The sequence below is a fragment of the Cellulomonas sp. APG4 genome (assembly GCF_009996735.1).
GTDB lineage: Bacteria > Actinomycetota > Actinomycetes > Actinomycetales > Cellulomonadaceae > Actinotalea.
Window position 1 is genome coordinate 1 of the sequence record NZ_JAACYI010000012.1, and the last position, 57671, is coordinate 57671.

General features: G+C 73.8%; 46 protein-coding genes (1 of these 46 running past the window's edge). 22 read left to right on the forward strand and 24 right to left on the reverse strand.

Annotation, left to right across the window (positions count from 1 at the left end; translation table 11 throughout):
- Nucleotides 1–391: 391 nt before the first annotated feature.
- The gene (locus GXB85_RS10190; protein ID WP_237728166.1) at nucleotides 392–1669 is read right to left on the reverse strand and encodes an LCP family protein; all 1278 of its coding nucleotides are present in this window, start codon (nucleotides 1667–1669) and stop codon (nucleotides 392–394) included.
- 149 nt (nucleotides 1670–1818) lie between these two features.
- Between GXB85_RS10190 and GXB85_RS10195 the strand changes: the two genes are divergently transcribed.
- From GXB85_RS10195 to GXB85_RS18230, 4 genes are all read left to right on the forward strand, one after another.
- A complete protein-coding gene (locus GXB85_RS10195; RefSeq protein WP_161917552.1) occupies nucleotides 1819–2943 on the forward strand; it encodes a glycosyltransferase family 2 protein in 1125 nt (374 codons plus the stop codon).
- A gap of 7 nt (nucleotides 2944–2950) precedes the next feature.
- Nucleotides 2951–3802: an ABC transporter permease gene (locus GXB85_RS10200; protein WP_161917553.1), complete on the forward strand. Its 852-nt coding sequence runs from the start codon at nucleotides 2951–2953 to the stop codon at nucleotides 3800–3802.
- A complete protein-coding gene (locus GXB85_RS10205) occupies nucleotides 3780–4634 on the forward strand; it encodes an ABC transporter ATP-binding protein (protein ID WP_370524150.1) in 855 nt (284 codons plus the stop codon). The genes GXB85_RS10200 and GXB85_RS10205 overlap by 23 nt, the downstream gene beginning before the upstream one ends.
- 332 nt (nucleotides 4635–4966) lie before the next feature.
- A complete protein-coding gene (locus GXB85_RS18230; RefSeq protein ID WP_370524151.1) occupies nucleotides 4967–5746 on the forward strand; it encodes a glycosyltransferase in 780 nt (259 codons plus the stop codon).
- Nucleotides 5747–5755: 9 nt separating this feature from the next.
- On the opposite strand, the gene GXB85_RS10215 is transcribed toward GXB85_RS18230, so the two are convergent.
- Both GXB85_RS10215 and GXB85_RS10220 read right to left on the reverse strand, forming a co-directional pair.
- A complete protein-coding gene (locus GXB85_RS10215) occupies nucleotides 5756–6190 on the reverse strand; it encodes a hypothetical protein (protein ID WP_161917555.1) in 435 nt (144 codons plus the stop codon).
- Nucleotides 6187–7518, reverse strand: coding sequence for a glycosyltransferase family 4 protein (locus tag GXB85_RS10220; RefSeq protein ID WP_161917556.1), 1332 nt, complete (start codon nucleotides 7516–7518; stop codon nucleotides 6187–6189). The genes GXB85_RS10215 and GXB85_RS10220 overlap by 4 nt, the downstream gene beginning before the upstream one ends.
- Nucleotides 7519–7610: 92 nt before the next feature.
- Here GXB85_RS10220 and GXB85_RS10225 point away from each other — a divergent pair, with 92 nt between their 5' ends.
- Together GXB85_RS10225 and GXB85_RS10230 are read left to right on the forward strand one after the other, a co-directional pair.
- On the forward strand, nucleotides 7611–8852 hold the full coding sequence (locus tag GXB85_RS10225; protein WP_161917557.1) for a glycosyltransferase family 4 protein: 1242 nt from the start codon (nucleotides 7611–7613) through the stop codon (nucleotides 8850–8852).
- Between the two features lie 67 nt (nucleotides 8853–8919).
- Entirely contained in the window at nucleotides 8920–10716 is a 1797-nt protein-coding gene (locus GXB85_RS10230; RefSeq protein ID WP_161917558.1) for a glycosyltransferase, read from the forward strand.
- A gap of 10 nt (nucleotides 10717–10726) precedes the next feature.
- Here the strand turns inward: GXB85_RS10230 and GXB85_RS10235 are convergent, their stop codons facing one another.
- The 3 genes from GXB85_RS10235 to GXB85_RS10245 are packed head-to-tail and all read right to left on the reverse strand — an operon-like array spanning nucleotide 10727 to nucleotide 14996.
- Nucleotides 10727–12178 carry a glycosyltransferase family 4 protein gene (locus GXB85_RS10235; RefSeq protein WP_161917559.1) on the reverse strand — a complete coding sequence of 484 codons (1452 nt, stop codon included), beginning with the start codon at nucleotides 12176–12178 and terminating at the stop codon, nucleotides 10727–10729.
- Nucleotides 12175–13707: a glycosyltransferase family 4 protein gene (locus GXB85_RS10240; RefSeq protein ID WP_161917560.1), complete on the reverse strand. Its 1533-nt coding sequence runs from the start codon at nucleotides 13705–13707 to the stop codon at nucleotides 12175–12177. Before GXB85_RS10240 ends, GXB85_RS10235 begins: the two co-directional genes overlap by 4 nt.
- The gene (locus GXB85_RS10245; protein ID WP_161917561.1) at nucleotides 13704–14996 is read right to left on the reverse strand and encodes a glycosyltransferase family 4 protein; all 1293 of its coding nucleotides are present in this window, start codon (nucleotides 14994–14996) and stop codon (nucleotides 13704–13706) included. Before GXB85_RS10245 ends, GXB85_RS10240 begins: the two co-directional genes overlap by 4 nt.
- 254 nt (nucleotides 14997–15250) lie before the next feature.
- On the opposite strand from GXB85_RS10245, the gene GXB85_RS10250 reads away from it, so the two are divergent.
- A complete protein-coding gene (locus GXB85_RS10250) occupies nucleotides 15251–18262 on the forward strand; it encodes an FG-GAP-like repeat-containing protein (protein WP_161917562.1) in 3012 nt (1003 codons plus the stop codon).
- The gene (locus GXB85_RS10255) at nucleotides 18259–20268 is read left to right on the forward strand and encodes a SpoIID/LytB domain-containing protein (RefSeq protein ID WP_161917563.1); all 2010 of its coding nucleotides are present in this window, start codon (nucleotides 18259–18261) and stop codon (nucleotides 20266–20268) included. Before GXB85_RS10250 ends, GXB85_RS10255 begins: the two co-directional genes overlap by 4 nt.
- Nucleotides 20269–20340: 72 nt before the next feature.
- Here the strand turns inward: GXB85_RS10255 and GXB85_RS10260 are convergent, their stop codons facing one another.
- The gene (locus GXB85_RS10260) at nucleotides 20341–21636 is read right to left on the reverse strand and encodes a nucleotide sugar dehydrogenase (RefSeq protein WP_161917564.1); all 1296 of its coding nucleotides are present in this window, start codon (nucleotides 21634–21636) and stop codon (nucleotides 20341–20343) included.
- 111 nt (nucleotides 21637–21747) lie between these two features.
- Between GXB85_RS10260 and wecB the strand changes: the two genes are divergently transcribed.
- The 5 genes from wecB to GXB85_RS10285 all read left to right on the forward strand — a co-directional run bounded on the left by wecB (nucleotide 21748) and on the right by GXB85_RS10285 (nucleotide 29921).
- Entirely contained in the window at nucleotides 21748–22800 is a 1053-nt protein-coding gene (gene wecB / locus GXB85_RS10265) for a non-hydrolyzing UDP-N-acetylglucosamine 2-epimerase (protein WP_161917565.1), read from the forward strand.
- Nucleotides 22801–22900: 100 nt separating this feature from the next.
- The gene (locus tag GXB85_RS10270) at nucleotides 22901–24184 is read left to right on the forward strand and encodes a glycosyltransferase family 4 protein (protein ID WP_161917566.1); all 1284 of its coding nucleotides are present in this window, start codon (nucleotides 22901–22903) and stop codon (nucleotides 24182–24184) included.
- Nucleotides 24185–24380: 196 nt separating this feature from the next.
- Complete coding sequence (locus GXB85_RS10275) at nucleotides 24381–26231, forward strand: FG-GAP-like repeat-containing protein (protein WP_161917567.1); 1851 nt, start codon at nucleotides 24381–24383, stop codon at nucleotides 26229–26231.
- Between the two features lie 139 nt (nucleotides 26232–26370).
- A complete protein-coding gene (locus GXB85_RS10280) occupies nucleotides 26371–27633 on the forward strand; it encodes an FG-GAP-like repeat-containing protein (RefSeq protein WP_161917568.1) in 1263 nt (420 codons plus the stop codon).
- Between the two features lie 104 nt (nucleotides 27634–27737).
- On the forward strand, nucleotides 27738–29921 hold the full coding sequence (locus GXB85_RS10285; protein ID WP_161917569.1) for an FG-GAP-like repeat-containing protein: 2184 nt from the start codon (nucleotides 27738–27740) through the stop codon (nucleotides 29919–29921).
- 56 nt (nucleotides 29922–29977) lie between these two features.
- Here the strand turns inward: GXB85_RS10285 and GXB85_RS10290 are convergent, their stop codons facing one another.
- From GXB85_RS10290 to GXB85_RS10320, 7 genes are all read right to left on the reverse strand, one after another.
- Nucleotides 29978–30967 (reverse strand): Gfo/Idh/MocA family protein, encoded by a 990-nt coding sequence (locus GXB85_RS10290; RefSeq protein WP_161917570.1) that lies wholly within the window; start codon nucleotides 30965–30967, stop codon nucleotides 29978–29980.
- Entirely contained in the window at nucleotides 30967–32061 is a 1095-nt protein-coding gene (locus GXB85_RS10295) for a DegT/DnrJ/EryC1/StrS aminotransferase family protein (protein ID WP_202627821.1), read from the reverse strand. The genes GXB85_RS10290 and GXB85_RS10295 overlap by 1 nt, the downstream gene beginning before the upstream one ends.
- Complete coding sequence (locus tag GXB85_RS10300; RefSeq protein ID WP_161917571.1) at nucleotides 32058–32678, reverse strand: acyltransferase; 621 nt, start codon at nucleotides 32676–32678, stop codon at nucleotides 32058–32060. The genes GXB85_RS10295 and GXB85_RS10300 overlap by 4 nt, the downstream gene beginning before the upstream one ends.
- A gap of 97 nt (nucleotides 32679–32775) precedes the next feature.
- Nucleotides 32776–33342, reverse strand: a complete 567-nt coding sequence (locus GXB85_RS10305; protein WP_370524153.1) for an NUDIX hydrolase — start codon at nucleotides 33340–33342, stop codon at nucleotides 32776–32778.
- A 4-nt stretch (nucleotides 33343–33346) separates the two neighbouring features.
- Nucleotides 33347–34744: a hypothetical protein gene (locus tag GXB85_RS10310; RefSeq protein ID WP_161917572.1), complete on the reverse strand. Its 1398-nt coding sequence runs from the start codon at nucleotides 34742–34744 to the stop codon at nucleotides 33347–33349.
- A 4-nt stretch (nucleotides 34745–34748) separates the two neighbouring features.
- Complete coding sequence (locus tag GXB85_RS10315; RefSeq protein WP_161917573.1) at nucleotides 34749–35480, reverse strand: TIGR03089 family protein; 732 nt, start codon at nucleotides 35478–35480, stop codon at nucleotides 34749–34751.
- 9 nt (nucleotides 35481–35489) lie between these two features.
- The gene (locus GXB85_RS10320; RefSeq protein ID WP_161917574.1) at nucleotides 35490–36674 is read right to left on the reverse strand and encodes an AI-2E family transporter; all 1185 of its coding nucleotides are present in this window, start codon (nucleotides 36672–36674) and stop codon (nucleotides 35490–35492) included.
- Between the two features lie 349 nt (nucleotides 36675–37023).
- On the opposite strand from GXB85_RS10320, the gene GXB85_RS10325 reads away from it, so the two are divergent.
- From GXB85_RS10325 to GXB85_RS10335, 3 genes are read left to right on the forward strand one after another with little or no spacing between them, the layout of a single operon-like run.
- Nucleotides 37024–37350 carry a WhiB family transcriptional regulator gene (locus GXB85_RS10325; protein ID WP_161917634.1) on the forward strand — a complete coding sequence of 109 codons (327 nt, stop codon included), beginning with the start codon at nucleotides 37024–37026 and terminating at the stop codon, nucleotides 37348–37350.
- Nucleotides 37351–37373: 23 nt separating this feature from the next.
- Complete coding sequence (locus GXB85_RS10330) at nucleotides 37374–40781, forward strand: glycosyltransferase (RefSeq protein ID WP_161917575.1); 3408 nt, start codon at nucleotides 37374–37376, stop codon at nucleotides 40779–40781.
- On the forward strand, nucleotides 40778–42580 hold the full coding sequence (locus GXB85_RS10335; protein WP_161917576.1) for a DUF5719 family protein: 1803 nt from the start codon (nucleotides 40778–40780) through the stop codon (nucleotides 42578–42580). Before GXB85_RS10330 ends, GXB85_RS10335 begins: the two co-directional genes overlap by 4 nt.
- A gap of 41 nt (nucleotides 42581–42621) precedes the next feature.
- Here GXB85_RS10335 and GXB85_RS10340 read toward each other — a convergent pair whose 3' ends face one another.
- The gene (locus tag GXB85_RS10340; RefSeq protein WP_161917577.1) at nucleotides 42622–43092 is read right to left on the reverse strand and encodes a metallopeptidase family protein; all 471 of its coding nucleotides are present in this window, start codon (nucleotides 43090–43092) and stop codon (nucleotides 42622–42624) included.
- Nucleotides 43093–43242: 150 nt separating this feature from the next.
- Between GXB85_RS10340 and GXB85_RS10345 the strand changes: the two genes are divergently transcribed.
- Genes GXB85_RS10345 through GXB85_RS10360 form a run of 4 tightly spaced genes read left to right on the forward strand, consistent with a single transcriptional unit; the run spans nucleotide 43243 to nucleotide 45562 of the window.
- The gene (locus tag GXB85_RS10345; protein ID WP_161917578.1) at nucleotides 43243–43605 is read left to right on the forward strand and encodes a DUF3499 domain-containing protein; all 363 of its coding nucleotides are present in this window, start codon (nucleotides 43243–43245) and stop codon (nucleotides 43603–43605) included.
- 3 nt (nucleotides 43606–43608) lie between these two features.
- The gene (locus GXB85_RS10350; RefSeq protein ID WP_161917579.1) at nucleotides 43609–43836 is read left to right on the forward strand and encodes a hypothetical protein; all 228 of its coding nucleotides are present in this window, start codon (nucleotides 43609–43611) and stop codon (nucleotides 43834–43836) included.
- 47 nt (nucleotides 43837–43883) lie between these two features.
- Nucleotides 43884–45371: a phosphomannomutase/phosphoglucomutase gene (locus GXB85_RS10355; RefSeq protein WP_161917580.1), complete on the forward strand. Its 1488-nt coding sequence runs from the start codon at nucleotides 43884–43886 to the stop codon at nucleotides 45369–45371.
- On the forward strand, nucleotides 45368–45562 hold the full coding sequence (locus tag GXB85_RS10360; RefSeq protein ID WP_161917581.1) for a Trm112 family protein: 195 nt from the start codon (nucleotides 45368–45370) through the stop codon (nucleotides 45560–45562). The genes GXB85_RS10355 and GXB85_RS10360 overlap by 4 nt, the downstream gene beginning before the upstream one ends.
- A gap of 118 nt (nucleotides 45563–45680) precedes the next feature.
- On the opposite strand, the gene GXB85_RS10365 is transcribed toward GXB85_RS10360, so the two are convergent.
- The 3 genes from GXB85_RS10365 to GXB85_RS10375 form a co-directional block, all read right to left on the reverse strand.
- A complete protein-coding gene (locus GXB85_RS10365) occupies nucleotides 45681–46622 on the reverse strand; it encodes a glycine betaine ABC transporter substrate-binding protein (RefSeq protein ID WP_161917582.1) in 942 nt (313 codons plus the stop codon).
- Nucleotides 46623–46747: 125 nt separating this feature from the next.
- Entirely contained in the window at nucleotides 46748–47614 is an 867-nt protein-coding gene (locus GXB85_RS10370; protein ID WP_202627822.1) for a proline/glycine betaine ABC transporter permease, read from the reverse strand.
- A complete protein-coding gene (locus tag GXB85_RS10375; protein WP_161917583.1) occupies nucleotides 47611–48795 on the reverse strand; it encodes a glycine betaine/L-proline ABC transporter ATP-binding protein in 1185 nt (394 codons plus the stop codon). The genes GXB85_RS10370 and GXB85_RS10375 overlap by 4 nt, the downstream gene beginning before the upstream one ends.
- A 444-nt stretch (nucleotides 48796–49239) precedes the next feature.
- Between GXB85_RS10375 and ahcY the strand changes: the two genes are divergently transcribed.
- Nucleotides 49240–50754, forward strand: a complete 1515-nt coding sequence (ahcY, locus tag GXB85_RS10380) for an adenosylhomocysteinase (RefSeq protein ID WP_161917584.1) — start codon at nucleotides 49240–49242, stop codon at nucleotides 50752–50754.
- A gap of 54 nt (nucleotides 50755–50808) precedes the next feature.
- Here the strand turns inward: ahcY and GXB85_RS10385 are convergent, their stop codons facing one another.
- Complete coding sequence (locus tag GXB85_RS10385; RefSeq protein ID WP_161917585.1) at nucleotides 50809–51627, reverse strand: RDD family protein; 819 nt, start codon at nucleotides 51625–51627, stop codon at nucleotides 50809–50811.
- 133 nt (nucleotides 51628–51760) lie between these two features.
- On the opposite strand from GXB85_RS10385, the gene GXB85_RS10390 reads away from it, so the two are divergent.
- A complete protein-coding gene (locus tag GXB85_RS10390; RefSeq protein WP_161917586.1) occupies nucleotides 51761–52756 on the forward strand; it encodes a stage II sporulation protein M in 996 nt (331 codons plus the stop codon).
- Between the two features lie 46 nt (nucleotides 52757–52802).
- On the opposite strand, the gene GXB85_RS10395 is transcribed toward GXB85_RS10390, so the two are convergent.
- The 5 genes in view from GXB85_RS10395 to GXB85_RS10415 are tightly spaced (at most 54 nt apart) and all read right to left on the reverse strand, a layout consistent with a single transcriptional unit that may run on beyond the window.
- On the reverse strand, nucleotides 52803–54095 hold the full coding sequence (locus GXB85_RS10395) for a DUF58 domain-containing protein (protein ID WP_161917587.1): 1293 nt from the start codon (nucleotides 54093–54095) through the stop codon (nucleotides 52803–52805).
- 6 nt (nucleotides 54096–54101) lie between these two features.
- Nucleotides 54102–55223, reverse strand: coding sequence for a MoxR family ATPase (locus GXB85_RS10400; protein WP_161917588.1), 1122 nt, complete (start codon nucleotides 55221–55223; stop codon nucleotides 54102–54104).
- Nucleotides 55220–56476, reverse strand: a complete 1257-nt coding sequence (locus tag GXB85_RS10405) for a DUF4350 domain-containing protein (protein WP_161917589.1) — start codon at nucleotides 56474–56476, stop codon at nucleotides 55220–55222. Before GXB85_RS10405 ends, GXB85_RS10400 begins: the two co-directional genes overlap by 4 nt.
- On the reverse strand, nucleotides 56473–57141 hold the full coding sequence (locus GXB85_RS10410; RefSeq protein WP_370524156.1) for a DUF4129 domain-containing protein: 669 nt from the start codon (nucleotides 57139–57141) through the stop codon (nucleotides 56473–56475). The genes GXB85_RS10405 and GXB85_RS10410 overlap by 4 nt, the downstream gene beginning before the upstream one ends.
- A 54-nt stretch (nucleotides 57142–57195) precedes the next feature.
- Nucleotides 57196–57671: the 3' portion of a glycerophosphoryl diester phosphodiesterase membrane domain-containing protein gene (locus GXB85_RS10415; RefSeq protein ID WP_161917590.1), read on the reverse strand. The gene runs 886 nt beyond the window's last position; the window shows 476 of its 1362 coding nt (coding positions 887–1362); its start codon lies beyond the right edge, outside the window; it ends in the stop codon at nucleotides 57196–57198.

The following is a 57671-nucleotide window of genomic DNA, read 5'->3' on the forward strand; positions in this document are numbered from 1 at the left end:
CGCGGGGTCCCCGGCACGGCGCGGCGCATGACTCGGGGGAAGGGGGCGCGCCGAGGTGCCCGACGCGCGGCTCGTGGTCGTCGGGCGCGCGGGCCGCGTGGCGCGCGAGGTGTCCTCACCCGGGACCGCCCGCTGGACGCGCGTCGAACCCGGGACGTCGTCACGGCGCTGCTGCGTCCGGGCGGGCGGTTGGGAGCCTGCAGGCTGCGGGCTCCGCGACGGCTGGTCGGCCCGCGTCGGTCGGCGGGACGGGGTGCCGACGGTGTCGTCACCGTCGGGGCGGCGCCGGGGACCACCGGTGCGCGCGCCCGGGCCGACGACGATCGGCGCAGCCTCGTCCCCGTCGCCCCCGGGACGCGGGCCCTGCGGCGGGCGGAAGCTGGGCGGGCGCTCAGGCACTGCCGCAGCCGGTGTTGTCTTCGGCGCTGAACGGGTCCACACCGGCCTTCTTCGGCTCGGAGGTCGTGGTCGGCTCGGAGGTCGGCGTGGTGGGCTCCTCGGTGCCTTCGGTCCCCGCACCCTCGGTGCCCTCGCCACCATCGGCCGGATCCGTGACCGCGGGCTCGTCGACCGGGACGATCGGCTCGTCGGCGGCCATGCGCGCCCAGATGTCGTCGGCCTCGTCGGTCCACACGACGCGCGCGGCGTTGCCGGGTGCGGCGCCGAACGGGATCGTCATGAACGTGATGTTGCCACTCGGCACGCTGCGCAGGCTGTAGGCGAGCCCGGCCATGTCGGGGATGTTCGCGAGACTGCTGCTCACGGTGAGCGAGCGCGTCGTCGCGTTGAGGAAGCGGATGAGCTCGGGCACGTCCGTGAGCACGTTCTTCTGCAGCACCGTGCGCGCCGTCGCCGCGAGGAGCTCCTGCTGACGTCCGATGCGGCCGGTGTCCGAGCCGTCGCCCAGGCCCTCGCCCGTCCGGGCACGTGCGAAGGCGAGCGCGGTGCGTCCGTCGAGCACGTGCTCGCCCGCGGTGATGTCGAGCTTGGCCTTGCGCGAGCGCATGTCCTGCGGGATGCACATGGGCACGCCGCCGATCGCGTCGACCATGTCGATGAAGCCGGACATGTCGACCACCACGAAGTGGTGGATGCGCACGCCGGTGATCTGCTCGACGGTGCGCTGGGTGCAGGCTGCGGCGTCGGTCACCGAGCCGTTCTGACCACCGGTCTGGAAGGCGGCGTTGAACATCGTGTTCGGCTGCGGGCCCGACGACGAGCCGTCCGAGCGCTCGCACTCGGGGATGTCGACCAGCGAGTCGCGCGGGATCGAGACGAGCTCGACGCGGCTGCGGTCGGCCGAGACGTGCATGACGATCGTGGTGTCCGAGCGCTGACCGGCGACCTCGTCGGAGGCCACGGAGTCGTTGCCCTCGCGCGTGTCCGAGCCCATCACGAGGATGTTGACCGGGGTACCGGCGTTCGGGTCGTCCGGGTCGGGCGTCGGCTCGGGCGGGCGCTCGGCCCCGAGCAGGTGCTCGACGTCCGCGGACTCGATGTTCCCCTGCAGGCGTGCGTAGGCGGTCGCGGCGCTCGTGCCGCCGAAGGCGACGACGGCGGTCAGCGCGAGGGCCGCGGTGCGCATCACGGGGTGACGCCGCGGCGAGTGGGCGTGGCGCGCGGGCGACCGGCGCAGCGCCCGCCGGGAGACGGCATGGCGGGGGCTCATGATCGGCGAGCATATTCGTGCGACGGCCACGGTTGGCGGAGCCACGGCAGCGGAGCCGTGGAGGACTCGTGCAGGTCGCCGCAGTGGCGCGCCGGTCGGGTCGGGGCCCACGTCCGGACGGCTGCGGACGACTGGGTACGATGACCGGGATGTCCGCCCCTCCCGCCGACCGTTCGTCGTCCGCCCGTCCGAGCGACAGGGCCGAGGCTCTCCCGGGCGTCTCCGTGATCCTGCCGGTGCGCGACGAGGAGAAGCACCTCGCGGCCGCCGTCGGGCAGGTGCTCGCCCAGGACTACGCGGGGCCCTACGAGGTCGTCGTCGCTGTCGGTCCGAGCGCGGACCGCACGCGCGAGATCGCCGACGCGCTCGCGGCGTCGGACCCCCGGGTCACCGTCGTGGACAACCCGACGGGACGCACGCCTGCGGCCCTCAACGCCGCGATCGCCGTCGCGCGGCACGACGTCCTCGTCCGGGTCGACGGGCACAGCGAGATCGACGACGACTACGTGACCAGGGCTGTCGACGTGCTGCGGACGACGGGCGCCGCCAACGTCGGTGGGCGCATGCTGCCCGTGGGCGTGACACCCTTCGAGCAGGCGGTCGCTCGTGCGATGAGCAGCCGCCTCGGCATCGGCTCGGAGCGGTTCCACACGGGTGGTCGCGCGGGCCCGGCGGCGACGGTCTACCTCGGCGTCTTCCGACGCGACGCCCTCGAGGGCGTGGGCGGCTTCGACGAGTCCTACCTGCGCGCCCAGGACTGGGAGCTGAACCACCGCCTGCGGGCGTCCGGCGAGACGGTCTGGTTCGACCCGACGCTCGGTGTGACGTACCGGCCGCGCGGGTCGTGGCGCGCCCTGGCGCGTCAGTTCCACCGCACCGGCCAGTGGCGTCGGCACGTCGTCAGGACGTATCCCGAGACGGCGAGCCCGCGCTACCTCGCCCCGCCGCTCGCTGTCGTCGGAGTCGTCGCAGGTGCGGTGATCGCCCTCGTCGGTGCCGCGACCGGCGCACGCGTCGCGCTCGTGGCCGGCACCCTGCCGCTCGGTTACGCGGCAGCCGTCGGGATCGGCTCCGTCCCGGTGGGCCGTGGGGCCTCCTGGCGTACGCGCGGATGGCTCCCGCTCGTGATCGGCACCATGCACATGGCGTGGGGGACGGGTTTCCTGCGCGGGGTCTCCGGGGAGGACGCACGCGTGGCGAGCGCAGGCCACTATCCTGGGTCGGCTCGCGCCCCGGGCGAGCGAACCCCTACCCGTCCTGCGACGGAGGACTGAGCACTTCATGGCCCACGACACGACTCCCGACTGGGACGCCGAGCTGCAGGTCTACGAGCCGCACAAGGCAGGACTGCCGCGGTTCGGGCCCTACTTCCGCGACCTCGTCGACAGGCTGCCGTTCGCGGCCGAGTTCTCCCGGTCCGGCATCCGCGCGGCGAACACGCAGACGGTGTTCGGCCAGCTGTGGCTCGTGCTGAACCCGCTGCTCCTCGCGTGCGTCTACTACATCCTCGTGGCGATCCTGACGCGCCGCGGCGGGATGGAGTTCCTCGCGCACATCGTCGGTGGCCTGTTCGTCTACTACTTCGTCTCCAACAGCATCAGCACGGGAGCGTCCTCCGTGACAGGCGGTGGGCGGCTCATCATGAACATGGCGTTCCCGCGGCTGCTGATGCCGATGGCCGCCGTGCGCACGGCCTTCTTCCGCTTCCTGCCGACCGTGCCGGTCTACCTGCTCATCCACACGCTGGGTGGTGGCGTCTGGTCGCCGACGATGCTGCTGGGCCTCGTGTTCCTCGGGATGCTGGTGGTGTTCGGGATCGGGATGGCCGCCTTCGTCGCGGCGCTCCAGGTGTACTTCCGCGACACGTCGAGCTTCCTGCCGTACTTCCTGCGCATCTGGCTCTACCTCTCGCCGGTGCTCTGGTACCCCCAGGACGCCCCGGAGAGGTTCGCCGACCTCATGGTGCTCAACCCCCTGTACTCGATGATCGGCGGTTGGACCGAGACCACCCTGCAGGGCGTGGTGCCGCCCGTCGAGATGTGGGTGGCCGGCTCCCTGTGGGCCGTCGTCGCGCTCGTCGCGGGGTCCCTGTTCTTCATGTCGAGGGAGCGTGATTTCGCTGTCCGCCTCTGATCCGACCACGACGGCGGGTGCGCCCGCCGGCCCCCGCCGGCCGCAGCAGACCCCGGCGCCGGGTGAGCCGCCGACGGTCAGCGTCCAGGACGTCTCGATCGTCTACCGGACGACGTTCGAGAAGGTGCCGACGTTCAAGAGCGCGATCGTCCGGCTGGGCCGCGGCGAGCGCGCTGTGCGCGAGGTCGACGCCCTGCAGAACGTGTCGTTCGACGTGCCGAGGGGGACGTCCCTGGGGATCATCGGCGCCAACGGTGCCGGCAAGTCGACCCTCATGCGCGCGATCGCCGGAGTGCTCCCGCCCACCAAGGGGCGCATCGAGGTGCGCGGCAAGATCAGCGCGCTGCTCGCGCTCGGCGTCGGCTTCAACGGCCAGCTCTCGGGCCGCGAGAACGTCGTCCTCGGCGGGCTCGCCGCCGGGCTCAGCCGGGAGCAGGTCGAGGAGCGTGCCGAGCAGATCGCCGAGTTCGCCGAGATCGGCGAGTTCATGGACCTGCCGATGCGCACCTACTCCTCCGGGATGTACCAGCGGCTCGCGTTCTCGGTGTCCGTGCACATGGACCCGGACATCCTGCTCATCGACGAGGCGCTCTCGGCGGGCGATGCCAGCTTCAAGGAGAAGGCGACCGCCAAGATGGACGAGCTCATGGCCTCGGCACGCGCCATGTTCCTCGTGAGCCACTCCCTCGGCAGCATCAAGTCCTTGTGCGACGACGCGATCTGGATCCACAAGGGCAAGCTGATGATGCACGACACGCCCGAGCGCTGCATCGCGGCGTACACCAAGTTCCTCAAGGTGGGAGAGAACGCCTTCACCTTCGAGGACCTCTGAGCCGGATGCCGCCCGCCAGGCCTGACGTCAGCATCGTGACGTCGGGGCACGACGTGGCCGACGCACGGCTCCATCGGGAGGTCGCCGCGCTGAGGCGTGCCGGGCTCGACGTGGAGGTCCTCGGGCTCGGTGCGGTGGCCGACGGTCCGCCGGGGTCGACGACCCGCACCTGGCCTCGCGTGCGTGGCCTGGCCAGGGCGAGGCTCGCCCTCACGCTCCCGTGGCGCGCGTGTGGAAAGGTGCTCCTGGCACTCGACCCGGACACCGCGGTGACCACGCTGCTTCGACGCGGTCCACGAGGGTCGGGGCGCCGGTGCGCTGTAGTGGCCGACGTGCACGAGGACTACGAGCTCGTCCTGCGCGACCGTGCCTGGGCCGCGGGGCCCCGGGCGCTCGGTGGGCGGCTCTGGGCGCGCCTGGGCTCGGCTGCGGCACGACGAGCCGACCTGCTTGTCGTCGCCGACCACCACCTGATGTCGGGTGTCGCCGGGCGGCTGGTCCTCCGCAACGTGCCCGACCTGACGATGCTGCCCGCGCCGGGAGAGCGAGAGCCACGGCCCCGCGCGGTGTACGTCGGTGACCTCCGTGCGAGTCGTGGGCTCTTCGCGATGCTGGACGCCGTCGCAGCGGCTCCGGACTGGAGCCTGGACCTCGTGGGCCCGGTGGCGGTCGCCGACGAAGAGGCGTTCGCCGCCAGGCTCGCGTCGCCCGAGCTGCGCGGGCGTGTGCGCATGCACGGTCGCCGGCCTCCGGAGGAGGCCTGGCGTCTGGCGCGCGGGGCGTGGGTGGGGCTGTTGCTGCTCGACGACACGCCGGCCTTCCGCGAGGCGATGCCCAGCAAGCTGTACGAGTACCTCGCGTGCGGTCTCGCCGTCGTGACCACCGATCTTCCTCGCCCTGCGGCGCTGGTCCGCGAGTCGGGGGCCGGCGTGGTGGTTCGTGATGCCGCGCACGCGGCCACCGTCCTGACCGGCTGGTCGGAGGACACCGACGACCTCGTGGCGCGGCGTGACGCGGCTCGTGCGGCCGCTGCCGACCTCACGGCGGGCCAGGACGAGCTCGACACCTTCGCGGCGGAGGTCGCGCGCCTCGCGGCACGCGTCCGCGGGTGACGACCGGGATCAGGCGGGGAGGTCCCGGAGCGCCCTGAGCGCCGCGGGCACCCCGGTCACAGCGGGTGTGCTCGCGGGTAGGCGCCGCGCGGCCCGCCACACGGTCTCGATCGCGGCCGCGTCGCCGGCGACCACGACGGCCGCCGAGTCGAGCGCGTCGCGTGCCGCCGGGTCGCGCTGGGCGGCACGGGCGAGCGTCGCCGCCGCCGTGCGGCGCAGGGCGATCCGCAGCGCGAGGCGTGCGAGCCGCACGGGTCGCGGTGCGCTCGACCGCTGCTGGGGCCGGTCGCCGAGCACGTGGACCGGTGCGTGGTCCAGCTCGAGCGGGTCGTGCGTGAGGACCACGACCGAGGCGCCCGCGGCTTCGAGGCTCGCGACGGACTCGGCGACGTCGGCCGGGTCGGGCGAGGGCCGTCCGAGGACGAGGACGACGGCGCGGCTCACCGGGCCACCGCCGTACGGAGCGCGGCGATGCGTGGCGTGAGCTGGCGATCCCTGCGGAACGCCGCGGCGAACTCCAACGCCGCGGTGCGCGACGCGTCGTCGTCGTCCACGACGGCTCGTGCGGCCTCGGCGAGCGCGGCGGCCACGTCCTCGGGGGCCAGGCTGCGCGCGGGGAACCACAGGGGGTAGCCCTCGAGCACCTGGCTCGCGGCGTTCCCGGGGTCGTGCACCGACACGATGGGCCTGCCCGTCGACAGGTACTCGAACACCTTGCCGCTGGTCACGTACCGGCCGGCACCGAGGGCGAGCACGAGCGCGTCGACGTGCGCGTAGAACTCGGCGACGGCGGCCTTGCGCACCGGCCCCGCGTAGCTCGCGCCCACGTCGGCCGCGGCCGCGATCGCCTCACGCATCTCCGGACGAGGCACGGCGAAGTAGCCCAGGTACCCCCCGATCTCGAGGGTCGAGCCCGCGGGGACGGAGCCGTCGGAGACCGCCGCGCGCCATCCCGCGAGGAGCTCGCTGAGGGGGACCTTCGGGGTCACGGTCCCGAGGTAGCCGAACCGGACGCCCGCTGTGCTCGGCTCGGGCCCCTCGGGGGAGGCCGGCGCGTGCGCCATCGCGTCGGTCAGGCCGGGATCCCAACCGTTGGCGACGACGTGCATCCGCGACGCCGCGCCGGGGTGCTCCTGCGCGTGCCACTGCCGGATCGGCTCGTTGACGAACCACACCTCGCGGGCGTCGGCGACGAGACCACGTTCGGTCCGCGCCTGCCGGCTCCGGGGGCCGTGCAGCCGACGGCCCGAGAAGACGTCGAGCACCCAGGCGTCGCGGTAGTCCATCACGTAGGGAACGCCGTGCTCGCGGTGCAGGGCCCGCGCCGCCTCGAAGGTGACGTGCGGGTTCGCCGTCGAGATCACGAGGTCCACGGGGTCGGTGCGGTGCACCTCGCGGGCGGCACGGACGAGGTCCCGCCGCCACGGCCCGTAGCCCGCCTCGGGGAAGTCGCGCATGTCCGCCCAACGTCGTAGCCGCCGCCACAGGGGCGGGAGGACGACGCGCAGACGGCTGTAGGTCCGGACGTCGGTCTCCTGCGCGGGCCACGTGAACGGCACGCGGTGCACGTCCACCTCGGGGTCGACGAGGTCCTCGAGAGAGTCGTCCGTGCCCGTGTAGCGCTCGTAGGCCTCGCGTGTGGTCGTGAGCACCGTGACGCGCCAGCCCGCCGCGCGGAACGCGTTCGCGGTCGCCAGTGCGCGGTAGACGCCCGCCGCACGGCAGGGAGGGAAGGCCCAGGCCACGTAGAGCAGGTGAGGTCGCGTGGTCATGGGTCCTTCGCAGGTCGGTGGGGTGGGCCCGCCAAAGGCGCGCACGCCTCACTACGATACCGGGGACGAGTCCACGACCGAGGAGGTGCGCGATGGGTGCGCGAGGACGCGCGCGCACTGCCCTCGGTGCCGTCGTCGGGCCCGCCCTCGACCGGCGACACCTGCTCCCCGAGCCCCTCGACCGGGCCGTGGACGCCGTTCGTTGGGCCGGCCCGGTGCGCCACGGCCTGGAGGACCGTGCGCTCCCGTCCGCGACGCGCGGCGACGGCGCCCTGCTCGTGGCACCCGCGAACTTCGCCGGGCAGGGGTGGGAGTGGGCGCGCGCGTACGAGCGGGCGACCGGCCGGCCCGCTGCCGCCTGGATGATCACCGCCGACCCCGTGTTCGCCTACCAGGCGGATCACAGCACGGGGCTCGAGGTGCAGCGTGCCTCTCGCGCGTGGCAGCGCCGTCAGCTCGAGCGGGTGCTCTCGACGTTCGACGCCGTCGTGCTCGAGGCCGGGCGACCACTCTTCGGGTCCCTGTTCGGGTTCGACGCCCGGCGGGAGGCCGACGCACTGCGTTCCGCAGGCCTCGACGTCGCCGTCCTCTGGCACGGCACCGACATCCGGCTCCCGAGCGAGCACGCGGCGACGCACCCGCTCTCCCCGTACGGGACAGCGCCCCTGCTCCGACGCAGCCGGAGGCTCGAGTCCGTCGCGCGGCGCAACCGGCGGCGGATGCGTGGCTTCGCAGGCACCGTGCTCGTCTCGACCCCGGACCTGCTCGCGGCCGTCCCGGGATCGCAGTGGTGCCCCGTCGTCGTCGACACGGAGTCGTGGGCCAGCACTGCTCCCGTGCTCGAGCGTGTGCGGCCCGTCGTGGTGCACGTCCCGAGCAACCCCCTGCTCAAGGGGACCGACCTCGTCCGCCCCCACCTGCAGCGGCTCCACGACGCCGGCGTGGTCGAGTACCGCGAGGCCGCCGGCCTCACGTCGGCCGAGGTGCGGCAGCTGTACCGGGAGGCGGACGTCGTGCTCGACCAGTTCCGGCTCGGCATCTACGGCGTGGCGGCATGCGAGGCCATGGCGGCGGGCAGGGTCGTGCTCTCGAGCGTCGACACCTCGGTGCGGGACGAGGTGCACGCCCGCACCGGTCACGAGCTGCCGGTCGTCGAGACGCCGGCGGCGCAGCTGACGGATCGCCTGACCGAGCTCCTGGCGGACCGCGACGGTGCCCGCCGCCGCGCGGCGGCCGGGGTCGGGTTCGTCGCCGCGGTCCATGACGGCCGACGTTCCGCGGCCGAGCTCGCCGCCCTCGTCGGGACGGGCCCCACGTCGGCACCACCGAGCTGACCTAGACTCGCCGCGGCGCCGCGCGTCCCGCGTGCGGTCCGCTCCCGACCTGTGCGAAGGAGGCGGCGTGCCCCAACCCACGCTCGTCGTGGTCACCCCGTGGTACCCCAGCGACGACGCTCCGTACCACGGTGTGTTCGTCCAGGAGGCGGTCGCGGCGCTGCGCCGGCCGGTCGAGGACGTCCTCGTCGTCCACCTGAACAACGTGGCCCCGGCCGACGCCGGGGCGCCCCGCCGCTTCACGACCGGCATCGCCGAGGTGCTCCGGATCGACGTGCCCGTGCCGGCCCGCACCTCACGTGCGGACACGGCGCGCGCGCAACGGCGCGCCCTCCTCGAGCACCGGCCGCGCGAGCTCGACGAGGTCCCGGTGGTGCACGCCCACGTAGGGATGCCGACCGGCTGGGCGGTGGCCGGCGTGCTGCCCGCGTCCACGCGCCTGGTCACGACCGAGCACGCCACCTACCTGCCGACGATCCTCCGCACACCCGTCGGCGAACGGATGTACGGCGAGCTCCTCGCCCGGACCGACCGTCTGCTGACGGTGGGGGAGAAGGAAGCACGCGACCTGCGCACGCAGTTCCCGGCGCACGCCGCGAAGGTCTTCGCCGCGGGCAACCCCGTGGACCAGGACCGGTTCGCGCTGCGCCCCGCGCCACCCGCGAGGCTCGACCGCTGGGTCTACGTGGGCAACCTGATCCCGCGCAAGGGGGTGGACCGCCTCGTCCGGGCGTTCGCGCTGTGGTCGGCCGGGAGGGCGACGGACGACGCGACGCTCACGCTCGTCGGCACGGGGCCGCAGGAGGCCGAGCTGCGCGGGCTCGCCGCCGAGGTGGGCGTGGGCGACCAGGTGCGATGGCCGGGAGCCGTCGCCCCGGACGACCTCCCGGGCGTCTTCGCCGACGCGGACGTGCTGCTGCACCTCTCCTCGCACGAGACGTTCGGGCTGACCGTCGTGGAGGCCGCGATGACCGGTCTGCCCGTCGTCGTGACACGGTGCGGCGGCCCCACGGAGACGCTCTCCGACGCCGAGCAGCGCGGGTTGGTCAGGTTCGTGGACGTCGCGCCGGAGCCGGCCGACGTCGTCCGAGCCGTGCGCGAGCTCGAGCGCAGCGCGCCCGGGGCCGACGCGGCGGGGGTCCGCGAGGTGCTGGTCGCCCGGCACGGAGCTCGTGCGTTCGCCGAGAGGCTCGAGCGCGCCCTCGACGGGCGGCCGCCGTCGGAGCCACCCGCGCCCGGGGCGCGGACGGTCGTGGGTGTCGCGCTCTCGCCCTACGCGTCCGCGCGGCTGGTCGGGCTGCTCCAGGAGGTCGTCCGGAGCGGCGGGCGGGCGGTCCTGGTGACGTCCCAGCGCGGTGACGCCGTCGCGACCGATCGTCGGATCGAGGTCGTGGACCTGGCTCCGCACCTCACGCTGCTGCCGCACCACGCCCTGCCGGACCTGGTGCTCAGGGTGCTCCCTGCAGCGCTCCTGCGGGCCGCGCGGAGCGTCTGCTCACTCGTCGCGTCGGTGCCCGGGCCCCCGCGCCGGATCGCGACGCGCGGGGTCCACGCGCTCAGTGCCGTGCTCGCGAAGCATGCGCAGATGTCCAGGGACGTCCACGCCGGCCTCCTGCACCCCGTGCAGGCTCGGATCGATCGGGATCACGTGACGCGTCACGCGATGAGAAGGCGAGCAGGTGAGCTCACTGCGCTGAGAGCAGATCTCGTCGTGGCCCCCGACGACGCCTCCCGCGGGCTCGGGTCCCGGATCGCGCACACGCGGGCCACCGCCAGGCTCGCCCGGACCCCTTCGGACGCCGCGGTGCGGTCGGCCGTCGTACCCGCGGGAGGAGCTCATGCCCGGGGTGAGGAGCCGGGCTGAACGTGCGTCCTCACATGTCCGCGTACAGGGCCCGGATCTGCTCGGCCTGGTTCTCCCAGGAGAGCTCGGCGCGGAGGTCGTCGCGGGCCGCGTTCTTCCGGTAGCGATCCTCGTCCGCCATCACGGCGCGTACGGCCCTGGCGAAGTCCGCCGGGTCCTCGGGCCGGAAGGGCTCGCCCACGCCGTGGTCGCGGACGAACTGTCCCATCAGGCGAACGTCGCTGACCACGACCGGCAGCCCGGCGAAGAGGTAGTCGAAGAGCTTGTTGGGAAGCGCCATCTCGTGGTTGGCCAGTCCGCCGATCATCGGATGGACCCCGATGTCCGCCGTCGACAGGAAGCTGATGATCTCGTCCGTCGCGACGGGCTCGACGAGGTGCACGCGGTCCGCGACCCCGAGCGTCTGGGCGTAGTCGCTCAGGGCGAGAGCCCCGCGGTAGTGGGCGTTCGGGACGCACACCACCGCGAGGTGTGCGTCCGGGACGTCGGCGAGGCCTTCGATCGCCGTGCGGATCCCCCGCTTCGCGCTGAGGACTCCCGAGTAGGCGAGGAGGGTCGTCGAGGGGGGAAGCCCGCACGCCGTACGGATGTCCGACGCGGCAGGCGCCTGGCCGGAGTTCGTCGGGGTGTTCAGCACGACGGACGGTCGCCGCTCGAGGCCGTAGCGTTGCTGGATCGCATCGGCGATCGGTTCACTCACGGTGATCACGTCGTCGACGTAGGGCATGAACTCGGCCTCGAGCGCCTTCCACGCGGCCTCGAGCGCGGGCGTCGGGGCCGAGGTTCCGGCGATGTACTCGTGGGCGTCGTAGACGAGACGGACCCGCTTGCCCTGGCTCAGCAGTCGCTGCTTCGCGAGCGCGCCGGCCTCGAGCAGGTGGACGTCGTGGATGTGGATCACGTCCGGCTCGGAGCGCCACAGGGGTTTGGTGAACGTGAGGGTCAGGTCTCCGATGTTCGGCAGCGCCCGGCGCCAGTCCACCCTTCCCCGCTGACGCCCGGCGTGGTCAGCCTGCTGGGCCTGCGTCCTGCGCACGTGCTCGCGGTAGAGGCGCCCCCGCACGCGGGCGAGCATCGCGGACGAGCGGGCCAGCGCCCGATGCACGGGTGAGCGCCGCGCAGCGCGTTCGCTGCGCAAGGTCGAGCGGAGGAGCGCGGCCTGCATCTCCTTGCGGTCCCGGAACCCGATCAGGAACGGCCGGGAGCGACTCCCGTCCTTCCCCCGCCTCGCAGCGTCGTCCCGCAGCAGGTACGGGACGTGCAGCCCGGTGGTCCTGACGGCGCCGAGGGTCGCATCCCCGGCGTCAGCGGCGTTCAGGCAGCCGAAGACGAGGGTGACGTCGTGCCCCGCATCGGCGACCGCGAGCGCGGTCTTCTTGACCCGGGCGTCTCGCTCGATCTCGCTGGCGACCGCCATCACCACCCTGTGGCGGGTGACGGGCGTGTGCTCGGCCAAGGTCATGCGTCCTCCGGGGAGACTCGTCGGATGTCGAGGGCGTCCGGGCGCCAGGCCTCGGCGGGAAGCTCCCCGAGCAGGTCGGTGTAGAGCGTTCGGATCGTCTCGGCCTGAGCCGACCACGAGAACCGGCGTCGAAGGGCGCCGTCCTGGGCGATGCGGGCAGAGAGGCGGGGGTGGTCGGCGAGCACGGACTGCACGGCGCGCGCCAAGGCGTCGGCGTCACCCGCGGGATAGACCGCCCCGAGGTCGAGCTCGCGCACCAGGTCGGCCTGCGCGGGGGTGTCGCTCGTGACGATCGGGACGCCGGCCGTGAGGTACTCGCAGAACTTGTTCGTGACCGCGACGTCGTGGTTGGGCGCGTGCAGCAACGTGGAGAGGCCGAGTGTGACCGTGGAGAAGTAGCGGGTGACGAGCTCGGGCGGCACGAACGGCGCGAGGTGGACGCGATCGGCGACCCCCAGGGCCTCGGCCTGGCTGAGGAGCGCCTCGACCACGTGGTTGCGCCGGTGGATGACGACGGCGAGGTGCACTCCTGGGAGCGCGGGGAGGGCGGCGACGGCCGTGTCCACCCCCCGGGCTGCGTTGACCCCTCCGCCGTACACCATCAGCGGGACGTCGTCGGCGAGCCCGACGACCTCGCGCACGGTGCGGAAGCCCGGGGGCGGCGCGGCCACCGTCGGTGCGTTGAGCACGACGGTGGGGGACGAGTGCATGTGGTGGTCGGCCTCCAGGAGCGCGGCGAGGGGCTCCGACACCGTGACCACGCGGTCGACCTCGCCGATGTACTCGCGCTCGATGTCGCAGTAGGCCGCGACGGTGCGGGCCGGCACGACGGCGAGGCCGGGGATGTACTCGTGCGCGTCGTACACGAGCCGCACCTGGCGCCCGGCGTCCCGAGCGCGGCGCACGGACTCAGCGGCGACCCCGAGCATGAACACGTCGTGCACGTGGATCACGTCCGGTTCCAGTTCGTCGAGGAGAGCGCCGATCACCCGCTCGTCCTCGGCCACGACGGGGAGCTCCTCGCGCCAGCGGACGCGGTGGCGAGTGCTGCGGTACCGCGCGATCTCGGCTGCGCGGCGCCTCTCGCCGTCCCCGAGCTCCTCCGGGCGAGGTCGCGGCCGTCGCTCGACGACGGCGCGGCTCACGCGCAGCCACACGCGCGCGAGCAGGACCGCCGAGCGCAGGGCCGTACGACGGACCCCGCGTCGGCGGGCCGCCGTCGACCGCCATCGCCTGACGGTGGCCCGGGCCTCAGCCAGGGCGGTGTCGCTTCCCGGAGCGGCAAGGACCGTGGTCAGCGCACGACGTCGGGCGGGCGACGTAGGCCGCGCCGGCGGAGTGGGGACGGAGCGAATGAGGACGGTGACCCCGCCGAGGGTGAGGTCACGATCACCGCCCCGACGGGTCACCCCCACGGCGTAGGTGTCGAGGCCCCACCGGTCCATCGTCGCGAGGTACTTCAGCACGCGGGCGTCGGGGAGGACCTCGTTGCCGGGCACGTGGACGACGCGGGGCCTTGGCGCGTTCATGCCGCTCCCAGGAAGTCGGCGAGCTGGCGCGCAGCCAGACGCCCGTCATGCACCGATCCGACGAACGCGGGGCCCGAGCGGCCGGACACCCGGGCGGCCTCACGGTCGGCCAGGAGCCCACGCAGGACGCGCTCGAGGTCGGCCGGTCCCGCCTGTACCACCGGGAGATCGAGTCCCGAGAGCGAGCGGACACGCGCGCGCACCTCGTCGGTCACGTTGCCCACCACGACCTTCCCCGCGGCGAGGGCCTCGCACGCGGCCACCCCGTAGCTGCCGAGACCGAACTGGTCGAGGACGATGTCCGCGGACCGGTAGACCGAGGGCATCTCCTGCGCGAGGACGCCCTCGACGCGTCGGTAGCTGAGGAGCCCCTCTGCCTCGAGCTGCGCGAGCACGGGCTCGACGAGCGCAGTCCCCTTGAGCCTCGAGTGGCTCGGCGCGTGGACCACGACAGGGACCTGCCGCTCGAGGAGGGGTGAGGTGTCGTGCCACTTCGCGAGGTCGACGGTCACGGGACACCACGTCGCGAAAGGGACGTCGTCCAGCAGATCGGGTGTCGAGACGAAGACGGGGCCGTCGAAGGCAGCGAGCCTGCCGAGGTTGGTCGCCGCCACCGACTCGAGGACGTCGAGCCCTTCCCACGATCTGTCGTTGAACGGCGACCACGTGTGACGCGTCGCGTGGCGGCTCGGCAGTCGCACGTCGCTCCCGTGGGCGAGCATCGCGACACGGATCCCGCGCTCCGCGAGTGCGCGAGCCTCAAGGAACGGGTCGAGGCCGTGGAGGCGCCCGAACAACGGCCGCTCGGCCTCGAACACGACGTGAGTGAACTGCTCGCTGACGAGCTCGAAGAACTCGCGCTGCCAGACGACGTTGTGATGGAAGGCCTGCGGGGCGACGCGGTAGTCCACGGCGAACCCGAAACCGCGCGTCTCGAGCGCGTAGGACAGCGCGCCGGTGCCGGGCACGTGCTGCTCGACCGCGCGCGCCCAGTGCCAGCCCTGACCTGCGTAGTTCGTGGGCCCGATCAGGACGCGGCGCTCGCCCGCGGGCGGGACCGGGAGCGCCTGGGGCGGCGGCGGAGGGGGCGGAACGCGTCGCGGGCGTCCGACGAGGGCACGGACCCAACGGTCGGGTACCCGACGGCGGAGCCCGTCGAGGAGCCTCACGAGGGGCGTGGGCAGTGCCGTGCGCCGGGACCACACCCACCGCGCCGGGCGCACGAGAAGTCGACGAGCGACCTTCACCGTGCGGCTGCGTGCGAGCGTGGCCCGAGGCCGCTCAGTCATCTTCTCCGGAACCCCTCGTCGTGATCGTGCGAGTGCGGGCAACCGGGGGTGCGCCCCGGTCATCGTAACGGCGCCACGTCGACTCCCGCCGTGCGGGGGTCCGCGTCGGCGCCTGGACGCAGGGGACCTGACCGGCTCGCCCCCCTATATCCGTTCTGTGCTCGCCTCGCAAGACGAGAATCGGAGTGGCATGCGGTCGATCGCGCCCGCATCCCGCATCATGGCTGCGACCCGTGTCTACCACTGGAGCTCCGATGTCCCACATGCGCGCCTGGGCGGCAGCCTCGCTCGCGGCCGTGATGCTGATCCCTGTCGGGTCGGCGTCCGCGGCCACCGTCACCGACCCGGAGCAGGAGGACAGCAGGCTCGTCGGGGAAGGCGGCGCCGACCCTGCCAGCACCGCGCCCGGGTCGGAGGGCGACGGGACGGCTGCCTCGCCCGCCCCCGGCACCGCGGGCGGCGCCGCCGACCCGGGCACCGCCCCCGCGGTCCCGTCCGACGAGATCTCGACGCCCCCGGTCGACCCACCGGCCGAGGAGGCGCGACCGCCGGCGAGTGGCGCGTCGGGTGAGGTCCGGGGGCCGACCGATGGTGAGCACCTCGAGCTCCCCCTGACCGGTGTGGCCCCCGATGGCCTCGCCGAGGAAGGGGCGCGTGACCCTGCGACCGGGCCGGAGGCGGAGGCGCTCGCAGCAGCAGTAGACCCCCGTGCACCCGCGACGGCGATGCTGAGGAGCTCCGCTCCGACGCTCCTCGCCCTGACGCCCGCTCTGGACACCACTGCGGCCGACGTCACCGTGGTCGGCGCGAGCTGGACGTCGACCGGGGCGCAGGTGCGCGTGGACGTACGCCAGCTCGGAGAGGACGGTTGGGGGGACTGGGAGGCGCTGGCGGTGGACGACCAGGTCGAGAACGGTGGCCGCCCCGGCTCCGAGCCCTACGTCGTCGCCGACGGTGCGCAGATCCAGGTGCGGCTGGTGTCGGACGACGGCCTCGTGCCCGAGGACGCGCGCCTCGACCTCTTCGGCAGCGACGTGGTGGCGGCGGACACCGCGGGCACGGGAGGCTTCGGCTCGACCGTGCCGGCATCAGCGGCGACCGCCGCCGAACCGAGCCTCGCACAGGAGCCCGTGACGGCGGGGGGCCTGACGAGTGCGGTCTCGGCACCCACGCCGCGCATCTACTCGCGCAGCACCTGGGGGGCCGCGGCCCCCGCGGGCGGCATGGACATCGGCGAGGTGCGAGGCGTCACCGTCCACCACACGGCCGGGACCAACACGTACTCGTCGTCCCAGGTGCCGGCCGTGCTGCGCGGGATCCAGAACTTCCACGTCACGGGTCGCGGTTGGTCCGACATCGGGTACAACTTCCTCGTCGACAGGTTCGGGCGTCTGTGGGAGGGCCGCGCGGGCGGCATCCTCAACACGACGAAGGGGATCCACGCCGCGGCGTTCAACGGTGTCACGTCCGGGATCTCGGTCATGGGCAACTTCGACCAGGTGGGCGTCTCGTCCACCATCCGGAACTCCTTGGCGCGACTGATCGCCTGGAAGCTCGCCGTCCACGGCGTCGGCGCGAGCGGGACCATGGTGTACAACGGCACCTCGTACCCGGTGATCGTGGGGCACCGGGACGTCCCGGGCACGTCGACCGCGTGCCCGGGCCGTTATCTCTACTCGGCCCTTCCCACGCTCCGCGCGGCGGCGGCTCAGCTCCAGAGCTATCCGCGGTCCTCGATCGACCACGACCTGACGGGTGACGGGCGGGCCGACGTGCTCGCGTGGGGCGCGACGTCGGACGTGCTCACGGCTGATCCCATCCCGGTCGCGAGCGGCAAGCGGATCGGCAACGGCTGGTCGATGATGGACGTCCTCGTGGGGAGCCCGCCCCTGCGCGCGGGTCGGGCGCCCGACCTGCTGGCGCGCGAGTCGTCGACGGGCCGCATGTGGGTCTACCACGGCGACGGGCGAGGTGGATTCGCCGGGCGGACGGCCTGGGGCAAGGGCTGGAACGCGATGTCGTCGATCATCGCGCCGGGGGACTGGGACGGGGACGGGCGGGCCGACGTGCTCGCCGTGGAGCGCGCCACCGGACTCCTCTACCTCTACCGCGGCGATGGGCTCGGCAACGTGCGTGCGCGTGTCCGCATCGGCAACGGGTGGAACACCATCAAGCACTTCGCCGGGGCGCGCGACTTCGACGGGGACGGCAACGTGGACCTGGTCGCGCTCGTCGAGAACACGGGAGAGCTCCGGCTCTACCCGGGTGACGGTCGCGGCGGATTCGGGCGGATGCACTCGCTGGGCAACGGCTGGTCCGGCTACGACACGGTGCTCGGCGCCGGTGACGTGACCGGGGACGGGGTCGGCGACCTCGTCCTGCGGAACGCCTCGAACGGCACGATGACCACGGCGTCCGGCAAGGGCACGGGGTGGCTCGCGGGGATCCAGCACTGGGGAACGGGATGGAACTCGCGTGACCTCATCAGCATGGGCTGGAACTGGAACGGCCCCGGGCGGAGCGTGCTGATCGCGTCGGACACGGCCAACGGCCTGCTCTACGGCTACCAGGTGTCCACCGCGAGCCGCTTCAACGTCGTGGGCGGAGGAGGTCCGGACCTCAGCCGGGCCAAGGACGTCGTCGTCGTCGGAGACGTCACCGGTAGCGGACGGGCGAGCGTCGTGGTGCGAGACACGGCCGGGTACCTCAACCTGCACACCCCCTCGGCCGCCGGCGTGCTCGGCGCAGGTACGCGGATCGGGAACGGGTGGGCCGACTGGTCCCAGGTGGCGGCCGCCGGCGACTTCGACCACGACGGCACCCCGGACCTCCTCGGCGTCGACTCGGGAGGCCGGGTCTGGGTCTACCCGTTCCGCGCCGACGGCAGCGGGCGACTCCTGAGCTCGGAGCGCTTCCAGATCGGCAAGGGCTTCGGGAGCTACCGGGTGCTCGGTGTCGGGGGCTGGAAGCGGTGGTCGGGCTCCGACGTCATCGCGGTGCACCGCCGCACGGGCGAGATGCGCCTGTTCACGGGGCACGCGCGTGGCGGACTCAGTGGTGGGACCTTGATCGGCACGGGTTGGCAAGGGATGTCCGAGATCGTGGCGCTCGGGGACGCCACAGGTAGCGGGAACACCGACCTCTTCGCGCGCTCCGCGGTCGACGGACGCGCCTGGATCTACCCCGCGGACGGGCTCGGCGGCTTCGGCCAGCGTCGCGAGGTCACGGGGATCCCCGTCGCCAGCCTGGGCAAGGGCATGTCGTGAGGCTGCGCCGACCGGTACGCGGCCTCCCGCTCGTCCTCGCCCTCGCCCTCGGGGCCGGCGTCGTCGCGCCCGCGGCGCCAGCGAGCGCGGCTCGGGTCCTCGAGATCGACGGCCGTGGGTACGGGCACGGCCGTGGGATGTCCCAGCACGGCGCCCAGGGACGGGCGAAGGCGGGCCTGACGTACACCCAGATCATCGCCGCCTACTACCCGGGGACGAGCCTCGGGACGATCTCGGACTCGACGTCGATGCGCGTCTGGATCCAGGGCGACGACGACGGCGTGACGACGGTCCGTGCCGAGAACGGCCTCTCCTTGCGGACCACGGCAGGGACGGTGGCACTCCCGACGGCGGTCGCCGGTCACGCTCCGTCGACGTGGCGCATCAGGCTCTCGTCGACCACCCTCGTCCTCGAGGCCTACGCCGGGGGCGCGTGGAGGACCCACGGGACCGCCGCACTCACCGAGGCCCTCGCGGGGCAGTCGGGCGCGACGCTCCAGGCGGCGGACGGCACGCTCGAGCTCCTTCTCGGCTCCACGTACCGGGACTACCGCGGGACGGTCTCCGCGACACGCGTGACGAGCGGTGGCGCGACGACGCTGCGCACCGTGGTCACCTCCTCGACCGGCGACTACCTCCGTTCGGTCGTCCCCGCCGAGATGCCTGCGAGCTGGCATGCGCAGGCGCTCAGGTCACAGGCCGTGGCGGCGCGCACCTACGCGTCGTGGGACCGCGACGTGAACGTCAACGCGTCGTGGTACGACACGTGCGACACGACGAGCTGCCAGGTCTACAAGGGGAGGGAGGACCGTCGCGAGGACGGCACCCTCATCCGCTCCTACGAGCAGGCCGCGACGGACGCGGCGGTCGCCGCGACCGCCGGTCGCGTCGTGCTGTCCGGGGGTCGCCCGGCCTTCACGCAGTTCAGCGCGTCCAACGGGGGGCACTCCGCCGCCGGCTCCCAGGCGTACCTCGCTGCGGCGCCGGACCCCTACGACGGCTACGCACCCTGGAAGGTCCAGCTCGCCGGGACGACGATCTCCGCGCGGTACCCCGCGATCGGCACGTTCACCTCGATCAACGTGCTCGCACGTGACGGAGAGGGCCCGTGGGGAGGGCGTGTCGAGAACGTACGGATCAACGGCACACTCGGTTCGGTGACCGTGACCGGGAGCGCCTTCCGGTCCGCCTTCGGTCTCCGGTCGACGCTGTGGGTGGCGAACACCACGACCGGTGCCGCGGAGGACACCCAGCGGGACTGGACGGGCGACGGCCTGGCCGACCTGATCGGGCGCGGACCGGACGGCAAGCTCTGGCTCTACCGCGGGAAGGGTGACGGCGGGTTCTGGCAGCGCCTCCAGATCGGCAAGGGCTGGCAGACGATGGACATGATGACCCGGATCCACGGCTTCGGAGGCACCGACGCCCCGGAGATCGTGACCACCAGCCACGACGGCAGGCTGTACCTGTACCCCGGCGACGGGAAGGGTGGCTTCACCACCCGCGTGCAGCTCGGTCACGGGTGGCACGTCTTCGACACGCTCATCGGGGTCGAGGGGTGGCACCGGGACGGGGCGCCCGGCATCATCGCCCGGGACGCTGCCGGCTCGTTGCTGCTCTACCCCGGAGACGGACGCGGACGGTTCGAGCCGAAGCGTGTGATCGGTGCACGTTGGGAGTCGATGGACGTGATCCTCTCGGCGGGAGACTGGGACGGGGACGGGGAGCCCGACCTGATCACGCGGCACGAGCCGACGGGCGACCTGTACCTCTACCCGGGGACCGGGTCGGGTGGGTTCCGCGCCGCGGCCAGGATCGGCAACGGCTGGGGTGCGATGGACGCCATCGTGGGCGGGGCCGACTGGGACGGGGACGACAGGTACGACCTGATCGCTCGCGAGGAGGCGACCGGGAAGCTGTGGCTGTACCGCGGCGACGGGCAGGGCGGCTTCTTCCCGCGGGTGCAGGTCGGGAACGGCTGGACCGGCTTCAGCATCGTCAACTGAGCCGTCTGCCCGCCAGGCGGACGGGCACTCGAGGTGGTGGGCGGTGCCGCCGCCCACCACCTCGAGCGGACGTCAGTCGGCCTGTCCGATGACGACGCGCGTCACACCGGTCCACCGGGACGGGTCGGTCGCGTCGCGGCCGTCGACGAGCACGCGGACCCCCGGGAGATCCTGAGGGCTGAGGTCGGCGTACTCCGCGTGGTCGGCCTGGAGGATGGCAGCGTCGACCGGTGAGCCGGCCTGGTAGGGCGGCAGGCCGAGGTCCTCCAGCTCGGCGTCGCTGTACAGCGGGTCGTGGACGACGGGGAGCGCGCCCGCTGCGCGCAGCGCGGCGACCGTGGGGAACACCCCGGAGAAGGCCGTCTCCTTGACCCCGCCGCGGTACGCGGCCCCGAGGACCACGACAGTGCGTCCCTCGAGCGAGCCGAGGGACGTCGTCAGGAGCGAGACGGCGTACTCGGGCATCGCGGCGTTGGCCTCGCGTGCGGCGCGCACGACCGTGGCTGCAGGGTCGTTGAACAGGTAGAGCCGCGGGTACACGGGGATGCAGTGGCCGCCGACGGCGATGCCGGGGCGGTGGATGTGGCTGTAGGGCTGCGAGTTCGACGCCTCGATCACGGTGTGGACGTTGATGCCGTGCTCGGCCGCGAACCGGCCGAACTGGTTCGCGAGCGCGATGTTGACGTCCCGGTACGTGGTCTCGGCGAGCTTGGCCATCTCGGCGGCCTCCGCCGAGCCCATGTCCCAGACGCCGTTGCCGCGAGGGAGGTCGGGACGCTCGTCGAAGTCGAGCACCGCCTCGTAGAACTCGATCGCCCGGGCGGTCCCGTCCGGGGAGAGCCCACCGACCAGCTTGGGGTACCGGCGGAGGTCGGCGAACACCCGCCCGGTGAGAACCCGCTCGGGTGAGAACACGAGGTGGAAGTCACTGCCCTCGGTCAGGCCGGACAGCTCCTCGATGAGCGGCTTCCAGCGCGTACGCGTCGTCCCGACGGGCAGCGTCGTCTCGTAGGAGATCAAGGTCCCGGGGGTGAGGTGCTCGGCGAGCGAGCGCGTCGCCGCGTCCATCCAGCCGAAGTCCGGCTGCCAGGTCGCGTCGTCGACGAAGAGCGGGACCACGATCACGACGGCGTCCGCCCCGGGGACGGCGTCGGCGTAGTCGGTGGTGGCACGCAGACGTCCGGCCGGCACGAGCTCCTCGAGCCTCTCCTGGAGTCCTGCCTCGCCGGGGAAGGGCTCGGTGGCCCCGTTGACGAGGTCGACCACCGACCGGTTCACGTCGACGCCGACGACCTCATGGCCCTTGGAGGCGAACTGGACGGCGAGCGGGAGACCGATCTTTCCCAGGGCGATGACTGCGATCTTCACGGGGCTACCTCGGGGGTCGTGGACGGCGTGGGGCCGATTCGGGCCGCACCTAGACTATCGGGCGGCCCGCTTCCCTTCGCGGGCGGAGAGACCCACAGGAAGGAACCGCGCGTGCGAGTCCTCAGCGTCGTCGGTGCACGTCCGCAGTTCGTGAAGCTCGCCCCCGTCGCGGAGGCCTTCGCCGCCGCTGGGGTCGACCACCGCATCGTGCACACCGGCCAGCACTACGACCCGGGGATGTCGGACGTGTTCTTCGCCGACCTCCGCATCCCGAAGCCCGACGTGAACCTGACGGTGGGATCAGCGAGCCACGGTGTCCAGACGGGGGCCATGCTCGGCGCGCTCGAGGAGGTGATGCTCCGTGAGCAGCCGGACTGGGTGCTCGTCTACGGGGACACCAACTCCACGCTGGCCGCTGCCCTCGCCGCCGTCAAGATCCACCTCCCCCTCGCACACCTCGAGGCGGGCCTTCGATCGTTCAACCGCAGGATGCCGGAGGAGCACAACCGGGTCCTCACCGATCACGCCGCCGACCTCCTCCTCGCGCCGACCGCGGTCGCGATGGACCACCTGGCCGAGGAGGGGCTCGCGCGGCGTTCCGTGCTCGTCGGCGACGTGATGACGGATGTGTGCCTCCGGGTGCGCGACGCCGTCCTCGCGGACCCACCGCCTCCTCCCGCGGGGCTCGCGCGGGGCGGGTACGTCGTGGCGACCATCCACCGAGCCGAGAACACCGACGACCCTCAGCGCCTCCGGGCAGTCGTCGCCTCCCTGGCGGGCCTGAGCGTGCCGGTCCTCCTGATGGCCCACCCCCGACTTCGTGCGCGGTGCCAGGAGCAGGGGATCGACCTCGAGAGCGGCTCCCTCCGCGTCGTCGACCCCCTGCCGTACCCGGGCATGGTCGCAGCGGTCCTGGGCTCGAGCGGTGTGGTGACCGACTCGGGCGGGTTGCAGAAGGAGGCCTTCCTCCTCCGCAGGCCCTGCACCACCCTGCGGACGGAGACCGAGTGGGTCGAGACGCTCGAGGGGCGGTGGAACGTCCTGGCGCCCGACCTGGTCGGGCTGGACGCGCTCGCGGCGCGGCCTGCGCCCGCGGAGCCCACGCTGCAGCCCTACGGGTCGGGCGACGCCGCCCGGCAGGTCGTGACAGCGCTCGGCACGTGAGGAGGTCGGCCTGAACAGGGACGACGACCCGTTCCTGACGCGCTGCGCCGAACGGGTCGGGCGACTGGGAGCGTCATGACGCACGCCCTAGGGTGAGGGCGTGCGTATCCTCCAGGCGCCTTCGAACATCGCGAACCAGGCGTGGCTCAATGCCGAGGCGCTCCGGGCGCGCGGCCATGAGGTGCACGTGTGGCAGTTCGGGCGCACGCGGTTCGCCTACCCCGCCGATCGCGTGTTCGAGGACGTCAGCAAGCCACGGACCATCGTGAACCTGCTCATGGAGGCGATGGCTCTCGAACCCGACGTCGTGCACTTCCACTACGCGAGGTCCCTCGTGCCGGCGGTGGGCGGGCTGCCGTGGCTCTGGGACCTCCCGGTCTGGAAGGCGCTCGGGGTCAAGGTCGTCATGTCCTTCCACGGCTCCGAGGTGCGGATCCCGCGGGTCGCGAAGGCGCTGGACCCTTGGAGCGCCTTCCACTTCGCCGACCTCCCCATCGACGAAGCGGCGATCGAGGACGCGCTGGCGGTGATCCGCACCTACGCGGACGCGACGACGGTGTCGAACGTCGCCAACCTCCCCTACGCGCCCGGGGCCACGTACCTCCCCCTCTCGGTGGACCTGACGGCGATCCCTCCCCATCCGCTGGCGGGCGGTGATCGCGTGCGTCCGGTGGTGGCGCACGCACCGAGCGCCCGTGGCCTCAAGGGGACGGAGTTCGTCCTCGACGCTTTCGACAGGCTGCGTGCTGAAGGGGTCGCTTTCGACATCGACCTCATCGAGGGCGTCACGAACAGCGAGGTGCTCGAGCGGTACGCGCGTGCCGACATCGTGGTGGAGAAGCTCGTCAACGAGGGCTTCGGTGTAGCGGCGCTCGAGGCCCTTGCCGTCGGACGGCCCGTCGTCTCGCGCGTGGCCGACGTCGTGCGTGATCGGCACCCGGACCTGCCGATCGTGGACGCGACGCCGGAGACCTTCGAGAAGGTGCTCCGGGGCCTGATCGTGGACCGTGGGGAGCGTCAGCGCCTCGCGGCGGCGGGTCGCCCGTACGTCGAGGCGAACCACGACATCTCCTTGACGGGCGTTCGGCTCGAGGAGGTCTACGCGGGGCCGGGCGTCCCGGCTCCCGTCGTCTTCCCAGGCTGGACGGTCCCGCAGCGGGACCGTGCGCTCGGCCAGGTGCGAGCACAGCTCGACGAGCTGAGGCTCGCGACGAGCCTGCGCGAGTCCCGTTCCGAGCAGGTGATGCGTGCACTCGAGAGAGAGGTCGGCACCCTCTCCGCGCGGAACCGCGAGCTCGAGCGTCAGCTCGTGGAAGCACGTCACGGGCTGGCCTACCGAGTCCGGCGCCGCCTGCGGCAGATCGGATCGGCGAGGTCTCGCTGATCGCGCAGCGCGAGCAGGCGCCTGGCGCGTCGCTGCCGGCGCGTACGACCTCGTGCCTGCGGTTCAAGTGGTGCGGCTTCGTGCCGATGACTCAGGGGCGACGCGACCGCACGACCTCTCCGGGCACAGATGGCCCCGGGCGACATGACGTGGTGCACTCGACCGTCGCTCGACGACACCTCAGGGGGAGGCCACCTTGTCCGCAACCGCATCGAGCCGCCGTACGGTCGGGCTCGTCGTCGTCACCTGTGCACTGCTCACCCTGAGCCCGGGGCCTGCGCTCGCGGCCGCGCCGGAGCCCGTCGACACCGCAGGAACCGACGCGGCAGAACACGCGGCTGCGGAAGCCGAGGCAACGGATCTCCCTGCCGCAGCGGCGGATCCGGACGGCGCGTCGGAGCCGACGGCCGCGCCCGTCCCCCCGGTGCCGGACCCTCAGCCCGAGCCCGAGGACGCGCAGACGCCGGGCGAGATCGTCGCTGATGTCGAGGCGCCGGACGCTGGTCAGCTCGCGATGCTGCGGGTGCCGGCCGCGCCCACGAAGGCGCTCCCGAGCATCCTGGACCGCCACCCGGGGATGCAGTACACGGTCTCGTGCGACCCGGTGAACCGCCCCGGTGTGGTGGCGTTCGCGGGACTGCTGACGACGCACTACGGCAAGACGCGTCACCACATGTCACGTGCGTGCAAGGCGGGGGACCGGAGCCAGCACTACGACGGGCGTGCGCTCGACTGGACGCTCAACGCCTACGACGCCGGGGACAAGGCCATCGGGGACTCGGTCAACGCGTGGCTCACGGCGAACAACGGCGCGATCGCGAAGCGCTTCGGCCTCATGTACATCATCTGGAACCGCAAGATCTGGTACGTCCACCGGCCCGGCGCGTGGGAGGCCTACAGCGGGCCCAGCCCGCACACGGACCACATCCACTTCAGCTTCACCTGGGACGGTGCGATGAAGCGCACGTCGTGGTGGACCTCGGTTCCCGTGGCGACGCCCGACCAGGGCACGTGCCGCGTGTACACGGGTCAGTACGCGCCCCGCTACAGCGGGCGTCGTACCTCGCCCTGCCCGACGACGTCGCCGGCCCCGCCCTCTCCCTACCCGGTGTACCTCCCGGGGGCGGTCCACTCGAACATCGCGACGGCTCAGGCCTCGCTCGGCCTCACCGGCCCTGCCGTGGACGGCGTGTTCGGGTCGGCCACCTTGAGCGCCCTCCTCGCGCACCAGCGTCGGCTCGGCCTGCCCGTGACCGGCGTGCTCGACAACGCCACGTGGCTGAGCCTCGACGCGGTGAAGCCCAAGCCGCCCTTCGCGCAGATCGTCGCCAGCCGGGACGTGACGGCCGACGGCCGCGCGGACGTCGTCGCCGTCGACTCGGTGGGCAGGCTGCACGTGTACCCCGGGGCGGGCAACGGTGGCTTCTCCCGGGTCCGGCCCTTCGGTCTCGGCTGGCGGGACATGCAGGTGCACGCCCCCGGGGACTGGGACGGCGACAAGGTCTCCGACCTCGTGGCGGTCGACGCCTCGGGCGTGCTCTGGCTCTACCCCGGCGACGGCAGGGGAGGGTTCGGCGGACGGGAGCGGATCGGTCACGGATGGACCGGCTTCCGCATCGTCCCCGCAGGCGACGTCGACGGGAACGGGACCGCTGACCTGCTCGCGATCGACGCCGCCCAGCGGCTGTGGCTCTACCCGGGCGACGGACGTGGTGGCTTCGGTGCCCGGAGGGCCGCCGGCCACGGCTGGGGCGGGTTCGACCTGTACGCCGCGGGCGACATGAACCGTGACGGCCGCGCGGACATCCTGAGCATCGACGGCGCCGGCGTGCTCTGGTACTACGCCGGGCGCGGAAATGGCGCATTCTCCCAGCGTGTGCGCGCCGGTCACGGCTGGACCGGATTCACGTTCGCCTCGGGCGCCGATTTCAACGGTGACCGGCTCAACGACCTGTTGGGGCGCGACGGACGGGGCCGGCTCTGGTTCTACTCGGCTCGTGGGCCTGCCCGGTTTGCGGCAAAGGTGCAGGTCGGAGCGGGGTGGTGACGCTGAGGCGGCGCGCTACGCCACCCGTGTGAAATGCGTCACAGACCTGTGGGGCTTTTTATCCCAATTCGGACATGCGCCGCTTTTCGCTCGTCACCCGTCTAGGTGAAGAATCTCCTGGCTGCTACGTTCCGGCGGCATGAGACGATTGTCGTTCGCGCTGGCTGTGGTATTGGGGGCAGGCCTGATGGTGGCCGCGCCGGCCGCACCAGCGCATGCGGCGAGCCTCACCACGTCCCAGTACGAGGCCCAGATCGTGGGGTCCGTGAACGCGGCCCGAGAGCGCGCCGGGCTCGCCCCTCTCACCGTCAGCGTCAAGGTGGCGACGGTCGCGCGAGGGTGGTCGCAGACCATGGCGTCGAGCGGCTCCTTCCGTCACAACCCGTCCTACGCCTCCCAGATGCCCTCGGGCTGGTCGGCTGCGGGGGAGAACGTGGCGTACGGGTACACCACGGTGGGGCAGTACTCGCCGGCCACGATCCACGAGAACCTCATGGGCTCCTCGGGCCACCGGGCCAACATCCTGAAGAGCTCGTACACCCACCTCGGTGTCGGTGTCGCCTTCGTCGAGCGGGGAGGGAAGAGCTACGTCTACGTGACCCAGAACTTCGGCGCCTACCCGGCCGCCGCCGCTCCCGACGGGCCGACCGTGAGCGCCTCGACCCCGTTCGAGCAGGTCGTGCTCACCCCCGACGTCACCGGCGACCCGTACGACGACCTGTTCGCGGTCGACTCGTCGGGGAGGCTGTTCACCTACGCGGGTCGGTCCGACGGCTCGGTCCGCGCCGTGCGTTCCCTGGGCACAGGATGGTCGGCCTACGACGTCCACGCCCCGGGCGACTGGGACGGTGACGGTCGCGCCGACCTCGTCGCCGTGGACGGCTCAGGTGTGCTGTGGCTCTACCGCGGTGCGGGCGGCGGCGCGGTCGGCGCCCGGACGAAGATCGGCCACGGCTGGAGCAGCTTCCGGATCATCCCCGCCGGCGACGTCAACGGTGACCGCGCGGCCGACCTGCTCGCGATCGACTCGGCGGAGCGGCTGTGGCTCTACCCGGGCGACGGTCGTGGCGGCTTCCGCGCGCGGCTGCAGGTGGGCAACGGCTGGGGCGGGTTCGTGCTGCACGCAGCGGGCGACCTCACGCGTGACGGCCGTGCGGACATCGTCGGCATCGACGAGGCCGGGAGGCTGTTCTTCTACGCGGGACGTGGCAAGGGCTACTTCCGCCAGCGTGTCCAGGTCGGTCACGGCTGGAGCGGTTACACGTTCACCTCGGGTGGCGACGTCAACGCGGACGGCCTCGGTGACCTCGTCGGGCGCGACCCGCAGGGGCGTCTGTGGTTCTACGCCGGTCGTCAGGGTGGCACCTTCGCGATGAAGACGCAGATCGGTCGGGGCTGGTAGCGGGACGGCACTCAAGGTGTCGCCCGGGTATGCCGATGACGGGGTGACCACGGCCATCCTGTGGCGCCCACCGCGGCCCCGCCGCCCGAGAAGAAGGAGCGGGCATGGTGCGTCGCCGCCTCATCGCCGTCCTGTCCACCGCCGTCCTCGCCGCGACCGCCCTGCCGGGAACCTCTCCCTCGGCGGCTGCGGCAGCCGGAGCCTCCGGGGCGGACCAGGCCGCGACCGTCGTCGGCGAGGTCGAGCGTTTCACGCTCGAGCTGCGCGACCGCACGACGCTCGACCTGACCGTCGTGCGCACGGAGGACGGGGGCGCGGTCGCCGTCGACGAAGCGGCTCTCGCCGACGTCGCCTCGGGGACCGTGGTCGAGGCGGATCTCGTGGACCTCCCCGACCCGGGCGCGGCCGTCACCGACGCCGACGCCGTCGCCCAGGTCGCCGCCGTCGAGGTGGTGGCCACCACGCACGCGGCAGGGGCGGCCGCCGACGCAGCGTTCGCCGAGATCCGGACCGCCGACCGCCCGGTCTACATGATGACCTCGCGCATCGGTGCACAGGCGAGTGACGCCGTGACGCCCTCGGTGCTGCGCACGGAGCTGGTCGAACGCGTGGCGCCCTACTGGGACGACTCGACCGACGGCGCCGTCCGGTTCACCGAGGGTGCCGCCTTCGAGGCGGACGCGTACACGGGCTGGGGGAGCACGGCGGACTGCGGCCTGGACAAGGTCGTGGCGTTCCTCGACTGGAGCGTCGCGCAGGCGGGTACGGGTCCGGTGGTGTGGACCGGGCGCCACACGGTCGTGTACACGCCGGCGCTCGCCGCGTGCCCCTTCGAGGGGATCGCGAACGTCGCGGACGGCGGTGCCGCGTGGATCAACGGTGCGGACGGTGAGTTCCGGTGGTACACGATGGCGCACGAGCTCGGCCACACCCTCACGCTGGGGCACTCGAGCTCACGCGTGCACTGCGACGGCGGCCGCGCGGACGGGACGGGGCTGCAGTGCGACGGGACGGAGTACGGCGACGCCTACGACGTGATGGGCGTCGCGTACCAGACGGAGCCGACGCTGAACGCCGGCCCCGTGAGCGGCGCTCATCTCGACACGATGGGGCTCCTCGACACGACGAACACGGCCTTCGCCGCCGCGGGTGCGGTCGTCACCCTCGCCCCGGTCGGCTCGGGGGCCGGCAAGCGTTTCGTCCGCTTCAGCACCGGGGGCACGACCTACTACGTCGAGTACCGTGCCGCGACCGGCCGGGACGCGGACCTTGCGACCTCACGCGCCGGCTGCCCGTTCTCGCCCTGCACCGTGACGCGCTTCGAGCCGGGCGTGGTCGTGCGGCGGGTGGACGAGACCGGCCTCGGGGCCGACACCTACCTGCTCGACGCGGCCGTCGAGGATCCCGCCTCGAGCCCGACGGACCCCTACTTCGTCGTCGAGCCGGGCCGGAGCTTCGTGACCGCCGACGGCAGGATCCGTGTGACGGTGACGTCGGCGAGCGCCTCTGGTGCCACGGTCAACCTCGTCAACGCGCAGGCTCCGACCACGCCCTTCCGCAGCCTGGTGGCCAGCCCCGACCTCACGGGTGACCGGGTCGGGGACCTGCTCGGTGTCGACGGCGACGGAGTGCTGTTCCTCTACCCGGGCCGCGGAGACGGACGGGTGGCGTCTCCCACCAAGTTCGGTGGCGGCTGGGACGCCTACGAGGTCCACGCTCCCGGTGACTGGAACGGCGACGGCCGAGGGGACCTCGTCGCCGTCGATGCCGCAGGGAAGCTCTGGCTGTACCCGGGCAACGGACGAGGAGGCTTCCTCTCCAGGTCCCAGATCGGCAACGGGTGGACGACCTTCCGCATCGTCCCGGCAGGGGACATGAACGCCGACGGCAGGACGGACCTCCTGGCGATCGACTCGTCGCACCGCCTGTGGCTCTACCCCGGCGACGGGCGAGGTGGGTTCACTCCCCGCATCCAGGTGGGCAACGGCTGGGACGGGTACGACCTGTACGCCGCTGGCGACGCCAACGGCGACGGCCGCGCGGACATCCTCAGCGTCGATGCCGCGGGTCAGCTCTTCTACTACGCGGGCAAGGGCGGGGGCTACTTCTACGGTCGGGTGAAGGCCGGGCACGGCTGGACCGGCTACGAGTTCGCGTCGGGCGCGGACTTCAACCGGGACGGACGGGCCGACCTCATGGGCCGCGACTCGAACGGCCGCCTGTGGTTCTACGCGGGCCGTGGGCCGGGCAGGTTCGCGATGAAGGTGCTCGTGGGCCAGGGCTTCTGACGACGACGGGGCGGGAGCGGCTCCGGCCGCTCCCGCCCCGTCGCGCCGTCCCGCGGTCAGCCGAGGTTCTGGGTGGCTCCCGTGCGGGCGGAGGTCAGCACCGCGTCGGCGACGCGGACCGTCGCCAGGCCCTGCTCCATCGTGACGATGTCCGCGTCCTTGCCGAGCACCGCGTCGCGGAACGCCTCGTGCTCGGTGCGCAGCGGCTCGGGCTTGGGGATCGCGAAGCGCACGATGTCGCCCTCGCTCACGCCGCGGAATCCGGCGAGCGACTCCCACGTGGTCTCGACCGTGCCGTTCGCGAAGAACGTCAGGTCCGCCGTGAGGGTGTCCGCGACGAACGCGCCTCGCTCGCCCGTCACGACCGTCATGCGCTCCTTGAGCGGCGACAGCCAGTTCACCAGGTGGCTCGTGACGGTGTCGTCGGCCAGCTTGCCGACGACGGCCACGAGGTCCTCGTGCTCACGGCCGCTCTTGAGCGCCGTCTGCGCCGCGACCGACACGAACCTCTGCTGCGTGACCCACGCCGTGAGGTCGATGTCGTGCGTGGCGAGGTCCTTGACCACACCGACGTCCGCGATACGGGCCGGGAAGGGACCCTGCCGGCGCGTCACGACCTGGTAGACGTCGCCCAGCTCGCCGGCCGCGAGGCGAGAGCGCAGGCTCTGCAGCGCGGGGTTGTAGCGCTCGATGTGGCCGACGGCCCCGACGAGGCCCGCCTTCGTGAACGCCTCGGCGACGCGCTCGGCCGACGGGACGTCGGGCGCCAGCGGCTTCTCGATCATCGCGTGGATGCCGGCCTCGGCGAGCGCGAGACCCACCTGCTCGTGGAACCGCGTGGGGACCGCGACCATCGCGTAGTCGACACCCGCGTCGATCAGGTGCTGGACGTCGCCGCCCACCTCGAGCGCACCGGCGACGCCGTGCGGGTCGCCGCCCGGGTCCGCGACCGCGACCAGGTCCACGCCCGGCAGCGACTTGAGGACACGGGCGTGGTGACGCCCCATCATCCCGAGGCCGATGAGGCCTGCGCGCAGGTTCGCCATCACGCACCCGCCTTCGCGAGCGTGTTGACCGCGGCGACGACGCGCTCGAGGTCCTCCTGGCTCAGCGCCGGGTGGACCGGCAGCGACAGCACCTCGGCGCACGCCTTCGCGGTCTCGGGCAGCTCGTACTCGTAGCCGAACGACGGCAGCTGGTGGTTGGGGATCGGGTAGTAGACGCCCGAGCCGACGCCGTGCTCCGAGGCGAGTGCGGCGGCGAAGCCGTCGCGGTCCTGCGGGACGCGGATCGTGTACTGGTGGTAGACGTGCGTCGCGCCGTCGGCCACGTGGGGCACGACGACGCCCTCGAGGTTGCCCGAGAGGAACGCGGCGTTCTGCTGACGCTGCTCCGTCCACGCGGGGAGCTTGGTGAGCTGCACGCGGCCGATGGCGGCGTGCACGTCCGTCATCCGCACGTTGAAGCCCACGACCTCGTTCTCGTAGCGCTTCTCCATGCCCTGGTTGCGCAGCACCTGGACCTTGCGGACGAGCTCCGGCGTGGCGCACGACACCATGCCGCCCTCACCGGAGGTCATGTTCTTGGTCGGGTAGAGGCTGAACATGCCGAACGAGCCGAACGAGCCGACGGGCGCGCCCTGCCACGTGGCGCCGTGCGCCTGCGCGGCGTCCTCGAACAGCTGCAGGCCCTTGGCCTCCGCGAGCGCGCCGAGCGCCGTGACGTCGGCCGGGTGGCCGTACAGGTGCACGGGCATGATGCCGACGGTGCGCTCGGTGATCGCGGCCTCGACCGACGCGGGGTCAAGGCAGTACGTCGCCGGGTCGATGTCCGCGAACACCGGGGTGGCACCGGTGAGGGCGACCGAGTTGGCGGTCGCGGCGAAGGTGAACGAGGGGACGATCACCTCGTCGCCCGCGCCCACGCCGGCGGCGAGCAGACCCATGTGCAGGCCCGCGGTGCCCGAGCTGACGGCGACGCACGCGCGCCCGCCCACCAGCTGCTCGGCGAACTCGCGCTCGAACGCGGCGACCTCGGGGCCCTGGGCGATCATGCCGCTGCGCAGGACGCGGTCGACGGCCTCGCGCTCCTCGTCGCCGATCAGCGGCTTGGCCGCGGGGATCATGCTCGGGCTGCTCATGCGTCATCCTCCTCAGCGGTGGCCGGCGCGGTCAGCGCGAGCACACCCTCGGTCTCCTCGTACAGGTCCCCTGTGGTGGGGCAGCGCCAGGTCCCGGCGCCGAGGTCCTCGAGCGGGACGCCCGCCCGGCCGACCCACTTGATGCGGCGCGCCGGGACACCCGCCACCAGGGCGAAGTCCGGGACGTCGCGGGTCACCACGGATCCGGCGGCCACCGTGGCCCACCGCCCCACGGTCACGGGTGCGACGCACACGGCGCGCGCCCCGATCGACGCACCCTCGCGGATGGTCACCCCCACGGGCTCCCAGTCGTGCGCGCTCTTGAGCGAGCCGTCCGGGTTCACCGCGCGCGGGAACGTGTCGTTGGTCAGCACCACGGCCGGGCCGATGAAGACGCCGTCGCCCAGCTCGGCCGGCTCGTACACGAGCGCGTAGTTCTGCACCTTGCAGTTGTCACCCATGCGCACGCCGGTGCCGATGTAGGCGCCGCGGCCCACGATGCAGCCCTCGCCCATCCGGACGTCCTCGCGCACCTGGGCGAGGTGCCAGACCGAGGAGCCGTCCCCGATCTGCGCGCTCTCGGCGACGTCGGCGGAGTCCACGATTCGTACGGTCAAGTTCTCGCATCCCCTGTCGTGGTGGGCGGTCGGCGGTCGCCGACCACGTGCAGCCTACCCAGCACCGGGCACTCGTCCTGGGTCGAAAGGTGCCCGCTCACCGCGACGCGCGCCACACCGCGAGCGCGGCCAGGCTCAGACCGTCCGTGAGCGTCCCCTCGCGCACGAGCTCGTCGAGCTGCGCGACCGGCACCCAGTGCCGCGCATCCACCTCACCGTCGGCCGACGGTGAGGCGTCGGGCCCGGTGGGCGCGAGGTGCACCTCGACGACGGCGACCGTCCCTGCGAGGAGCCCCGAGTCCGGCCAGACCGTCCCCAGCACGCGCGCGGACGCCGTCGGGAGCCCGGTCTCCTCGTGCACCTCGCGAGCCGCGGTCGCGGCGCCGTCCGCGTCACCGGCGTCCGCGAGGCCGCGCGGGAGCTCCCAGAGCACGCGGCCGACCGCGGGGCGCCACTGGCGGACGAGGAGCACCTGGTCGTCGCGCACCACGACCGCGACGGCGCCCGGCCTGCCGTCGGCGAGCACGAGGCGGTGCTGGGCCCAGCGACGGCCGCCGCGCTCGACGTCGTCGAGCACGAGCTCGACACGCGGCGGGCCCTCCCAGTGGTAGACGACGCGGCTCGCGCGCACCCGCCCACCGCCGTCCGTGGGTGTGGTCCCCACGCGTTCAGTCACGACGGAGGCCCGGCACGTGGAGGTAGGCGCGCATGCGCGAGGGGCGCGTGCGGTGGAGCTCGACGACGTCGACCGCGGGGATCGCGACGAGCACCGTGACCGCCGTCGCCAGGCCGGTCCACAGCCCCGCCCACGAGGTCGCGACGGTGGAGACGAGGGCCGCGACGACCGCGGGCGCCGCGGCGAGGACGAGACGGCGGTACGCGTCGCGACGATCGCCGTGCAGGTCGAGCTGGTCGTCGGCCGCGCGGATCGCGTACCCGAGCGCGTCGGCCGTGCGCTGCCCGGGCGCGTGCACCCACGCCGCGACGGCGTCGCGTGCGCGGTGCCTCAAGGTCGCGTAGGCGGCGCCGGGCATCGCGCCGAGGATCTCCACCGAGCGGCCCTCGAGGCGGATCGCGTCGGCCGGCGTGGGCGCCGCCTCGCCGTCGCCGATCGTGGGCGACGCCGGCCCGAGCCTGAGCCACGTCGCCTCGTGCTGCGCGGCGAGCGCGCGGAAGTACGCCTCGACCCACCACTGCTCGACCGCGCGCCGCGCGTCGGGCGTGAGCCGACCGTCCGTGCGGGTCAGGAGGGCGCGCAGGTCCGAGCGCCGGGTGCAGGCCCGGGCCGCGCCCAGCACGTCGCCGGGCACGGCGGTGGGAGCCGCACCCGCACCGTCGAGCGCCGCGAGGTGCTCGGGCAGTGCGTAGCGGGCCGGGTCCCACCGGTGCACGGGCACCCGCCCGCGGCGTGCGGCCGAGACCCATGCGGCCCACGACTCCGCGAGGGCGAGGTGCTCGCCCGACGGGCCGCCCGTGACGGGCCCGCCGTCGGACGCGCCCTCGAGGAGGGCGGCGAGGACGAACGGGACGTCGTCGGACGTGCACCGCGCGAGGTCGCCGGGGTCGTGCCCGCGCAGGCTCCCGCCCGGGAGCGGCGCGACGCCGAAGGACGTGAGGCAGGACCACTCGAAGCCCGTGAGCAGCCCCGTGCGGCGGTCGAGGGCCATCGCGCGCAGGGCCTCGCCCAGGTCGTCGTCGCGCGCCACGACGTGGAACGGCGCGCGCTCGATCGAGGCCCGCCCCAGCAGCCGTTCGACGCCGTCCGGTCCCGCGTGCAGCAGCCACGCCCCGTCGAGCACCTGGTTGTCCGTGAGCAGCACGGTGTCGCTGAACAGGTCGGCGGTCCGCAGCACGCCCGCGAACCAACGGCGGGACGCCGGGTCCACGGCCCCCACGGCGTCGAGGGCGGGCGCCGTCCCGCGCGAGGGGGCGTCGGGCCCGGGGGCGCCACGCCAGCGGTCCGCCTGGTGGAGCGTGTCGAGGTCGAGCACGAGGGTGCGGCTCGTGGTCGTGCCGGGTCCGCCCTGCGGCTCGCCGCGCGTCCGCCCGGCCCGCACCGTGCTCACGTGCTCACGCCGTCGTGCGCTCGGACGCCACGAGACGCTCGCGGCGGGCGGGATCCGCCGCGAGGCCGGCGCTCACCTCGGGGTCGCACAGCACGAGCGAGCCGTCGGCCGCGTACACCGCCAGGGCGGTCCCGAGCACCGACGCCGCCGACGTGTCCCCGGTGGTCTCGAGCAGCAGCCGCGAGCCCGGCTCGTCGGTCGGCCGCCCCGCTGTCGCTGTGCCCGCCCAGTCCGGCAGGTCGGCGTGCGGGACGACGTCGTCGTCGGTGGCCAGTGCGGGGGCCGCCGGGTCGACCGCCGGGAGCCACGTGAGCGCGTCCGGGTAGGTCATGACGGCCGAGGCGGCGTCGACCGCGCCGGGGGGCAGGTGACCGTCGAACGCGCGCGCGAGCGCGGGCAGCGCGACCGCGACCACGTCCACGCCCGCCGGGGCGTCGTCAGGTCGGTGCGTGACGAGCAGGTCGACGTCGTCGGCCGAGCCGAGCACGACGCAACCGCCCGCGCGCCACACCCCGAGCGCCCACACCACGGTGCGCCAGTGCGGTGGGAGGTCGAGGCGCACGCGCGAGCCGGGGCCCACGTCGTACTCCTCGAGCAGCAGGTTGGTGGTCTTGGTGACCCAGTTGTCGAGCACGTGGCCCGAGAGCTCGATGCGCTCGCCTGCCGGGCCGTACCAGGTGAGCCGCGGGCGGCCCGGATCGGCGACGAGCAGGGAGAGCAGAGCGGCGACGTCCATGGGGCGAGCCTAGGCGCGGGCGTCGGCGCCGGTGTCCACCGTCTCCCGACGCTTCTGCCGGGCGAAGCGCGCCGGCAGGTCGGGGCCGTCCCACACCTGGATCGCGCGCCACACCGACGCCGCGATCGGCACGGCGAGCACGGCACCCGTGATGCCCGCGAGCACCGTCCCGGCGGTCAGCGCGACGAGGATCACCAGGGGGTGCAGGCGCAGCGCACGGCCCATGACCACGGGCTGCAGCAGGTCGCCCTCGAGCTGGTTGACCGCGACGACGATCGCGACCACGACGAGCGCCTCGACCGGGCCCACCGCCACGAGCGCGACGAGGGCGGCGAGGATCCCCGCGAGCGTCGCACCCACCAGCGGGATGAACGCCAGGAGGAACACGAGCGCCGCGAGCGGGATCACCAGCGGCACGCCGACGATCGCGAGGCCGATGCCGATCGCGACCGCGTCCACCGCGGCCACCACCGCGGTGCCGCGCACGTACCCGCCGAGCGAGTCGATGGTCACGTCGCCCACGCGTCGTCCGCGCTCGTAGCCGCGCCCCTCGAACGGGCGCAGCGCGAACTCCCACAGCCGCGGCCCGTCCTTGAGGAAGAAGAACAGGACGACGACCATGATGAAGAAGCCCGCGACGAAGTCCGCCGTCTGGGACACCCCCGCGATCGCGCCCGAGCCCACGGCGTCGGACTGCAGCAGGCCGGTGACGGACTCCTGCACCGACGCGAGCTGCTCCTCCGAGATGTCGAACGGCAGCCCGCGCACGTACTCCTGGAGCTCGGCGAAGCCGTCGAGCGCCTGGTCGCGCAGCTCGTCCCACTGGTCCGTGACCGCGCGCACCACGAGCCACACCACCGCCGCAAGCACCGCGAGCAGGGTCAGCAGCGCGATCCATGTGGCGAGCAGGGACGGCAGGCCGCGCCGGCGCAGCGCCGAGACCAGCGGGGAGATGGCGGCCGCGAGCACGAGGGCGATGAGCACCGGGATGACCACGAGCGTGAGCTGCGTCAGCACGAACACGGCGACGGCGGCGAGGGCGAGCACCGCGAGCACCTGGACCGAGCGCGTCGCGACCCTGCCGAGGCCGTCGGTCCAGAGGGCGCCCGGGCCCGGGCGTGCGCCGCGCACCGACGGGGCCGGGGGAGTGGCGCGCCTCGGCGGAGGGCTGGGACGGCGGCGGAACAGGCTCATGCGGGTCCTCCCTGCGGTCGTGGGGACGACGCTACGGCGAGGGGCCGCACCCCGCGCGTCGCGGTCCTCCGAGCAGGGCCGGCCACGGTTCCGGGCGGGTCGGGACTGCGCCGATCGGGTGACCGCCGGTGTGGCCAGTGGGACGTGCGTCCGATTTCACCCGATCTCCGCGAGACGGGCACGTCGCTCTAGCACAGGCCCGCTTGACGGGGGCGGATGACACGCGTGTAATTCTTGCCATGCAGTTCCACCGGGACGGGTCCCAAGCCCGCCGCGAACCGGAAGGGACGAGCACGCGCGACACCTGACGGGCCCGCACGGGTACCCGAGCAGCATGGAGGCTGGCGGAATGTGGAACTTGCTCGACGACGACGCAGCGTTCCCGACCGACGGCGCTCAGCCCGGCGGTGACGGGGCTGCGGTGCTGCCGCTCTTCGGAACGGCCGAGGACGACGAGGTCATGGGGTGGCAGGAGCGGGCCCTGTGCGCGCAGACCGACCCCGAGGCGTTCTTCCCCGAGAAGGGCGGCTCGACCCGCGAGGCCAAGAAGGTGTGCCTGGGCTGCGAGGTGCGGGCCGAGTGCCTCGAGTACGCGCTCGCCAACGACGAGCGCTTCGGCATCTGGGGCGGCCTGTCCGAGCGTGAGCGGCGCAAGCTCAAGAAGCGCGTCGTCTGACCGCGCCGCACGGCGCACCCCGGATGTCTGACGCCCCCACGAGCACCAACGCGCCGCGCGAGGACCGCCCGGTGCGCCGCAGCGCCACCCCGCCCACGGGTGGACGACCGGGCGTGCGTACGCGCGTCGACGTGGTCGCCGTCGTCGTGACGCGCGGCGAGAGCGAGTACCTCGCCGAGACCCTCGCAGGCCTCGCGGCGCAGACGAGGCCGCCCGAGCGGGTCGTCGTCGTCGACGCGGGTGAGGGCACCCGCCTGCCGCGCACGGTGCCGGCCCCGCACGCCCGGACGTTCGGCGACGCGGTGCGTGCCGGCCTCGCCCATGCGGGCGAGCCACCCACGACCTCGGGCGGGGCGTGGGTGTGGCTGCTGCACGACGACAGCACGCCCGAGCCCGATGCGCTCGAGGCCCTCCTGGCCGCGGTCGAGCTCGCGCCGTCCGTGGGCGTCGCGGGGTGCAAGCAGCGCACGTGGTCCGGCCCGGTGCGGGTGCTCGAGGTCGGGTTCACGACGTCGCGCTTCGGCCGGCGCATGACGGGGCTCGACACGCCCGAGGTGGACCAGGGGCAGCACGACGCGCGTGAGGACGTGCTCGCCGTGGGCCTCGCGGGCGCCCTCGTGCGCCGGGACGTGTGGGACGACCTCGGCGGCCCGGACCCGGCCCTCGGCCCGTACGGGGACGGGCTCGACCTGTGCAGGCGCGCGAGGCTCGCCGGGCACCGGGTGGTCGTGGTGCCCGGCGCCGTGGTGCGGCACGCGCAGGCCTCGCTCGCCCGTCCCGTCGCGGGCGCGATCCTCAACCGGCCCGGCTGGGACGCGCGACGTTCGGCCCAGGCCCGCCGCGAGGCGTACCTGCACTCCCAGCTCGCCGGGGTACCCCTCGGGCTGGTCCCGCTGGTCGCCGTGCTCGCCGTGGTGAGCTCGCTCGTGCGTGCGATGGCGCGGCTCGTGCTCAAGGAGCCCCACCTGGTGGTCGCCGAGCTGCTCGCCCCGTGGGCCGTGCTCGCGCGCCCGGGACGGGTGGTGCGCGCCCGACGGCGTGCGTCACGCACCCGCCGGATGCGGCGCTCGTCGCTGCGTCCGCTCCAGGCGAGCTGGCGGGACGTGGTGCGCCAGGAACGCGACCGCAGGCTCGCCGCGGCCGAGCTGCGCCGCGTGCGGACCGCGCCGAGCGAGCTCGAGCTCGCCGAGCTCGCGGCGCTGCGCAGCCGCCGGCGCGCGGGCCTGGCCGCCGTGGGCGTGCTCGCCCTCGTGCTCACGGCGCTGACCGTGCGACCGCTCGTGGCGGGCGTGCTCGCGGGCGGACGGCTGGTGGGCGGCACCCTCGCCGAGGGTCCGGCGAGCCTGCGCGCGGTGCTCGCGGGCCTCGGTGACGGGTGGGTCGAGGCGGACCTGGGTCATGCGGCCGCGGCCGACCCCGTGCTCACCGCGCTGCTCCCGCTCACCGCGCTCACCGGATCGCAGCAGGGTGCCGTGACCGTCGTCGTGCTCGGAGCGCTCGCGCTCGCGGCCCTCGGTGGCTGGTTCGCGGCCGGGGCCGCGACGCGCTCCGTGGGTCTGCGCCTGTGGGCGGCGCTGACCTGGGTCGCGGCACCCGCGCTGCTGATGTCCCTCGACCAGGCCAGGCTCGGTGGGCTGCTCGCGCACGTGGCGCTGCCGTGGCTCGTGCTCGCGACGGCGCGCGCGATCGGCACCGCCCGCGTGGACGCGGTGGCCTCCGGCGTGCTGGACGCCCGGCGTGAGGACGACGACGCCTCCGCGCCGTCGTCCTCCGGGACCGTCGCGCCCGCCCCCGTGCGGTACGCCGAGCCGTCGCTCGCGGCCGCGGCGGCCGGCGGGCTCGCGCTCGTGGTCGCGACCGCGGGCTCCCCCGTGCTGCTGCCGGTCGCGCTGCTCGTGCTCGTGGTCGTCGCGGCACTGACGCCGCACCGCCGTCGGTTGCTGTGGGTCGCGGTTCCCTCGCTCGTGGTGCACGGCCCGCTCGTCGTGGACGCGGTGTCCGGATGGGCGCGCGGGGACTGGCGCGTGCTCCTGACCGACCCGGGCCTGCCGGCCGCCACGGACCCCGCACCGCTGTGGCAACAGCTGCTGGGTCTGCCCGAGCCCGGGGCTCCCGGGGCGACCGTGCTGGGCGCGGATCTCGCGTGGGGCGGGCTGGGCGCCGACGTCGTGCCGGCTGCTGTGGGTGCCCTGCTCGTGGTGCCCGCGCTGCTCGCGCTCGTCCGGCACGGGGCCCCGGGGCGCGCCGCACGTGCCGGCTGGGTTCTCGTCGCCGCAGGGCTCCTCGCCGGGCTCGTCGCGACCCGGGCGCACACCGCGGTCGCCGAGGACACCTCGACGCTGACCACCTCGTGGAGCGGGCCGGCCGTGAGCGTGGTGCTCGCGGGCCTCGTGCTCGCGGGCCTCGTGGGTGCCGACGGGCTGCGCGGACGCATGTCGCGCCACACCTTCGGCTGGCGGCAGGCGACCGCCGGGCTGCTCACCGTGGCCGTGGTCGCGGGGCCGGCCGTGGTGCTCGGGGCATGGGCGTGGGACGCGCGCTCGTGGTCCGCAGGCGCCGCGGGGGACAGGGTGCTCGACGTGCGCGCGGCACCCGTGGTGCCCGCCGTCGGCCAGCAGATGCAGCAGTCGTCCGAACGCCTGCGCGTGCTCGCGCTCGAGTCGACCGGCGAGAGCGTCGAGGCCGTGCTGCTGCGCAGCGACGGACGCCGCATGACCGAGGTGTCGCGGGCCGTCACGGGCAGCGGCCTGCGCGGAGGGCTGGGTGCGGCGACGCCCGCGCCGGCCGACGACGCGACGGCCGAGGTGGCGCGCACGGTGGCCGCGCTCGTGGCGGGCACCTCGGACGACGTGGGTGCGCGCCTCGCGGAGCTCGGTGTGGGCGCCGTGCTCGCCCCGGCATCCGCGGCCGCTGGGTCCGACGGCGCAGGGCCGGACGCGGAGGCGGCACGTGCCGCGGCCGACGCCCGGCGCTCGCTCGTCGCACGCCTCGACGCGACGCTCGGTCTCGAGCGCATGACCGAGACCGAGGCAGGCGTGATCTGGCGTGTCGCCGCGGCCGAGCTCGGCACGACGAGCGCGTGGGCGCGGCTCGTCCGCGACGTCGACGGTGCCCCGGGCGAGCTGATCGCGCCGGTGCCCGCGCCGGGCGGACGCATCGAGACCCCCCTCGAGCCGGGCGACGGCCCGCGGCTCCTCGTGCTGGCCGAGCGTGCGGACACCGAGTGGCGCGCGTGGCTCGACGGGCGTCGTCTGCGGGCCGTGGGCACGGGCTGGCAGCAGGCCTTCGAGGTGCCCCCCGAGGGCGGGCTCCTGGTGGTCGAGCACAGCCCCACCTCACGCACGCCGTGGCTCGTGGTGCAGGGCGTCGTGCTGCTCGCGACCGTGCTGCTGGCGCTGCCGACACGACGACGTCGGGGAGGACCGCGATGAGCGACGAGCCCGAGGGACGGCCCGCCGAGGACGAGGCATCGCAGGCGCGGTCGGCCGAGGCGCAGCCGCCTCAGGACGCGGAATCGGAGGCGGACACCGTCCAGGTGCCCGAAGCGGCAGGGGCGACCGAGCCGGTGGAGGCCGGCGCGCCCGGGCCGGAGGTCGACGAGCCCGAGGTGGTCGAGCCCCGTGGGGCCGTGCGCGTGCGTCGCGCCGCGCGTGTGCGCCACGTGCTCGGCCGTGCCGCGAGCACCGTCGTCGTGCTCGCGCTGCCCGCGGGGGTCCTGCTCGCGGGTGAGCGGCTGGCCGCCCCCGCACCCGCCGCGGCACCGTCGCTCGCCGTCCCCGTCGACGCGACCGCGACGACGCTCGTGTGCCCGGGACCTCTCCGCCTGCCCACCGAGCCCGAGCCCGGTGAGGACGTCGCGTACGACCCCCAGTTCGACCCGGCCCTCGAGGGGTCGAGCTCGGTGCTCGCCGCGGTCGCACGTGCGGGGACGACGACGGTACTCACCGCGCTCGGTGCTCCCGACGACGAGCTCGGCGACGGGTCGGGGGACGCGCGCCGCGTGGACGACGCGTCGACGGGCGTCGTCGTGCGGGCCGAGCCGGAGGGGGACGTCGCGCCCGAGGCCGCCGCCGCGGTGCTGACGACGACCACGGACGGCGATCTGCGCGGGCTCGCGGCGGCGTCGTGTCGGCCTGCGAGCACCGAGGCGTGGCTCGTGGGCGGCAGCACGTCCGTGGGCTCGAGCGCGCGCCTCGTGCTGCAGAACCCTGGTCGCACGGCCGCGACGGTCACGGTCGAGCTGTGGGGGGCCGGCGGGCCGGTCGACCTCGCCGGCGCGCCCACCTACCTGGTGCCGCCGGGGACCGAGCGCGTCGTGCTGCTCGAGGGCGTCGCCGCCGACCAGCGCCGCGCGGTGGTGCGTGCCACGGCGTCGGGCGGCGCGGTCGCGGCGTACGTGCAGGACAGCGAGCTGCGTGGCCTGACGCCCGCAGGCGTGGACCTCGTGGTGCCCGGCGCCCGGCCGGCCACGCGGCAGACGGTGCCCGGCGTCGCGCTCCCGGCCTCCGAGCCGGGCGACGTCGACGTGGCGCAGCTGCGGCTGCTCGCGCCGGGCGACGAGGCCGTGCGGGCCGACGTGACCCTGCTCGGCACGGAGGGTGCCGTGCCGTTGCCCGGTGCGCAGGGTGTGACCCTCGAGCCCGGGGTGGTGGTCGACGTGCCGCTCGCCGGCGCTCCTGCGGGCGTGCACACGGTGGTGGTCGAGGCCGACGGCGCCGTCCTCGCCGGCGTGCTGCTGAGCCGGCCGGGCGAGGGCGCGGGGCCTGACGGCCCGCCCGTCGAGCGCGCGTGGCTGCCGAGCCTCACGCCCGGAGGCGTGTCGACGCTCGCGCTCCCGACCGTCGACGGCGTGCTCGCGCTGGGCGCCGTCGACGACACGGTGGCCGCCGGTGACGCCGCTGAGGTGACCGGCGACGACGTCTCGGTCGAGCTCGAGGTGGTGACCGCCGACGGGCGTACCGTGCCCGGCCGGTCGCTCGAGGTGACGGTGGGCTCGACGACGACGGTGCCGCTCGCCGAGCTCGCTCTCGACGCGGGTGAGGACGCCGCCGGGGAGGCGGAGCCTGCGCCCGGCGACGTGCCCGTGGGCGTCACCGTGGTGACCGACGACCCCCGCCTGGTGTGGGCGGCCGTGCTGCGACGCGACGCGCCCGACGGGCCGCTCGTCTCGACACTCGTCCCCGTCGCCGCCCCCGACCGTCCCGCGACCGTCGGTGTGCGCGTGCGCTGAGCGACCGTCGGTGGGCGCTCACGTGCGTGCGCCGCGCGGCGCTACGGGCGGTAGCGCGGGTCGACCTCCTCGGGCGGGCGGGCGAGCAGGTGCGCGACCTGCTCGACCAGCACGTCGCGGACCAGCTCCGCCAGGTCGGCGTCGTCGGTCGCACGCGTCTCGACCGGTCGCCGGTAGACGACGATCCGTGCCGGCATCCCGACGTCGGACGGGAAGTACCTGCCGAGCGGCACCCCGCCGTGCTCCCAGGGTGCGGGCTGCGACGGCGGGACCTCCTCGACCGCGAACTCCGTGCCCTCGAGCTGGCGTCCCCACCGCCGCTCGAGCGCCTCGACCGCACCCAGCACCGCGTCGTCGAAGCGTTCGGCGCGCGTGCGGTAGCCGGGCAGCGTGTGGGGGACGACGAGCCCCCGCAGGCCTCGGCCGCGACGGTCCCGCCGGCGAGGGCGGTGTGCGGCCACGGCGGGGCCGGCGGGCGCGACGTCGCCGTCGTGCGGACCGGACGCGCTCATCCCTGCCTCCCCGACGTCGTGCGGCTCTGCCGCCCACTGTAGGCGTGCGCGCGCGCCGTGGCCGGGTGCGGCGCCCGGACACCGGACGTGACGCGGCGCGCCGGGCCCGGTGCCCGGGCCGTGTCGGGGCGGGAAGGTAACCTCCTCGTCGTGAGGTCCGGTCGCCAGTGCTCCCGCAGTGCGTGCGGTCGTCCCGCCGTGGCCACGCTCACGTACGTGTACTCGGACTCGACGGCGGTCCTCGGCCCGCTCGCGCACCTCGCCGAGCCCCACTCGTACGACCTGTGCAGCGAGCACGCGGAGCGCCTCACGGCGCCGCGGGGGTGGGAGGTCGTCCGCCTCACGCCCGAGTTCGTCCCCGTGGGGCCGAGCCCGGACGACCTGGTCGCACTCGCCGAGGCCGTGCGCGAGGCCGGGCGACCACCTGAGCCGGCTCACGTACCCGAGCCGAGCGCAACGGGCGAGATCACGCGACGCGGGCACCTGCGGGTGCTGCGCGGGGAGGGGACCTGAGGCATGTCGACAGGACCGGCAGGGGGCGGCCTGGAGCCGACGGTCTGCTCGTCGTGCGCGAGCCCGCAGCTCACCCGACTCCCGATGGTGCTCACCGACGGTACCGAGGTGACGTTCGTCTCGTGCCACGCGTGCGAGCGCCGCGAGTGGTTCACGGTGGGCGAGGACGGCCTCGCCCAGAGCCTGCCGATCGAGACCGTGCTCGCGCGGTCGGCCAAGAAGCCGCGCTGACGCTGACGGGTGCGGCAGCGACGCCTGGCGCTCACTAGGCTGCCTGCGTGACCAGCACCTCCCAGCCCGACCTGAGCGGCCTCATCAAGGCCTACGACGTCCGGGGCGTCGTCCCCGACCCCTTCAGCCCCGAGGTCGCGCGCGCCATCGGCGCGGCGTTCGCCGAGGTGGTGGTGCTCGGCGTCGAGCACGCCGAGCGGCCGGGAGTGGTCGTGGGGCGTGACATGCGCGAGACGGGACCGGCGCTGGTCACCGCGTTCGCCGAGGGCGTCACCTCGCGCGGCGTCGACGTGCAGCTCATCGGCCTGTGCTCGACCGACGGCCTCTACCACGCGTCCGGGAGCCTCGGGCTGCCCGGTGCGATGTTCACCGCGAGCCACAACCCCGCGGAGTACAACGGGATCAAGATGTGCCACGCGGGTGCCCGGCCGGTGGGGGAGGGGGCGGGCCTCGACACCGTGCGCGAGCGCGCCGGCCAGCTGCTCGCCGAGGGCATCGGCGACCCGATGACCTCGCCCGGGCGCGTCACCGAGCACGACACGCTCGCCGAGTACGCGGCGTTCCTGCGCTCGCTCGTGGACCTCGGTGCGGGACGCGCGCTGCGCGTCGTCGTCGACGCGGGCAACGGGATGGCCGGGCTGACGGTGCCGGCGGTGCTCGGCACCGCGGCGGGGCTGCCCGCCCTCCCGCTCGAGATCGTGCCGCTGTACTTCGAGCTCGACGGCAGCTTCCCCAACCACGAGGCGAATCCGCTCGAGCCCGCGAACCTGCGAGACCTGCAGGCCGCCGTCGTCGAGCACGGGGCAGACCTGGGCCTCGCGTTCGACGGCGACGCCGACAGGTGCTTCGTGGTCGACGAGCGCGGCGAACCGGTGAGCCCGTCGGCCGTCACCGCCCTCGTCGGCCTGCGCGAGGTGGCACGCGAGCTCGCCGAGGGGCGCGAGCCCACCGTGATCCACAACCTCATCACCTCACGGGTCGTGCCGGACCTGCTGACGGCCGCGGGGGCCCGCACGGTGCGCACGCGCGTGGGCCACTCGTTCATCAAGGCCGAGATGGCGGCGAACGACGCGGTGTTCGGTGGTGAGCACAGCGCGCACTACTACTTCCGCGACTTCTTCTTCGCGGACACCGGCATGCTCGCGGCGATGCACGTGATCGCGGCCCTCACGCAGGCGCGGGCCGCTGACGGCACACCCCTGACGATGAGCCAGCTCGCCGAGGCCTACGAGCCGTACGTCGCGAGCGGCGAGATCAACTCGCGCGTGGCCGACGTCGCGGCCGCGCGTGAGCGCGTGGTCGAGGCCTACGTCACCCAGCAGGGCGGGGGACCCGTCGAGGTGGACGAGCTCGACGGGCTCACCGTCTCGCACTGGGACGCCCACCCGCAGTGGTGGTTCAACCTGCGTGCGTCCAACACCGAGCCGCTGCTGCGGCTCAACGTCGAGGCCGCCGACGAGGACATCATGATCAAGGTGCGTGACGACGTGCTCTCGCTCGTCCGTGAGGGCACCGGCGAGGAGGAGACCGCATGAGCACCGACGGCTGGGTCCGCGACATCCTGCGCTGCCCCGCGTGCGCCAGCGAGCTGCGCGACGGCACGCGCCCCGACGGCGCCCCCGAGCTCGTGTGCACGGGCGAGGCGTGCGCGCTCGCCTACCCGGTGCGCGACGGCGTCCCGGTGCTCCTGATCGACGAGGCCTACCCCGCCGCCGGCACCGTCTGACCCGCCCCGCGGGCAGGACGGCGCGAGCCGGGCCCGCAGGTGCGGACCCGGCTCGCGGGTGGCCGACGGCGCCAGGTGCACCCTGACGCCGTCGGGCCGGTGACGTGCTGCGTGGGGCTCAGCCCTCGGCGGCCGCCTTGAGGTCGTCGACGAAGTCGGGGTTCTCCTCGAGCCACTGCTCGACCGAACCCTCGTTGTCCTCGCCCTCGTTCTCGTTGAACATGATGTTCTCGAGCGAGAACAGCTGGTCACCCGTGAGCGTGAACTCCGCGAGCCACGCGGCGAGCTGCGGGTAGTCCTCGGCGAAGCCCGCGCGGCCCACCGACTCGATGGTCTCGGCGTCGCCCAGCGTGCCCTCCGGGTCTTCGAGGTCGCGGATCGGGAAGGCGTCGTACGCCCAGTGCGGGCGCCACAGCGTCACGGCGACGTCGCGGCCGTCGTCGATCGCGCCCGAGAGCTCGGCGAGCATCGCGGGGGTCGACGACTCGACGAACTCCATGCCCTCGAGGCCGTAGGTCGGGATGACCTCGTCCTTGGTGATGCCGGTCAGACCGGCGCCCGGCTCGATGCCCACGAGGCGGTTGTCGAACGCCTCGGCGTTCTCGGCCAGGTCGGCGAGCGACTCGACCGGGGCGTCCTCGTTCACGGCGATGGTCAGGCGCGCGTCGTCGTACCACGCGCCCAGGCGCTCCATGTCCTCGCCGTACTGGTCGAAGTAGTCCGCGTGCGTGACGGGCAGCCACGCGTCGAGGAACAGGTCGTACTCGCCGCCGGCGACGGCGGTGTAGATGACACCCATGTCGCCGCCGGACTCGAGGTTCACCTCGTAGCCCTCGGACTCGAGGATGTTCGCCCACAGGTAGCTCGCGGCCTCGCCCTCGGGCCAGCCACCGGGCGGCAGCGCGATGGTGATCTCCTCGAGGTCACCCGTGGTGCTCTCCGAGGCGTCGTCGGCGGGGGTGTCGGCGTCCTCGGCACCGGTGCTGCAGGCCGCGAGGCCCAGCAGCACGGCGGTGGAGGCGGCGACGGCGGTCAGGCTGGTCTTCCTGCGATGAGTCATTGCTTCCTTCCTGGACGGCGTGCGCCGCCCGAGTTCCGGCCCGTCTCCGGGTCGAGCCCCCCAGGGGGAGGGGCGAGGTCAGGTGCCCGACGGCGGGGCATGGGCCCCGAGGTGCCGGGCGGGGGTCAGGCCGCGGTGGCCCGCAGCGCCCGAGCGACCGGTGAGCGGTCGCTCAGACCGGCGGTCACGCGGTCGAGGTACATGGCGAGGATCACCACGGCGATCCCGGCCTCGAAGCCGAGCGCGACGTCGATACGCCCGAGCGAGCTCACGACGGGCTGGCCCAGGCCGCGCGCGCCGACGAGGCCCGAGATCACGACCATCGAGAGCGAGAGCATGATCACCTGGTTGACGCCGGCCATGATCGTGGGCATCGCGAGCGGCACCTGGATCTCGCGGAGGATGCGACGCGGGGGCGAGCCGAACGCGTGCCCCGCCTCGACCACCTCTCGGTCCACCTGCCGGATGCCGAGCTCGGTGAACCGCACACCGGGGGCGAGCGCGAAGACGATCGTCGCGACGATCCCGGGCACCGGGCCGGTCAGGAAGATCACGACCACAGGGATCAGGTAGACGAACGCCGGCATGGTCTGCATGAAGTCGAGCACGGGACGCACGGCGGTCGAGACGCGGTCGCTGCGTGCCGCCCAGATGCCCAGCGGGACACCGATGGCCAGGGCGATGGTGCTCGCGACCACGACGAGGGCGAGCGTGGCCATGGCGTTGTCCCACTGGTCCACGCCGAGCACGAGGACGAACCCGAGGAGTGCGCCCACCGCGAGGCGCCAGCCCTTCGCCCACAGCGCGATGCCGCTCAGCACGAGGGCGACGAGCCACCACGGGGGCCCGGCGAACACGAGCTCGACGGCGTCGAAGAGCGCCAGGAGCACGGTCTTGATCAGGTCGAACACGACCTCGAACGTGTCGGTCAGCCACTCGACGCCGCTCTCGATCCACGTGCCGAGAGGGATGCGGAAGCTCTCCGGGATCATGCGTCCACCTCCGTGGGGCTCATGGCCTCGAGCAGGGTCACGCGCGGGATCACACCGACGAGCCGGCCGCGCTCGTCGACCACGGGGACGGGGAGCGGGCTCTCCGCCGAGGGCGCGAACACGTCCATGAGCGGGGCGTCCACCGCGACGGGCGTGAGCCCGTCCTGCACCAGCGTCGTGAGGTCCTCGGTGCCCGCCCGCTGCGCCGCGACGACGTCCTCGTCGCGCAGGACGCCACGGAAGCGTCGGTCGCGGTCCACGAGGTACGCCGCAGAGGCCTGGGCCTCGCGCATCTCTCGCAGGGCCGTGCGCGGGCCCCCGCTCGTGGTGACGAGTGCGGCGGGGCGCACCATGACGGAGGCCGCCGTCAGGACGCGGCTCTTGTCGACGTCGGCGACGAACTGCGCGACGTAGTCGTTCGCCGGGTCGGACAGGATCTGCTCGGAGGTGCCGATCTGCACGATCCGGCCGTCGCGCATGACGGCGATCCGGTCACCCAGGTGCATGGCCTCGTTGAGGTCGTGAGTGATGAAGACGATCGTCTTGCCGAGGGTCTGCTGCAGCTCGAGCAGCTGCTCCTGCATCTCGCGACGGATGAGCGGGTCGAGCGCCGAGAACGCCTCGTCCATCAGCAGCACGTCCGTGTCCGCGGCGAGCGCACGCGCGAGGCCCACGCGCTGACGCATGCCGCCCGACAGCTGCGCGGGCAGGTGGTCCTCCCACCCCGCCAGCCCGACCATCTCGAGGGCCTCGCCGGCCCGACGGCGCCGCTCGGTGCGGTCCACGTCCTGGAGGGCGAGGGGGTAGGCCGCGTTGTCGATGATCGTGCGGTGCGGGAGCAGCGCGAAGTGCTGGAAGACCATGGAGACGCGGCGACGGCGGATCTCGCGCAGCTCCCTGGCCGAGACGGTCGAGAGGTCCGCGTCCCCGAGCGTGACGGAGCCCGCCGTCGGTCGCCACAGCCCGTTGAGCATGCGGATGAGGGTCGACTTGCCCGAGCCGGACAGGCCCATGACGACGAACGTCTCGCCCGGCTGCACCTCGAAGCTCGCGTCGATGACCGCGGCGGTGCCCAGGCCCTTGACGTCGTCGCGAGTCGCGCCCTCGCGCAGGCGTCGGACGGCCTCGCCCGGTCGCCTGCCGAAGACCTTGTACACGCCGTCGGCGCGGAGTGCTGTCACTCGTCCCTCGTCTCGTCGGCACGCCGGGGCGCGCGTCGTTCGGGCAGGGCGGCCCCGCGCCGCGGCGGCCGGGCCGCAGCGGCAGCACGGGTCGGGATGACCCGTGACGGGCCGTGCAACGGCGGGAGCCGGCGGTGGGGGATCGCCCCGTCGTTCGCCCTCGGACGTCCGTCGAGCGGGCGTCGCGCCGTCGTCGGACGGGCGTCGGGCCGCCGGGCAGAAGGGCCCGGCCGGTCCACCACCCTGTCGTGGATGCCGTCGAGCGTCCACCGCGCCCAGGCCCGGTGAGCGGCCGTCGACCCCGCCGATCGGGTGACCCCGGCGCGCTGACCTGCGCGAACGCTTCGGCCCGATCGTTACACCTTCGTAACAGTCGCAAGCGCCCGTGCGCCCGGGCCGACCCGCCCCGGGGCGCGTCGGACCAGCCACGTAGGATGGCCGACCATGTCGACCTCCTCCGCCCAGGGCCGCACGTTCGACGAGGTGCCGGGCCGGTTCAAGGTGCGTGACCTGTCGCTCGCCGACGCGGGTCGCCACCAGATCCGCCTGGCCGAGCACGAGATGCCGGGCCTCATGGCCCTGCGACGTGAGTACGCCGCGACTCGCCCCCTCGCCGGCGCCCGCATCGCCGGGTCGCTGCACATGACCGTCCAGACGGCGGTGCTCATCGAGACCCTCACAGCCCTCGGTGCCGAGGTGCGCTGGGCCTCGTGCAACATCTTCTCGACGCAGGACGAGGCCGCCGCGGCGATCGCCGTCGGACCCACCGGGACGGCCACGGACCCGCAGGGCGTGCCCGTCTTCGCCTGGAAGGGCGAGAGCCTGGCCGAGTACTGGGACTGCACCGAGCAGATCCTGCTCTGGCCGGACGGCCCCGACGGCCCGCGCGGGCCCAACATGATCCTCGACGACGGCGGTGACGCGACCCTCCTGGTGCACAAGGGCGTCGAGTACGAGGCCGCGGGCGCTGTCCCGGCCGACGCCGAACCGGGGGACCCGGGCTTCTCGGACGAGGGCAACGTGGTCCTCGGCGTGCTGCGCCGCTCGCTCGCCGCCGATGCGCAGCGCTGGACCCGCGTCGCGGCCGGGGTCCTCGGCGTGACGGAGGAGACCACCACGGGCGTGCACCGCCTCTACCAGTTCGCGGAGGAGGGACGGCTGCTCTTCCCCGGCATCAACGTCAACGACGCGGTCACCAAGTCCAAGTTCGACAACCGCTACGGGATCCGCCACTCGCTGCCGGACGGCCTGAACCGCGCGACCGACGTGCTGATCGGCGGCAAGGTCGCGCTCGTCGCGGGCTACGGCGACGTCGGCAAGGGCGCCGCCGAGGCCTTGCGGGGCCAGGGGGCGCGCGTCGTCGTGAGCGAGGTCGACCCGATCTGCGCGCTCCAGGCCGCGATGGACGGGTACCAGGTGGTGCGGGTCGAGGACGTCGTCGCATCGGCGGACTTCTTCATCACGACGACGGGCAACCGCGACGTGATCACGGCCGAGCACATGACCGCGATGAAGGACAAGGCCGTCGTGGGCAACATCGGCCACTTCGACAACGAGATCGACATGGCGGGCCTCGCGGCCGTGCCGGGCGTCGTCCGCACCGAGATCAAGCCCCAGGTCCACGAGTGGACGTTCCCGGCGGAGGGCGATCGGCCCGAGCGGTCGATCATCGTGCTGTCGGAGGGCCGTCTGCTCAACCTGGGCAACGCGACGGGTCACCCCTCCTTCGTGATGAGCAACTCGTTCTCGAACCAGGTGATCGCCCAGATCGAGCTGTTCACGCGCCGCGACGCCTACCCCGTGGGCGTGCACCGGCTGCCGAAGGTGCTCGACGAGAAGGTCGCCCGGCTGCACCTCGACGCGCTCGGCGCGCGGCTCACCGAGCTCACCAAGACCCAGGCCGAGTACCTCGGCGTGGACGTCGCAGGGCCCTACAAGTCCGACCACTACCGCTACTGACGCCACCCGTCGGGACGGCGTGCAGCGTCTGCGGGAGCGGGCGGCCCGTGCTGCTCAGTTGCTCGGGTCCGGCACCGCGTGCGGCAGGCGGTGGACCAGTGCGCCCTCGGCCTCGGCGCGACGAGCCTCGACCACCGCGCGTGCGTACTCGCGGTCGCGACGTTCGGCGAGCACCGCGGCGAGGAAGAGCTCGGGGTGCGTACCGGGCGGCGGTCCGGGGGCGACGTAGCGCTCGACCTCCGCGGCGAGCTGCATGCCCAGGCGCGTGCGTGAGGCCGGGTGCAGCGAGCTCGCACGGCCCAGCAGCTGACGCGCGGAGAGTGCGAGGCCGTCGGGCAGGCGGCGGATGTCGGCGGACCGTGCCCACGCGGCGAGGTGCGGCGGCATGTGGACGGGCGGCAGTGCGCGCTGGCCGCCACGCACGCGGACCGCGTACGTCCCGGCCACGAGGTCGCCCAGGCGCTTGCCCTGCGGGTGGACCAGAGATGTGATCAGGGCGACCGAGCCGAACGTGAACCACAGCTCACCGACGCCCACGAGCGACCGGATCACGGCGTGGCGGAACCGCACGGGGCCGCCGTCGTCCCGGACGATGCGGATCCCGGCGGCGAGCTTGCCCAGCGATCGCCCGCGCGTGAGCGTCTCGACCGTGGTGGGGATGCCGACCAGCACGAGCACGATCATCGCGATCGCCAGGGCCGCGCTCGCGGCAGGGTCGAGCTCGAAGCCCACCAGGCCGGCGAGCGCCATCAGGACGGTCCCCGCCACACCGAGCACGAGGACGTCCACGAGCGCGCCGAGGAGCCGCGACGCGAACGAGGCCGGACGCGCGTCGAGGACCACGCCCTCACCGATCAGGATCTCGTCCTGCACCAGGCCTCCTCGTCCACCCGTAGCCCGGTGTTGCCCGGGCCGACCGGCGCCGTCGTCGGCGTCAGCCGCTCGCAGGTTACCGGCTGGGGGTGGGCGCCGCCGACGACGCCCGGGGGTGTGGCAGGCTACCCGCGTGGACCTCGACGCCTTCTCCGCCGTGCACGGACGCACCTGGGCGAGGCTCGACGAGCTCGCCAGGCGGCGGCGGCTCACGGGGGCGGAGGCCGACGAGCTCGTCCGCCTCTACCAGGAGGCCGCAACCCATCTCTCGGCCATCCGCTCGGCGGCGCCGGACCCTGCCGCGGTGTCCCACCTCTCGCAGCTGCTCGCGCGCGCCCGCTCGGCGATCGCCGGGGCGCACGAGCCGTCCTGGCGCGACCTCGCGCGGTTCGTGGTGGTGAGCCTGCCCGCGGCCCTCTACCGGATCCGGTGGTGGACCGTGGCGGTGACCCTCGCGTTCTGCGTGATCGCGGTGGTCGCGGGTGTCCACGTGTACAGCTCGCCCGAGGCGCAGGCGGCGATGGGGACGCCGAGCCAGCTCGAGCAGTACGCCGAGGAGGAGTTCGCGAACTACTACACGAACCATCCCGGCGAGAGCTTCGCGGCCCAGGTGTGGACCAACAACGCGTGGATCGCGGCGCAGTGCGTCGCCTTCGGGATCAGCGGCGTCTGGCCCGTCTTCGTGCTGCTCCAGAACGCCGTGGGCGTCGGCTCGGCGGGTGGTGTCATGGCGCTGCACGACGGCCTGGGCATCTTCTTCCAGCTGATCCTGCCGCACGGGCTGATGGAGCTGACGGCGATCTTCGTGGCGGGCGCCGCAGGGCTCAAGATCTTCTGGACGATCATCGACCCGGGTGGCAGGCCACGCGGGCGCGCCATCGCGGAGGAGGGCCGGGCGCTCATCACCGTGGCGCTCGGCCTCGTGGGGGTGCTCGGCGTCTCGGGCCTCGTCGAGGGGTTCGTGACGCCGTCGGACCTGCCGTGGTGGCTCAAGATCGCGATCGGTGCCCTGGTGCTCGCGGCCTTCTGGGTCTACGTGCTGGTGCTCGGACGGCGAGCCGTGGCCTCGGGAGAGACCGGTGACCTGAGGGCGGCCGAGACGGTCGACGTCCTCCCGACGGCGGCGTAGACGCTTCTGCGCGGTCCGGACCCGCTGGGGTCGGAGAGGCAGGGCGCTACAGGCGCCCGGCCGCCTTGAGGGCGAGGTAGGTGTCTGCGAGGCGCGGGGCGAGGTCGTCCGGGAGCGCGTCGACGACCTCGACGCCGCGCTGGCGCAGGCGGATCGTGACGGCCGCGCGCTCGAGCTCGGTGCGCTCGGCTGCGGCGGCGTCGAAGACCTCGGCGGTCGTGCCCCGGGCCGACCGCAGCTGGGCGACCTCGGGGTCCGCGACCGACGCCACGACCACGGTGTGGTCCTTCGCGAGCGGGGCGATCGACGGCAGCAGCCCGGTCTCCACGGCGGCGGGCTCGAGCGACGTCAGCAGCACCACGAGCGCCCGCTGGGACAGCCGCTGCTGCACCGCGGCGACGGCGCTCGGCCAGTCCGCCTCGACCAGGGCCGGGTCCACCGGCGCGAGCGCGTCGGCGAGTGCCGGGAGCAGGCGGGGGCCGCCCGTGCCCGCGACCTGCGCGCGCACGCGACGGTCGTAGGCGAGCAGGTCCACCCGGTCACCCGCGCGCGCGGCGAGCGCCGAGAGCAGCAGCGCGGCCTCCATCGAGGCGTCGATGCGCGGCAGGTCGCCGATCCTCGCCGCCGACGTGCGCGAGGTGTCGAGCACGATCATGACCCGCCGGTCCCGCTCGGGACGCCACGTGCGGACGACCACCTCGGAGCGTCGCGCGGTCGCGCGCCAGTCGATCGAGCGGACGTCGTCGCCGATCACGTACTCGCGCAAGGAGTCGAACTCGGTCCCCGCCCCGCGCACCTGGACGGCGGTGCGACCGTCGAGCTCGCGCAGACGCGCGAGCCGGCTCGGGAGATGGCGGCGTGAGGCGAACTCCGGCAGCACGCGCAACCGGCCCGGGACCTCGAGGGACACCTGTCGCGCCGCGAGGCCCAGCGGCCCGACCGAGCGGATCGTGACCTTGTCCGCGAGCCTGTCGCCGCGTCGGGTCGGCAGCAGCGCCGTGACCACGCGACGGGACTCGCCGTCCGGCAGGTCCACGCGGTGGCGGTTGCCGGTGGCACCTGCCGAGGGCTGCCACGCGTCACGCACGAGCGCGCGCAGCCGACGCCCCGACCTGTTGGTCAGCAGCAGCGTCGAGCGGCTCGCCTCCGTGAGGCGGACCGACACCGGTACGGAGCGGGTGATCTCGACCCGCCGCGGCGAGGCGGCCAGGGCGACGTCGAGAGCGACGAGTGCCACGACGAGCACCGCCCAGCCGACGACGACGATGGGGACGGGCAGCACGAGCACCACCACCACGCCGAGCGCGGTGACGGCGACGGCACGCCAGGTGATCGCCACGGGGTCTCAGCGCGGGACGGGCACGGCGGCGAGCACCGTGTCGAGCACGCTCTCGGCGGTGACGCCCTCGAGCTCGGCCTCGGCGCGCAGCTGCACACGGTGACGCAGCGTCGGGTGCGCGAGCGCCTTGACGTCGTCGGGCGTGACGTAGCCGCGTCCCGAGAGCCACGCCCAGGCCCGCGCGGTGGCGAGCAGAGCCGTGGCGCCGCGCGGAGACACACCCAGCGACAGCGACGGCGACTCCCGGGTCGCGCGGCACAGGTCGACCGCGTAGCCGAGCACCTCGTTCGCGACCTGCACCTGGGCCACCTCGGCGCGCGCGGCCGCGAGCTCGTCCGGACCGCTCACCGGCTGGACGCCGGCGGCGCCGAGGTCGCGCGGGTCGAAGCCGTGGGCGTGCCGGCGCAGCACCTCGACCTCGTGGTCGCGCTCGGGAAGCGGCAGCGTGAGCTTGAGCAGGAAGCGGTCGAGCTGGGCCTCGGGCAGCGGGTAGGTGCCCTCGTACTCGACCGGGTTCTGCGTCGCGATCACCAGGAACGGGTCGGGCAGCCTGCGCGGGGTGCCGTCCACGGACACCTGGCGCTCCTCCATCGCCTCGAGGAGCGACGCCTGCGTCTTGGGTGGCGTGCGGTTGATCTCGTCGGCGAGCAGCAGGTTCGTGAAGACCGGCCCCTCGCGGAACGAGAACTCGGCCGTGCGGGCGTCGTACACGAGCGAGCCCGTGACGTCACCGGGCATCAGGTCGGGGGTGAACTGCACGCGCTTGGTGTCGAGGGACAGCGCCGCGCTCAGGGTCCGCACCAGGAGCGTCTTGGCGACTCCCGGGACACCCTCGAGGAGCACGTGCCCGCGGCAGAGCAGCGCGATCACCAGGCCGGTCACCGCGGCGTCCTGCCCGACGACGGCCTTGCCGACCTCGGCCCGCAGCCGTCCGAGGCCCTGCCGCAGCTCGGCGGAGGGCGTGAAGGTGGACGTCGCGTAGGACGGTGCGGCCGGCGGGGCCTGAGCGGGCTGCCCGGACGGGGCCTGATGACCCGTGGGCGGCTGCGCGGGTGCGCCCTGGGGCGGGAACGGCGGTGGGCCTGCCGGGCCCTGCTGGTCGGGGCCGGGGACGTGGGGGTGGGTCACGTGCGGTGAACCTCGCTCTCGAGCTCGTCGAGCCGGCGGGTCAGGTCGACCAGCCCTGCGTCGTCGGTGGGTGGTGGTCCGTAGAGCAGGTCGGCGACCTGCGCGGTGTCGCGTCCGGTGGCGCGGGCGAGTGCCTCGAGCACCTCGGGTGCCCCGGCGGAACGTGGGAGGCCGAGCCTCGCGGCGGCCCGCCGTGCGGTCCCTGCGCGCAGCGCGGCTGCGGCGTGCCCGCGGGAACGTGAGCGCCGGTACAGGCGACCGCGGCCGACCGTCGCCTCGGCAGCGCGCACCGTGACGGGCAGCGGCTCGGTGACGACCGGGCCGAGCCTGCGTCCCCGCCACACCGCGAGCACGAGCACGACGACGACCAGCTGCGCACCGACGGGCCCTGCCCAGCTCGGCAGGAGGCTGCCGGTGGGCTGGACGCCACCGCCCTCGACGCCCGTGTCCTCGAACGCCGGCACGTACCAGACGAGGTGGTCGTTGCGGCCGAGGGCCCGCAGGGCGAGGGCCGCGTGGCCCTCGTCCGCGAGGCGTGCGTTCGTCAGGAGGGTCGCGTCGTCGATCGCCGTGATCCGGCGGGCGTCGTCGTCCCAGACCGCGTAGGCGTACTGGCGTTCGCCGAACGTGTCCGCCTCGGGGTGCGGGAAGCACATCGTCGCGTCCCCGTAGGACGTGAGCCCCGAGCCGTCGCTGTCGATCCCCTCGGCGGCGCGCGCGTCAGGGTCCGCGCACTCGGGTGCGAGCACGGTGGTGCTCGTGCTGTCCGCCCACCCGGTGTCGAGCGCACCGTCGGTGAGCGAGTCGAGCGCGGTCCAGTCGGGCTCGGCGAGCACGAGGTCGGCGCCGGTGTCCGCGAGCACGTCGACCTGGTCGGGCAGGAGGAAGAACGTCGAGGTCACGAGGAGGGTCGTGCCCGGCTCCGCGGCACGCGCGACCTCGGCCGAGGTCCTCACGTGCTCGACCGTGACGCCCTGACGCTCGAGCACCTGCGCGAGCGCGCGGCCGCCGTTGGGCTCGGGGTTGTCGGGGGCGAGCGGCGTGCCCGACGTCGCGGGCCGGAGCACGGCGGCGAGCAAGGCCGCGAGCGCGAGGAGCGCGACGACGACGAGCGGCACCACGGCGCGACGCCACCGGCGCCGCGCACGGCTCGAGGCGGTCGTGCCGTCGCCCATCACCGTGGAGGTCGCGCTGACCGTGGACCGCGTGGGCGCGCTCGGTCGCAGCGGGGACGGGGCCGGGGGTGCGGTCATCGCGGCCGCACCATCCCCGTCGCCGCGGCGACCTGCGCCGAGACGGGCCGGGTCGCGGTCGCCCGCTGGTCGAGCTCGCGCAGCCACGCGTCGTCGTCGGGCCCGGCCTGGAGCTCGCCGTAGCAGACGTCGTCGAAGAGGCGACCGGCGCGCACGAGGTCCGCAGCGACGTCGGGGAGGCGTGCCGCGGCTTCGTCGGCGGCCTCGTGCGCGGTGCGGCCGGGCCGGTCGTCGAGCAGCGCCCTGTCCTCGAGCGAGCGCAGGATCGCGCGGAAGCGGTCGAGGACGGCCTCGGACCAGAGCCCCTGCGCGGCGAGGGCGTCGGCGCTCGCACGCAGCTGCGCCGTGGTGCGCACGTCGTCCGTGAAGACGGAACGCGACGTGCGGCGAGCGGCGCGTGCGCGGCGGACCGGTCCGGTCACGACCAGGGCGATCACCACGCCCACGACGACGAGCCCGACGATCACGACGAGAGCGGTGCGGACGTCGACCCCGGAGGCGGCCTGACCCAGCCGGTCGAGCTGCTCGAGGACCCACGTCACGAGGCGGTCCAGCAGGCTCTCGGACTCGTGGTAGATCGGGTCGGAGAGCTCCTCCCGGACCCACTGGCGTGCGGTCTCCGCATCGGGCTGCACCGGCACCTCGACGGGCACGCGCAGGCGCACGGACGCACCGTGGGGTGCGGACGCGGCGAGCGGGACCGGGACCGGGGCGACCACCTAGGCGCGCACCCCGCCCGCCTCGCCGGCGGCCTCCTCGGCCGCACGTGCGAGCTCGACGTCGAGGCCCTCGCGGCGGATGCGCAGGTCGATGTAGAGCAGGGCGACGACGGCGGCCTGGAAGACGACGGTCAGGACCGTCGCGAGGGCGGTGCCGAGGTTCGTGACGACCAGGGCGGGCGCGAGCGAGCCCGCTCCCGGCGCGATGAGCAGGAAGGACGCGATCATCGCGACCGGGAACACCACGATCTGCGCCACGACGCTCACGATGATCGAGGTGAGCAGGTAGATGCCGAGCACCCGCCAGAAGCTCCCGCGCGTGAGCCTCCACGCGCGCCCCACCGAGCGCCATCCCGTCTGCTCGAGCACCATCGCCGGTGGCACGAGCAGGAGCCGGGTCCCGGCCCAGACGTAGCCGACGACCAGGAGCAGCGCACCGACGAGCCCGACGAGGAACGTGGTCACGTCGTCGGCGA

Bases quoted from the DNA above. Each gene is read 5' to 3' on its own strand.
- GXB85_RS10190 (WP_237728166.1), bottom strand. From the start codon at position 1,669: ATGAGCCCCCGCCATGCCGTCTCCCGGCGGGCGCTGCGCCGGTCGCCC.
- GXB85_RS10195 (WP_161917552.1), top strand. From the start codon at position 1,819: ATGTCCGCCCCTCCCGCCGACCGTTCGTCGTCCGCCCGTCCGAGCGAC.
- GXB85_RS10200 (WP_161917553.1), top strand. From the start codon at position 2,951: ATGGCCCACGACACGACTCCCGACTGGGACGCCGAGCTGCAGGTCTAC.
- GXB85_RS10220 (WP_161917556.1), bottom strand. From the start codon at position 7,518: ATGACCACGCGACCTCACCTGCTCTACGTGGCCTGGGCCTTCCCTCCC.
- GXB85_RS10225 (WP_161917557.1), top strand. From the start codon at position 7,611: ATGGGTGCGCGAGGACGCGCGCGCACTGCCCTCGGTGCCGTCGTCGGG.
- GXB85_RS10235 (WP_161917559.1), bottom strand. From the start codon at position 12,178: ATGACCTTGGCCGAGCACACGCCCGTCACCCGCCACAGGGTGGTGATG.
- GXB85_RS10240 (WP_161917560.1), bottom strand. From the start codon at position 13,707: ATGAACGCGCCAAGGCCCCGCGTCGTCCACGTGCCCGGCAACGAGGTC.
- GXB85_RS10245 (WP_161917561.1), bottom strand. From the start codon at position 14,996: ATGACTGAGCGGCCTCGGGCCACGCTCGCACGCAGCCGCACGGTGAAG.
- GXB85_RS10250 (WP_161917562.1), top strand. From the start codon at position 15,251: ATGTCCCACATGCGCGCCTGGGCGGCAGCCTCGCTCGCGGCCGTGATG.
- GXB85_RS10280 (WP_161917568.1), top strand. From the start codon at position 26,371: ATGAGACGATTGTCGTTCGCGCTGGCTGTGGTATTGGGGGCAGGCCTG.
- GXB85_RS10285 (WP_161917569.1), top strand. From the start codon at position 27,738: ATGGTGCGTCGCCGCCTCATCGCCGTCCTGTCCACCGCCGTCCTCGCC.
- GXB85_RS10290 (WP_161917570.1), bottom strand. From the start codon at position 30,967: ATGGCGAACCTGCGCGCAGGCCTCATCGGCCTCGGGATGATGGGGCGT.
- GXB85_RS10295 (WP_202627821.1), bottom strand. From the start codon at position 32,061: ATGAGCAGCCCGAGCATGATCCCCGCGGCCAAGCCGCTGATCGGCGAC.
- GXB85_RS10315 (WP_161917573.1), bottom strand. From the start codon at position 35,480: ATGGACGTCGCCGCTCTGCTCTCCCTGCTCGTCGCCGATCCGGGCCGC.
- GXB85_RS10320 (WP_161917574.1), bottom strand. From the start codon at position 36,674: ATGAGCCTGTTCCGCCGCCGTCCCAGCCCTCCGCCGAGGCGCGCCACT.
- GXB85_RS10325 (WP_161917634.1), top strand. From the start codon at position 37,024: ATGTGGAACTTGCTCGACGACGACGCAGCGTTCCCGACCGACGGCGCT.
- GXB85_RS10330 (WP_161917575.1), top strand. From the start codon at position 37,374: ATGTCTGACGCCCCCACGAGCACCAACGCGCCGCGCGAGGACCGCCCG.
- GXB85_RS10335 (WP_161917576.1), top strand. From the start codon at position 40,778: ATGAGCGACGAGCCCGAGGGACGGCCCGCCGAGGACGAGGCATCGCAG.
- GXB85_RS10340 (WP_161917577.1), bottom strand. From the start codon at position 43,092: ATGAGCGCGTCCGGTCCGCACGACGGCGACGTCGCGCCCGCCGGCCCC.
- GXB85_RS10350 (WP_161917579.1), top strand. From the start codon at position 43,609: ATGTCGACAGGACCGGCAGGGGGCGGCCTGGAGCCGACGGTCTGCTCG.
- GXB85_RS10360 (WP_161917581.1), top strand. From the start codon at position 45,368: ATGAGCACCGACGGCTGGGTCCGCGACATCCTGCGCTGCCCCGCGTGC.
- GXB85_RS10365 (WP_161917582.1), bottom strand. From the start codon at position 46,622: ATGACTCATCGCAGGAAGACCAGCCTGACCGCCGTCGCCGCCTCCACC.
- GXB85_RS10370 (WP_202627822.1), bottom strand. From the start codon at position 47,614: ATGATCCCGGAGAGCTTCCGCATCCCTCTCGGCACGTGGATCGAGAGC.
- ahcY (WP_161917584.1), top strand. From the start codon at position 49,240: ATGTCGACCTCCTCCGCCCAGGGCCGCACGTTCGACGAGGTGCCGGGC.
- GXB85_RS10405 (WP_161917589.1), bottom strand. From the start codon at position 56,476: ATGACCGCACCCCCGGCCCCGTCCCCGCTGCGACCGAGCGCGCCCACG.